Source organism: Agromyces humatus, assembly GCF_021228295.1.
Taxonomy (GTDB): Bacteria; Actinomycetota; Actinomycetes; order Actinomycetales; family Microbacteriaceae; genus Agromyces; species Agromyces humatus.
The window spans coordinates 282,473-339,765 of record NZ_JAJQPD010000001.1 but is presented as its reverse complement, the minus strand read 5'-3'; the positions used below and the strand labels follow the sequence as shown (position 1 = coordinate 339,765).

The 57,293-nt window shown below is 70.1% G+C and carries 49 protein-coding genes (1 of these 49 cut by a window edge); 30 read left to right on the top strand and 19 right to left on the bottom strand.

The genetic code is table 11. The annotated features are described in order from the left end of the window. Position 1: 1 nt before the first annotated feature. On the bottom strand, positions 2–448 hold the full coding sequence (locus tag LSF15_RS18700; RefSeq protein WP_308188397.1) for an acyltransferase: 447 nt from the start codon (positions 446–448) through the stop codon (positions 2–4). 94 nt (positions 449–542) lie between these two features. Here LSF15_RS18700 and LSF15_RS01570 point away from each other — a divergent pair, with 94 nt between their 5' ends. Continuing rightward, the gene (locus LSF15_RS01570; RefSeq protein ID WP_232496765.1) at positions 543–1,640 is read left to right on the top strand and encodes a glycosyltransferase; all 1,098 of its coding nucleotides are present in this window, start codon (positions 543–545) and stop codon (positions 1,638–1,640) included. On the opposite strand, the gene LSF15_RS01565 is transcribed toward LSF15_RS01570, so the two are convergent. Further along, entirely contained in the window at positions 1,600–3,300 is a 1,701-nt protein-coding gene (locus LSF15_RS01565) for a glycosyltransferase family 2 protein (protein ID WP_232496764.1), read from the bottom strand. The genes LSF15_RS01570 and LSF15_RS01565 overlap by 41 nt on opposite strands. A 75-nt stretch (positions 3,301–3,375) precedes the next feature. Between LSF15_RS01565 and LSF15_RS01560 the strand changes: the two genes are divergently transcribed. Beyond that, positions 3,376–4,644: a glycosyltransferase family 2 protein gene (locus LSF15_RS01560; RefSeq protein ID WP_232496763.1), complete on the top strand. Its 1,269-nt coding sequence runs from the start codon at positions 3,376–3,378 to the stop codon at positions 4,642–4,644. A gap of 61 nt (positions 4,645–4,705) precedes the next feature. Here the strand turns inward: LSF15_RS01560 and LSF15_RS01555 are convergent, their stop codons facing one another. Next, positions 4,706–6,766 (bottom strand): acyltransferase family protein, encoded by a 2,061-nt coding sequence (locus LSF15_RS01555; RefSeq protein WP_232496762.1) that lies wholly within the window; start codon positions 6,764–6,766, stop codon positions 4,706–4,708. Between the two features lie 583 nt (positions 6,767–7,349). Between LSF15_RS01555 and LSF15_RS01550 the strand changes: the two genes are divergently transcribed. Beyond that, a complete protein-coding gene (locus LSF15_RS01550; protein ID WP_232496761.1) occupies positions 7,350–7,607 on the top strand; it encodes a hypothetical protein in 258 nt (85 codons plus the stop codon). Here the strand turns inward: LSF15_RS01550 and LSF15_RS01545 are convergent. Then, complete coding sequence (locus LSF15_RS01545; RefSeq protein ID WP_232496760.1) at positions 7,571–8,527, bottom strand: GlxA family transcriptional regulator; 957 nt, start codon at positions 8,525–8,527, stop codon at positions 7,571–7,573. The two genes, LSF15_RS01550 and LSF15_RS01545, sit on opposite strands and share 37 nt — an antisense overlap. A gap of 85 nt (positions 8,528–8,612) precedes the next feature. Here LSF15_RS01545 and LSF15_RS01540 point away from each other — a divergent pair, with 85 nt between their 5' ends. From LSF15_RS01540 to LSF15_RS01520, 5 genes are all read left to right on the top strand, one after another. After that, on the top strand, positions 8,613–8,762 hold the full coding sequence (locus tag LSF15_RS01540; RefSeq protein ID WP_231048504.1) for a hypothetical protein: 150 nt from the start codon (positions 8,613–8,615) through the stop codon (positions 8,760–8,762). A 117-nt stretch (positions 8,763–8,879) separates the two neighbouring features. After that, complete coding sequence (galE, locus tag LSF15_RS01535; protein WP_232496759.1) at positions 8,880–9,854, top strand: UDP-glucose 4-epimerase GalE; 975 nt, start codon at positions 8,880–8,882, stop codon at positions 9,852–9,854. 146 nt (positions 9,855–10,000) lie between these two features. Next, entirely contained in the window at positions 10,001–10,321 is a 321-nt protein-coding gene (locus LSF15_RS01530; protein ID WP_232496965.1) for a WhiB family transcriptional regulator, read from the top strand. A gap of 409 nt (positions 10,322–10,730) precedes the next feature. Then, complete coding sequence (locus tag LSF15_RS01525; protein WP_232496758.1) at positions 10,731–13,802, top strand: glycosyltransferase; 3,072 nt, start codon at positions 10,731–10,733, stop codon at positions 13,800–13,802. Next, on the top strand, positions 13,792–15,270 hold the full coding sequence (locus LSF15_RS01520; RefSeq protein WP_232496757.1) for a DUF5719 family protein: 1,479 nt from the start codon (positions 13,792–13,794) through the stop codon (positions 15,268–15,270). Before LSF15_RS01525 ends, LSF15_RS01520 begins: the two co-directional genes overlap by 11 nt. A 28-nt stretch (positions 15,271–15,298) precedes the next feature. Here the strand turns inward: LSF15_RS01520 and LSF15_RS01515 are convergent, their stop codons facing one another. Continuing rightward, positions 15,299–15,739: a hypothetical protein gene (locus tag LSF15_RS01515; protein WP_232496756.1), complete on the bottom strand. Its 441-nt coding sequence runs from the start codon at positions 15,737–15,739 to the stop codon at positions 15,299–15,301. 63 nt (positions 15,740–15,802) lie between these two features. On the opposite strand from LSF15_RS01515, the gene LSF15_RS01510 reads away from it, so the two are divergent. From LSF15_RS01510 to ahcY, 3 genes are all read left to right on the top strand, one after another. Further along, positions 15,803–16,018 carry a DUF3499 family protein gene (locus tag LSF15_RS01510; RefSeq protein ID WP_232496755.1) on the top strand — a complete coding sequence of 72 codons (216 nt, stop codon included), beginning with the start codon at positions 15,803–15,805 and terminating at the stop codon, positions 16,016–16,018. Beyond that, the gene (locus LSF15_RS01505) at positions 16,015–17,448 is read left to right on the top strand and encodes a phosphomannomutase/phosphoglucomutase (protein WP_232496754.1); all 1,434 of its coding nucleotides are present in this window, start codon (positions 16,015–16,017) and stop codon (positions 17,446–17,448) included. Before LSF15_RS01510 ends, LSF15_RS01505 begins: the two co-directional genes overlap by 4 nt. Positions 17,449–17,640: 192 nt before the next feature. Further along, entirely contained in the window at positions 17,641–19,122 is a 1,482-nt protein-coding gene (gene ahcY, locus LSF15_RS01500; protein ID WP_232496753.1) for an adenosylhomocysteinase, read from the top strand. A gap of 33 nt (positions 19,123–19,155) precedes the next feature. On the opposite strand, the gene LSF15_RS01495 is transcribed toward ahcY, so the two are convergent. Further along, complete coding sequence (locus tag LSF15_RS01495; protein WP_232496752.1) at positions 19,156–19,998, bottom strand: RDD family protein; 843 nt, start codon at positions 19,996–19,998, stop codon at positions 19,156–19,158. Positions 19,999–20,015: 17 nt separating this feature from the next. Here LSF15_RS01495 and LSF15_RS01490 point away from each other — a divergent pair, with 17 nt between their 5' ends. Next, complete coding sequence (locus LSF15_RS01490; protein WP_232496751.1) at positions 20,016–21,011, top strand: stage II sporulation protein M; 996 nt, start codon at positions 20,016–20,018, stop codon at positions 21,009–21,011. Between the two features lie 154 nt (positions 21,012–21,165). Here the strand turns inward: LSF15_RS01490 and LSF15_RS01485 are convergent, their stop codons facing one another. The 5 genes from LSF15_RS01485 to LSF15_RS01465 are packed head-to-tail and all read right to left on the bottom strand — an operon-like array spanning position 21,166 to position 26,720. Continuing rightward, positions 21,166–22,503, bottom strand: coding sequence for a DUF58 domain-containing protein (locus LSF15_RS01485; protein ID WP_232496750.1), 1,338 nt, complete (start codon positions 22,501–22,503; stop codon positions 21,166–21,168). Positions 22,504–22,520: 17 nt separating this feature from the next. Beyond that, positions 22,521–23,573 (bottom strand): AAA family ATPase, encoded by a 1,053-nt coding sequence (locus tag LSF15_RS01480; protein WP_232496749.1) that lies wholly within the window; start codon positions 23,571–23,573, stop codon positions 22,521–22,523. Further along, complete coding sequence (locus tag LSF15_RS01475) at positions 23,570–24,856, bottom strand: DUF4350 domain-containing protein (RefSeq protein WP_232496748.1); 1,287 nt, start codon at positions 24,854–24,856, stop codon at positions 23,570–23,572. The genes LSF15_RS01480 and LSF15_RS01475 overlap by 4 nt, the downstream gene beginning before the upstream one ends. Continuing rightward, positions 24,853–25,524, bottom strand: coding sequence for a DUF4129 domain-containing protein (locus tag LSF15_RS01470; protein ID WP_232496747.1), 672 nt, complete (start codon positions 25,522–25,524; stop codon positions 24,853–24,855). Before LSF15_RS01470 ends, LSF15_RS01475 begins: the two co-directional genes overlap by 4 nt. Then, positions 25,521–26,720, bottom strand: coding sequence for a hypothetical protein (locus tag LSF15_RS01465; protein WP_232496746.1), 1,200 nt, complete (start codon positions 26,718–26,720; stop codon positions 25,521–25,523). The genes LSF15_RS01470 and LSF15_RS01465 overlap by 4 nt, the downstream gene beginning before the upstream one ends. A gap of 180 nt (positions 26,721–26,900) precedes the next feature. Here LSF15_RS01465 and mtrA point away from each other — a divergent pair, with 180 nt between their 5' ends. The 6 genes from mtrA (at position 26,901) to secA (ending at position 35,620) form a co-directional block, all read left to right on the top strand. Then, entirely contained in the window at positions 26,901–27,581 is a 681-nt protein-coding gene (mtrA, locus tag LSF15_RS01460) for an MtrAB system response regulator MtrA (protein ID WP_232496745.1), read from the top strand. Between the two features lie 8 nt (positions 27,582–27,589). Next, the gene (mtrB, locus tag LSF15_RS01455) at positions 27,590–29,347 is read left to right on the top strand and encodes an MtrAB system histidine kinase MtrB (protein ID WP_232496744.1); all 1,758 of its coding nucleotides are present in this window, start codon (positions 27,590–27,592) and stop codon (positions 29,345–29,347) included. After that, positions 29,340–31,028 (top strand): LpqB family beta-propeller domain-containing protein, encoded by a 1,689-nt coding sequence (locus LSF15_RS01450; RefSeq protein ID WP_232496743.1) that lies wholly within the window; start codon positions 29,340–29,342, stop codon positions 31,026–31,028. The genes mtrB and LSF15_RS01450 overlap by 8 nt, the downstream gene beginning before the upstream one ends. A 93-nt stretch (positions 31,029–31,121) precedes the next feature. Then, positions 31,122–31,934 (top strand): ComF family protein, encoded by an 813-nt coding sequence (locus LSF15_RS01445; RefSeq protein ID WP_232496742.1) that lies wholly within the window; start codon positions 31,122–31,124, stop codon positions 31,932–31,934. A 23-nt stretch (positions 31,935–31,957) separates the two neighbouring features. Then, positions 31,958–32,662 carry a ribosome hibernation-promoting factor, HPF/YfiA family gene (gene hpf, locus LSF15_RS01440; RefSeq protein ID WP_232496741.1) on the top strand — a complete coding sequence of 235 codons (705 nt, stop codon included), beginning with the start codon at positions 31,958–31,960 and terminating at the stop codon, positions 32,660–32,662. Between the two features lie 165 nt (positions 32,663–32,827). After that, entirely contained in the window at positions 32,828–35,620 is a 2,793-nt protein-coding gene (gene secA / locus LSF15_RS01435; RefSeq protein WP_232496740.1) for a preprotein translocase subunit SecA, read from the top strand. A gap of 92 nt (positions 35,621–35,712) precedes the next feature. Here secA and LSF15_RS01430 read toward each other — a convergent pair whose 3' ends face one another. Continuing rightward, complete coding sequence (locus LSF15_RS01430) at positions 35,713–36,165, bottom strand: Rv3235 family protein (protein WP_232496739.1); 453 nt, start codon at positions 36,163–36,165, stop codon at positions 35,713–35,715. Between the two features lie 182 nt (positions 36,166–36,347). On the opposite strand from LSF15_RS01430, the gene LSF15_RS01425 reads away from it, so the two are divergent. Further along, the gene (locus LSF15_RS01425; protein ID WP_232496738.1) at positions 36,348–36,944 is read left to right on the top strand and encodes a hypothetical protein; all 597 of its coding nucleotides are present in this window, start codon (positions 36,348–36,350) and stop codon (positions 36,942–36,944) included. Positions 36,945–36,979: 35 nt separating this feature from the next. Here LSF15_RS01425 and LSF15_RS01420 read toward each other — a convergent pair whose 3' ends face one another. Further along, complete coding sequence (locus LSF15_RS01420; RefSeq protein ID WP_232496737.1) at positions 36,980–37,273, bottom strand: helix-turn-helix domain-containing protein; 294 nt, start codon at positions 37,271–37,273, stop codon at positions 36,980–36,982. A gap of 123 nt (positions 37,274–37,396) precedes the next feature. Here LSF15_RS01420 and LSF15_RS01415 point away from each other — a divergent pair, with 123 nt between their 5' ends. From LSF15_RS01415 to LSF15_RS01405, 3 genes are read left to right on the top strand one after another with little or no spacing between them, the layout of a single operon-like run. Beyond that, complete coding sequence (locus LSF15_RS01415; protein ID WP_232496736.1) at positions 37,397–38,023, top strand: SAF domain-containing protein; 627 nt, start codon at positions 37,397–37,399, stop codon at positions 38,021–38,023. A gap of 1 nt (position 38,024) precedes the next feature. Next, positions 38,025–39,272: a CpaE/TadZ family protein gene (locus tag LSF15_RS01410; protein WP_232496735.1), complete on the top strand. Its 1,248-nt coding sequence runs from the start codon at positions 38,025–38,027 to the stop codon at positions 39,270–39,272. A 26-nt stretch (positions 39,273–39,298) separates the two neighbouring features. Then, complete coding sequence (locus LSF15_RS01405; RefSeq protein ID WP_232496734.1) at positions 39,299–40,792, top strand: sensor histidine kinase; 1,494 nt, start codon at positions 39,299–39,301, stop codon at positions 40,790–40,792. 142 nt (positions 40,793–40,934) lie between these two features. On the opposite strand, the gene LSF15_RS01400 is transcribed toward LSF15_RS01405, so the two are convergent. Beyond that, complete coding sequence (locus LSF15_RS01400) at positions 40,935–41,183, bottom strand: WhiB family transcriptional regulator (protein WP_231048476.1); 249 nt, start codon at positions 41,181–41,183, stop codon at positions 40,935–40,937. A gap of 196 nt (positions 41,184–41,379) precedes the next feature. Between LSF15_RS01400 and LSF15_RS01395 the strand changes: the two genes are divergently transcribed. Next, positions 41,380–41,886: a hypothetical protein gene (locus LSF15_RS01395; RefSeq protein ID WP_232496733.1), complete on the top strand. Its 507-nt coding sequence runs from the start codon at positions 41,380–41,382 to the stop codon at positions 41,884–41,886. Between the two features lie 40 nt (positions 41,887–41,926). On the opposite strand, the gene bcp is transcribed toward LSF15_RS01395, so the two are convergent. From bcp to aroA, 3 genes are all read right to left on the bottom strand, one after another. Next, complete coding sequence (bcp, locus tag LSF15_RS01390) at positions 41,927–42,406, bottom strand: thioredoxin-dependent thiol peroxidase (RefSeq protein WP_232496732.1); 480 nt, start codon at positions 42,404–42,406, stop codon at positions 41,927–41,929. Positions 42,407–42,509: 103 nt separating this feature from the next. Then, a complete protein-coding gene (gene rsgA, locus LSF15_RS01385) occupies positions 42,510–43,553 on the bottom strand; it encodes a ribosome small subunit-dependent GTPase A (RefSeq protein WP_232496731.1) in 1,044 nt (347 codons plus the stop codon). After that, a complete protein-coding gene (gene aroA / locus LSF15_RS01380; RefSeq protein WP_232496730.1) occupies positions 43,550–44,920 on the bottom strand; it encodes a 3-phosphoshikimate 1-carboxyvinyltransferase in 1,371 nt (456 codons plus the stop codon). The genes rsgA and aroA overlap by 4 nt, the downstream gene beginning before the upstream one ends. 109 nt (positions 44,921–45,029) lie before the next feature. Here aroA and LSF15_RS01375 point away from each other — a divergent pair, with 109 nt between their 5' ends. The 3 genes from LSF15_RS01375 (at position 45,030) to LSF15_RS01365 (ending at position 48,315) form a co-directional block, all read left to right on the top strand. Then, positions 45,030–45,677 carry a sigma-70 family RNA polymerase sigma factor gene (locus LSF15_RS01375; RefSeq protein WP_232496729.1) on the top strand — a complete coding sequence of 216 codons (648 nt, stop codon included), beginning with the start codon at positions 45,030–45,032 and terminating at the stop codon, positions 45,675–45,677. Continuing rightward, on the top strand, positions 45,674–45,928 hold the full coding sequence (locus LSF15_RS01370; RefSeq protein ID WP_232496728.1) for a zf-HC2 domain-containing protein: 255 nt from the start codon (positions 45,674–45,676) through the stop codon (positions 45,926–45,928). The genes LSF15_RS01375 and LSF15_RS01370 overlap by 4 nt, the downstream gene beginning before the upstream one ends. Positions 45,929–46,011: 83 nt before the next feature. Beyond that, positions 46,012–48,315: an MMPL family transporter gene (locus tag LSF15_RS01365; RefSeq protein WP_372459873.1), complete on the top strand. Its 2,304-nt coding sequence runs from the start codon at positions 46,012–46,014 to the stop codon at positions 48,313–48,315. A gap of 67 nt (positions 48,316–48,382) precedes the next feature. Here LSF15_RS01365 and LSF15_RS01360 read toward each other — a convergent pair whose 3' ends face one another. Further along, a complete protein-coding gene (locus tag LSF15_RS01360) occupies positions 48,383–52,180 on the bottom strand; it encodes a multifunctional oxoglutarate decarboxylase/oxoglutarate dehydrogenase thiamine pyrophosphate-binding subunit/dihydrolipoyllysine-residue succinyltransferase subunit (RefSeq protein WP_232496727.1) in 3,798 nt (1,265 codons plus the stop codon). A 143-nt stretch (positions 52,181–52,323) separates the two neighbouring features. On the opposite strand from LSF15_RS01360, the gene guaB1 reads away from it, so the two are divergent. From guaB1 to LSF15_RS01340, 4 genes are all read left to right on the top strand, one after another. Then, complete coding sequence (gene guaB1 / locus LSF15_RS01355; RefSeq protein ID WP_232496726.1) at positions 52,324–53,763, top strand: GMP reductase; 1,440 nt, start codon at positions 52,324–52,326, stop codon at positions 53,761–53,763. Between the two features lie 190 nt (positions 53,764–53,953). Further along, entirely contained in the window at positions 53,954–55,282 is a 1,329-nt protein-coding gene (locus LSF15_RS01350; protein ID WP_232496725.1) for a hemolysin family protein, read from the top strand. Continuing rightward, positions 55,279–56,316 carry a hemolysin family protein gene (locus LSF15_RS01345; RefSeq protein ID WP_232496724.1) on the top strand — a complete coding sequence of 346 codons (1,038 nt, stop codon included), beginning with the start codon at positions 55,279–55,281 and terminating at the stop codon, positions 56,314–56,316. The genes LSF15_RS01350 and LSF15_RS01345 overlap by 4 nt, the downstream gene beginning before the upstream one ends. 89 nt (positions 56,317–56,405) lie before the next feature. Beyond that, positions 56,406–56,780 (top strand): VOC family protein, encoded by a 375-nt coding sequence (locus LSF15_RS01340; RefSeq protein ID WP_232496723.1) that lies wholly within the window; start codon positions 56,406–56,408, stop codon positions 56,778–56,780. 15 nt (positions 56,781–56,795) lie between these two features. On the opposite strand, the gene LSF15_RS01335 is transcribed toward LSF15_RS01340, so the two are convergent. After that, positions 56,796–57,293: the final stretch of an NADH:flavin oxidoreductase/NADH oxidase gene (locus LSF15_RS01335; RefSeq protein ID WP_269756068.1), read on the bottom strand. Its footprint extends 669 nt past the window's final position; 498 of the gene's 1,167 nt are visible here — the last part of the coding sequence; the start codon falls outside the window, past its right edge — the gene reads right to left on this strand; its stop codon occupies positions 56,796–56,798.

Here is a 57,293-nt window from a genome sequence, read left to right as displayed (position 1 = left end):
GCTATGAATCGAGTGTGCGAATCACCCGCGCGGGCACCCCACCCACGATCACGTCATCGGGCACGTCGGTCGTGACCACGGCGCCGGCGGCGATTACCGCGCCGGCGCCGATCGTTACGCCACCGACGATGATCGCGCCCGCGCCGATCCAAGTGCCGGCGCCGATCGAGATCGGCGCATTGGTTCCCGCCCCCGCGCGCTTCTCGTGCGTTCCGATCTCATGCGTGTCGGTGACGAGCCGCACGAACGGCCCGATGTTCACGCGATCGCCGATCGTCGTCTGCGGGCGAATGTACACATCGCGATTGATGAACACATCGCTGCCGATCGTGACCGGACCGAGCAGTTCGCCGCCGCGGTAGATCGTCGTGCGGTCGCCGATGCGGACCTCGCCATTCATCTCCACCCGAGGGTCGATGCGGCAGTCGGTTCCGATGTGCGTACTCACTCCGACATTGTGCCAAGCGATCGTCGGCAGTAGCGCCAGGCAGGCCGCTCACCAGGCCACCGCCGCCGATGCGCTGCGGGTACGATGGCGTCTCGTGCGCAAGCCCCAACGAGTTCTCGTCTTCCCGGCGTGGACGGATAATCCCTACCTGAACCTCATGAGCCTCGCGCCGCGAGCGTCGGGCCGCGAGTTCATCGGCGTCAAGCACCGCAACGAGCTCTTCGCCCTTGCGAAGCACCTCGATCGGGGCGACATCCTGCACCTGCACTGGACCTCGCCCCTGCTGCAGGAGGAGGCCGACGACGCCGATGCCCGCGCGACGCTCGGGGAGCTGGTCCGCCTGCTTTCGCGACTTCGCGACCGCGGAGTCAAGCTCGTCTGGACGATCCACAACCACCTGCCGCACGAACTGGCCTACCGAGAGCCCGAGGTCGAGCTCTATCGCACGCTCGCTCAGACCGTAGATGCGATCCACACCATGTCGCCGCACACACCCGACGCGCTCGCGGGAATCTGCGAGCTGCCGGGCGAACGGATCCGTCAGATCCCGCATCCGAGCTATGTCGGCGTGTATGGCGCGCCGGTCGCGACCGATGAGGCGCGCCGGCAGCTCGGCGCAGATCCGGCAAGGCCGGCCGTGCTCTTCCTCGGCCAGATGCGGCCCTACAAGGGTCTCGATCTGTTGATCACCGCGATGAACGGCCTCAGCGAGCGTGACGGGGGGTCGCCGACGCTGCTGCTCGCGGGTTCGGCCGACGCCGAGGCGAAAGCGATCATCGATGCGACGCTCAATCCCGCCGTCGACGTCGTGGCGCGGTTCGACTATGTCCACGACAGCGAGATCGCCACCTGGTTCGGTGCAGCGAACCTCGCGGTGTTCCCGTATCGGGCGATCCTCAACTCGGGGAGCGTGCATCTCGCGTCCGCCTTCGAGGTGCCCGTCGTGCTGCCCGGCGAGCCCCACCTCGTCGAGCAGTTCAGCGATCAGGCGTGGGTGGACTTCTTCGACACGAGCGACCCGGTCGGGTCGCTCACGGCTGCGATCGAGCGATCACTGCAGACCCCTGTCGATGCATCGGACTTCGACGTGTTCAATGCACGGTTCTCGCCGTGGAAGGTCTCCGAGTCGTACCGTGCGCTCCTCGACGAGCTCACGGCTTCGTCGACGCCGGCCGCCGAAGCCGCCGCCTGACGAGCCGAAGCCCCTTTCCACCGGCTCGGGTCAGCCAGTGCCCCCGGCGACGAAGCTCGAGGGTGTCTCGCCGACGCACGAGTTCGAAGCGGTCGAACCTGCTGTATGCGGGCACATCGGTGAAGAATCGCACGACGTGCATCCCATCGGACGACGCATCCTGCAGCGCGACGATGACGCGTGAACCGGGCGGAAGCGAGCGCGGAGCGAATCGCGCCGAGACCACTCGGCCGGTCGACGACTGCGCATCGGGTCGCACGATGGCGCCGGTCCGCGGTTCGAGCAAGACGACGGTCGCGCTTCCGGCGTGGGGCGTGTCGACGGCGATCTCGAGGCGCCGACCCGACGCGAGGGCGACGATACGCCCACGGATCGCCCGCGACGCGCTGAAGTCCGTCACGAGCGTCGACGCAGCCGGCGCGACATGGAATTCGGGTGCGTCGTCGAGCACGCCTGGCTCATGACCCGCCGCGTACGCGGCGACTTCTGCGACGATCGGATCCGACTCCTCGGAGCCGTTCAGGATGCCCGTCGCGAGCGTCTCGGCGAGCAGGCGCACGAGCCAGGGTTCGTCGCGCAGCACCGACTCGCCCGCCTCCGAACGCATCCGCAGGAAGCGGTACCAGTCGGCGAGTTCGACGCCGATATCGGGACGGTACCCGGTGACCGCACGGGCGAGCGCCGCGGCGTCGTCGGTCTCACCCGCAAGCGTCAACTCGAAGACGATGCGTTTCTGGGCGGCCAGGGAACGATCGATGCCCCGTCGCGTCGCCTGCAGGAGTCGATCGAGCGCGGCACGCACCGCGTCATCGTCGTCACCCTCACGGGCCTCGGATCTCAGGTACTGCGCGAGATGCACCCAACCGTCGCGGTCGTAGATCAGGCTCGCGTACGCGGCGCTGAGCGCCGGCGAGTCCGCGGACGCGACGAGTTCCGCGCACTGAACCTCCTGGTCCAGGTAGCTGAGGAACGACGCCGCCGAGTCGGCCTTCGCCGACATCGAGGTCGCGCCCTGCCTCTCGCGGTACAGGTACACGACGTGATCGACCATGTCGATCGAGTTCGCGCGCAAGTAGGCCGTGGTCATCGGAACGATGTCGTTCGAACGCGGAACATCGGGGAACTGGACGCCGATCGCCGTCCAGAACGATCGCCGGAACGCCTTGTTCCAGCACGCGCGCCCATAGAGCAGCGACGGCTCCTCGGCGGCGGTGAACGCCTGCCGCGCGACGGCGTAGGCAGGCCAGTTCGCCGTCGGGCGCCAGGTCTGGTTCGGGGAAAACTTGAGGTAGTCGCCGAATGCGATGTCGGATCCCGACGCCTCGAGGCTGTCGACGAGTGCACGATACGCGCCGTCAGGGACGATGTCGTCGCCGTCGCAGAAGATCAGGTAGCGCCCGCGGGCTTGTGCGACGCCGGTGTTGCGCGCGGATCCGCCGCCTCGACGCGTCGCCTCGATGATGTGTACGCGATCATCTGCGCGGGCGATGTGTCGCACGACCTCGACGGTGTCATCGGTGGAGTGGTCGTCGACCACGATCACTTCCATGTCGGCGATGTCTTGCGCGAGCACCGAGCCGAGCGTCTCGCGGATCCACGGGTGCACGTTGTGCGTCGGGATGACGACCGAGAGGAGGACGGACTCGGAAGCAGCACTCACCCGCTCGATTGTACGGACATCGTCGAGCCGACCAGTGCGGTACCGTGAAGCGGATCGAGCGGGGAGACAGCGGCGATGGGCATTGGCGGGCGAGTGCTCGACGGCGTGCGCGCCGTCGCATCGGCGGGGATCGCGCCGGTTCGCCGGCGCCGCGGGCGACGATCCGCTGCGGCGATACCGGATGCCTCGCGCCGCGCCGGCTGGGTCGACGTCGTCATGCCCGTGCACGATGTCGAGCGGCTCGTCGACGCGAGCATCTGTTCGGTGCTCGCCCAAGACCACTGGCGACTCCGCCTGATCGTGCTCGACGACTCGTCGAGCGACGGCACCGCCCAGCGCGTCGCACGCTGGGCTGCGCGAGACTCGCGGGTGCGCCTCGTGCGTGTCGAGCACCGCGACCCGAACGCGACGCGAAATGCGGGCGTCGCGCTCGCCGAAGGCGAGTTCCTCACGTTCCTCGACGGCGACGATGTGCTGCGCCCCGGGGCGCTTCGCGACCTGGTCGGCAGCCTCGAAGCGTCGGGCGCCGACTTCGCGGTCGCCTCGTACGACCGACTCGAACGGGGGCGCCGCACGCCGCCCGCGTTCTGGATCGACGAGGCGCACGCCGCCGACCGCCCGTCGACGTCGCTCGAGCGATTCCCGGCGATCCTCGTGAACGCCGTGCAGTGGACCAAGCTCTACCGGCGGTCCTTCTGGGATGCCGCGAACCTGTCGTTCCCTGAGGGCGGGCACTTCCAAGACCAGCTCGTGAGCGCCAGAGCCTACGCTCGAGCGGCGTCGTTCGACATCCTGGCGCGCAAGACCGTCGACTGGCGCATCCGTGCCGATGGCAGCTCGATGACGCAGCAGGGCGTGCGTGCCGACCAGGTGCACGACCGGTTCGCCACCGCGCTCGGCGCGCTCGCGGTGCTCGCGGACGAGTCGACCGATGAGGTGCGCCGCGCGCGCATCGCGCAGGTCCTCTCGAACGACGCCGCGATCGCCGCCGCTGAGTTGCCCGGCATGGGCGACGAGGCCTTCGCCGCGCTGCGCGACGGCCTCGCCGGGCTCGCCGCGCTCGCCGACGAGGCGATCTGGGCCGAGGTGCCTGCCGAGTCGAAGGTGCTCTACGAGTTCGTGCTGCGCGGCGACCGGTCGCGCGCGCTCGAATACCTGCGTCGCGGCGGGCTCGACGTGCTGCGGCATCCGCTCATTCAGGTGGAAGGAATGCAGTACATCGAGCTGCCGTTCTGGGCCGACGACACAGTGTCCGTGCCACTCCAGCGTTTTCTCGCCGCGCCCCGCGAGCTTCGCGCGTATGCCGAGCGAGCGGCGGAACGAAACTCGATTCTTCGCCGCTAACGTTGCGTGTTGCAGTCACGGTGAGGCCGTGACGGTCTGTTCGATCGACGATCGAATCGAGTTACTCCAACAGCGCGGTGATCTCCCGATCGAAGTACGGGATGAGTGTGCGGGCGAACGCGCGCGTCAGATGAAGACCGTCGCGCGTCACGATGGTGTTCCCGATGACCGGAGCGCACCTCGCCTGCGTGCAGTAGAAGCTGGTCAAGTCGATGAGCCTCGCCTGGTCGTGGGCGGCGACAGCCTCTCGGTGCCCATCCTCAAGGAGCACGTGATCGCGCGGTGCGGAGCACTCTTCCGATGCGGCGAGGCCGTGCCGCGATATGCACGCGATCACTTCGTGTCCGAAGATTGGGTGGTCTCGAAGCGCGATGATTCGTGTATCGGGTCGGGCCTTCGACCATGCGGCCACCAATCCCTCGACCTCTGCGCGGTCGGCGTCAGCACCCTCGACGTCGGCGATCGCGGCACGAGCCGAATGGGTGACGATGACCGCGTCGAGGTCGGTCGTCGACGAGATCCGCCGCTCGACGGATTCATTCCATCTTTTGCAGCGCTGCACTGATTCCTTGTCCGGTTGAGCGAGGTTGGCCTTGGTCCAGTAACACCGCCCCAAACCTGCTACGTCGATGCGCCAGTTGTGCGTCTCGGCGATCTGCTCGTACACATCCAACAGTGTGTTGTTGTGCGAATCACCAACCGCGATCAGATGCTTGCTATAGCCGGTCGGGGGCCCGACCGTGCAGAAGTTGGCCTCGGAACCGCTCACCCCCCAACATTCGCTGCGGTTCGCATCATCTTTCTCGAGCGCGGCAACGCCGGGCACCAACCGCCCGTCGAGATCGGGGTTGTTGCACGGAGCCAAGGCGGGATCGAGCGACGCGGCGCCGAGACAATCCACGGCGTCAGAACCGAGTTGCTCGGCGACGGCCGCCTGGCGATCCACCTCGGTGGTGTGGGCCGCGACGCTGCAGGCGGTGGTGATCGCAACCGTTGCGATCGCAGCGACCGTGCCCATGATAGTCCGGCGCGGCGTTGCATGTTCGCGAATCCTTGCGACCGGGCGTTCGAAACTCCGACTATGGAGCCAGGCGACTCCGACCGAAACTGCGAACACGGCGGCGCCACCGGAGAGGCCGACCGCGGTGTACCCGCGGAACACAAGATAGGTCCACAGGATCGGCCAATGCCAGAGATAGAGCGGATATGAGATCCGTGCGAGGAACTGCATCGGCCGGAGAGCAAGCAGACGGTCTGCGCCGAAGCGCGTGGGAGCACCTGCGCTGAGCAGGATCAGGCAAGCTCCGGTGACGGGGACGAGCGCAAGGGGCCCGGGGTACGCACGAGCGCCGTCGACGACGAAACCGGACGCGATGATGACGACCAGCCCGCACCAGCCGAGGGTGATCCTCAGCAGTAACGGGAACAGGGGAAGGCGGCGAATGAGGATCGCGACGAGGGCACCCGCACCGAGCTCCCAGAATCGGGCGAACGAGTCGAGGTAGGCGGCATCCGGATTCGTCGCATTGGCCTGGACGGCATACGCGAAGGATGCGACCGAGAGCGCCAGCGTCACGCAGGTGATCATCGGCACGACGTTCCAGTCACGTCGTCGCAGGACGAGAGCGATGAGGGTGATCACGATCGGCCAGAGCAGGAAGAACTGGCCTTGGACCGAGAGCGACCAGAAGTGTTGCAGCGGACTTGTCGATGGGCCGGCTGCGCCATAGGCGAGTTGGGAGCTGATCAGCTCCCAGTTCTCGTAATAGAGCGCGGAAGCGATGAGTTCGCGCCCGGTTTGCGTCCATGTCGTCTGCGGCGACAAGAGCACGGTTGCGAATCCGACGAAGATGAGCACGACGAGCGCCGATGGTGCCAGCCGGAGCAGCATCCTCGCGTATCGCTGATCAAGGCGTGCCGGATCGGACGTCGTCGCCCATCGAACGAGTGAGCCTGTCAGAAGGAATCCCGACACGAACAAGAAGACGTCGACCCCGCCTGACACTCGACCGGCTCCGAATAGATGGAAGAGCACGACGAGAGTGAGTGCGAGACCACGAAGTCCCTCGATTTCGCCGATACGTCGCGGCGCGGCGGACACTGCGTTTGAAGCGGGGGGCATCGGGGGTTCTCCTGGGTCGCTAGATCCTATGCGAAGATCCCCACACATCAGAACTCGCCCGAACGTCTTCCGGCGACGGGCATCCACGCATCTGGACGCGGGCCGCCGGACTTCAGATCCAGCGCCGCCGCGGCGCGCCCGGTGAGCTGCGGGCGTTCGCCGATCAGGCCGTGCGCGCACCCCGAACAGCCACCGGTAGGCGGTAGGGGTCGTCTGCAGACCCTTCTTCGCGGGCCTCGTACGACCGACTCGAACGGGGGCGCCGCACGCCGCCCGCGTTCTGGATCGACGAGGCGCACGCCGACGACCGCCCGTCGACCTCGCTCGAGCGATTCCCGGCGATCCTCGTGAACGCCGTGCAGTTTCTGGGATGCCGCGAACCTGTCGTTCCCCGAGGGCGGGCACTTCCAAGACCAGCTCGTGAGCGCCAGAGCCTACGCTCGAGCGGCGTCGTTCGACATCCTCGCGCGCAAGACCGTCGACTGGCGCGCATCCGTGCCGATGGCAGCTCGAGGCCTTCGCCGCGCTGCGCGACGGCCTCGCCGGGCTCGCCGCGCTCGCCGACGAGGCGATCTGGGCCGAGGTGCCCGCCGAGTCGAAGGTGCTCTACGAGTTCGTGCTGCGCGGCGACCGGTCGCGCGCGCTCGAATACCTGCGTCGCGGCGGGCTCGACGTGCTGCGGCATCCGCTCACCGAGATCGACGGCGTTCGATACGTGCAGTTGCCGTTCTGGGACGACGGCGAAGCGGATGTCCCGAGGTCGCGGTTCCGCGCCGCACCACGCGAGTTGCGGGCGTTCGTCGATCAGGCCGTGGCGCGCACCCCGAACAGCCGCCGGTAGGCGGTGGGCGTGGTCTGCAGCACCTTCACGAAGTGGTGCCGCATGACGGCGGCCGCGCCGAACCCGGTCTCGCGCGCGATCTCTTCGAGCGTGTAGTCGGTCTCTTCGAGCAGCTGCTGCGCGCGCAGCAGCCGCTGGCGGTTGAGCCACGCGTTGGGCGTCGTGCCCGTCTCGGCGCGGAAGCGGCGCGCGAACGTGCGCGGCGACATGAGGGCCTTGCGGGCGAGCAGGTCGACCGTGAGGTCTTCGTCGAGGTGCTCGAGCATCCACTCGGTGACCTTGGCGAACGAGTCGGTGCGGCACTCGGCCACTGGGGTCTGGATGAACTGCGACTGCCCGCCGTCGCGCTGGGGCGGCACGACCATGCGGCGGGCGATGATGTTGGCGGCGCTCGCGCCGAGCTCGGTGCGCACGATGTGCAGGGCGGCGTCGATGCCCGCGGCGGTGCCCGCACCCGTGACCACCTTGTCGTCTTGCACGAAGAGCACGTCGGGGTCGACGTCGGTGTTCGGGAACATCTCGGCGAGCTGGTCGGTGTACATCCAGTGCGTGGTCGACTGTCGGCCGTCGAGCACGCCAGCGTGACCGAGGGTGAACGCGCCCGAGCACACCGAGAGCACCCACGCTCCGCGGTCGACCGCGTCACGGATCGCGTCGAGCACTCGCTCGTCGGCGGGTGAGTCGATGAGCGACGCCGGCACGGCGACGAGGTCGGCGGAGTAGGCCGCGTCGAGCCCCTCGGTGACGACGACGTCGAAGCCGAGCTTCGTCGTGACGGGGCCCGGGTCGGCGGTGACCACGTGGAAGTCGAACGTGGGGCCGCCCTGTTCACTGCGGTCGATGCCGAAGACCTCGCAGATGACACCGAACTCGAACGGCGCCATCTGGGGGAGGGCGATACAGGCGATGGTGTGGAGCACGGGTGCCTCCGAATGGCAGAAATAGTACGTTCGATGTCCACTCTGCCACTGTTGGCAGGATCTGGCAAGACATAGATTTACTGACATGACCACGATCATCTTCCTCGTACTTGCGGGCCTCGCGATCTGGGGCGTACTCGCCACCGTCCTTCGCCTCGATGACGACGGCTACGGTCGCCCCGAGATTCGCGATCGCACGCGACACATCGAGAACCTCCCCACGCGTCACGCCTGACGCGGCGCCGGGCGACGGATCGGGACATCCGCGCGCCCTGCACCACCTGCCCACTCATGCGCCCTCCCGATACGATCGGGAGGGCGCCGGACGTTCCGCCGCCGGAGAGGGCGGAACATGAGCTGGCTGGTCACCGGGGGAGCAGGCTACATCGGTGCGCACGTCGTGCGCGCATTCCAGGCGAAGGGCATCGACACCGTCGTCGTCGACGATCTCTCGTCGGGGCGGCGGTCGTTCCTCACCGACGACGAGCGGTTCGTGCAGGGCTCCATCCTCGACGGCCGGCTGCTCGAGGACGCCTTCGAGAAGTTCCACGTGCAGGGCGTCGTGCACCTCGCGGGCTTCAAGTACGCGGGCGTCTCGGTGAAGCGTCCGCTGCACACCTACCAGCAGAACGTCGCGGGCACCTCGATGCTGCTTGCCGCCATGGAGGCGAAGGGCGTCGACCGCATCGTCTTCTCGTCGAGCGCCGCCGTGTACGGCACGCCCGACGTCGACCTCGTCACCGAGACGACCCCGAAGCATCCCGAATCGCCATACGGCGAGTCCAAGCTCATCGGCGAGTGGCTGCTCGCCGACCAGGCCCGTGCCACCGGCCTGCGTCACACGAGCCTGCGCTACTTCAACGTCGTCGGTTCGGGCACGCCCGAGGTATTCGACCCGAGCCCCCACAACCTCTTCCCGCTCGTGTTCGAGGCGCTCCTCGACGGCCGCACGCCGCGCATCAACGGCGACGACTACCCGACGCCCGACGGCACGTGCGTGCGCGACTACATCCACGTGGCCGACCTCGCCGAGGCGCATGTCGTGGCGGCGCAGCGCCTCGACGCGGGCGAACCCATCGAGCCCGTCTACAACCTGGGTTCGGGCGACGGCGTCTCGGTCGGCGAGATCATGCGCGCCGTGGCCGAGGTCACGGGCATCGCGTTCGACCCAGAGATCGCGCCGCGTCGCGAGGGCGACCCCGCACGCATCGTCGCCTCGGGCGAGCTCGCCGCACGCGACCTCGACTGGCGCATGCGGCACTCGCTCACCGAGATGGTCGCGAGCGCCTGGGAGGCCCGCCGGTCGGCCCCGGTTGATAACGTCTGACGAACACCCGGCGTGTCGCTGCGCGCGTAAAGCCTCGACGGGCGGTTGAGGGTTTACGATCTGCGACTTGACTCTCACGAATTACAACGGTGTAATTGGTCGTGACACACCCCTCGGGGTGTTGGTACAACTGGGTGGGAGACGATATGGGAAATCCTGAATATCGTTCTGGAGTACCTGACGATTGGTTCATCGATCCGGTCAGGCTGGGAGTTCCCGGCGTGCGGCCGGTCGTCGATGATGACAATCCGTTGGCGTGGCAGAGCGACGCACTGTGCGCGCAGACCGATCCCGAGGCGTTCTTCCCCGAAAAGGGCGGTTCGACCCGAGACGCGAAGAAGATCTGCACCGGTTGCGAGGTGCGTTCCGAGTGCTTGGAGTATGCACTCTCGAACGACGAACGCTTCGGCATCTGGGGCGGTCTCTCCGAGCGCGAGCGTCGCAAGCTTCGCAAGCGCGCGGTCTGACCCTCACCGTGGGTTGAGGAGCGACGAAGGCGGTGGGTCGAGGAGGCGCGCCAGCGCCGTCTCGAGACCAGCGTCTCGAAACCCCGTGTCCGCGGGCCGGGGTTTCGAAACGTCGCTTCGCTCCTCCTCAACCCGCTCGCATTCGCCTCGCGGTTTCGAGACGTCGCTTCGCTCCTCCTCGACCCGCGGCGGTTTCGAGACGTCGCTTCGCTCCTCCTCAACCCGCGATGGTTTCGAGACGTCGCTTCGCTCCTCCTCAACCCACGATGGTTTCGAGACGTCGCTTCGCTCCTCCTCAACCCACGGTGGTTTCGAGACGTCGCTTCGCTCCTGCTCAACCCGCGGCGGTTTCGAGGCGCGCCCGGTCGAGTGACGGATGCCGCGGGGCGGGCCGCATAGGCTGACCCCGATGTTCCCCAGAGTCACCGCCATACTCGTCGTGCACCGGGGCGGCGACCACCTTCGACGCACGCTCGCCGCGCTCGCCTCGCAGACGCGCCAACCCGACGCACTCGTCGCCGTGCTCACCGAGGCCGATGCCGACGCCCGCGAGCAGATCGCGGCCGCGTCACCCACCCGCATCGTCGAACTCACGCAGCACCTCCCGTTCGGAGAAGCGATTCACGCTGCCGACCGCGTCCTCGACGATCCGGGGTCCGACGCCGATGCGCTGTGGCTGCTCACCGAAGACAGCGCGCCGGCGCCCGATGCGCTCGCCGCGCTCGTCGCCACCCTCGAGACCGCGAAGCTGGTCGCGATCGCCGGGCCGAAGCTGCGCGCATGGGACGAGCCCGAGCGCATCGCGAGCTTCGGTCGCACGATGACGCGACTGGGGCGAAGCGTCGCACTCGTCGACGACGAGCTCGATCAGGGCCAGCACGACGGCCTGAGCGATGTGCTCGGCCTCGACCCGGCCGCGCTCCTCGTGCGCCACGGCGTCTGGCGCGAGCTCGGCGGATTCGACCCGGCCCTGCCGACCGTCGACGACGCCCTCGACCTGTCGGTTCGCGCCCGCCTCGCGGGGAACCGCGTGGCGGTCGTGCCCGAGGCACGGGTCGAGTTCGCCGGCAACGGCGTGGCCGGCCCGCTCGCGGGGTCGCGCGCACGGGTGATTCGTCGACGCGACCGAGCGACCCGCGCCGCGCAGCTGCATCGCCGGCTCGTGTATGCGCCCGTCGTGGCCATGCCGCTGCACTGGCTCACGTTCCTGCCGCTCGCACTGGCGCGGTCGGTGCGACTGCTCCTCGTCAAGGCACCAGGTGCGATCCCCGGCGAATGGGCAGCCGCGTTCACCACGATGTTCTCGGGCGCTCGCGTGCCGCGTGCCCGCCGTCAGCTGAAGCGCTCGCGCACGGTGGGCTGGTCGGCGATCGCGCCGCTGCGCATGCAGCCCGACGAACTGCGCCGACGGCGTCAGCACGCCGCCGAGACGCGCCGCGCGAGGGCCCGCGGCCGCACCGAGGAGCTGCAGTTCCTCGGCACCGGAGGCGGTTGGGTGCTCCTCGTCTCAGCAGCGGCATCCGTGGCGCTCTTCTCATGGCTCATCGGCGCCACCGGCGTCGGTGGCGGGGGGCTGCTTCCGCTCTCCGACGGGCTCGCGGCCCTCTGGCGCAACGCGGCGTACGGGTGGCGCGACATCGGCACGGGATTCGTCGGGGCCGCCGACCCGTTCGCCGGCGCGCTCGCCGTACTCGGCTCGATCACCTTCTGGGCGCCGTCGTTCGCACTCGTGCTCGTCTGGCTGCTGGCGCTGCCGGCGGCGGCGATGGGAGCGTGGTTCGCGGCGTCGCGCCTCACCGAGCGCGGCTCGGTGCGGGCGGTCGCCGCACTCGTGTGGGCGTTCGCGCCGCCGTTCCTCATCGCGCTCGGCGACGGACGCCCCGGAGCCGTGCTCGCGCACGTACTGCTCGGCTGGCTCGCATTCGCCGCGTTCGGGGCGGCGACCTCATGGGCGGCCGCGGCGACGGCCTCGCTGCTGTTCGCCGCGGTCATCGCTGCGGCGCCGAGCCTCACGCCGGCGCTCATCGTCGCCTGGGCGGTCGCGCTGGCCTTCAGCGGACGAGCGTGGGTACGCCTGGCGCCGCTGCCGATCCCCGCCCTCGCCCTCGCCCTGCCGCTCGTCATCGAGCAGGTCGGCCGGGGCAATCCGCTGGCGTTGCTCGCCGATCCGGGTCTCCCGGTCGGCAGCGCCGTGCCCACGACATGGCAGCTCGCTCTCGGCTTCCCCGATGCCTCGTGGGGCGGGTGGGACACCTTCTTCGAGGGCATACCGAACGTCGACTTCCGACTCGCGCTGAGCGCGCTCATCCTGCCCCTCGTACTCGTCGCGTTCGCGGCCGTGGTCGCGCCGCGCCTCAGGTCGGCCGCACTCGCGCTCGGCCTCGGACTGCTCGGGTTCGCGACCGCCGTCGGCGCGTCGCACCTCGCCGTCGCGACGGTGGGCCCCACCGACATCCCGATCTGGACGGGCGCCGGCCTGAGCCTCACCTGGCTCGGCCTCGTCCTCGCCGCGGTCGTCGCACTCGACGCCATGCGGCGAGGCCCCGCGCTGCTCGGATTCGTCGCGTTCGCCGGCGTGCTCGCCGCCGTGCTGCCGACCGCGCTCGGCATCGCCACCGACCGGGTCGCGGTCGCCCCGGCCGCCGAGCGCACCCTGCCCGCGTTCGTCGGCGCCGAGGCCCAGAACGATTCGCGGGTGACGACGATGCGCCTCACGCCCGACGCCGACGGCAGCCTGCGGGCCACGCTCGAGCGGGGCCGCGGCGTCACGCTCGACGAGCAATCGACCCTCGCCGACACCGCAGCGACGCTGTCGGCCGACGAGGAGCAGCTCGCCGAGATCGCCGGCAACCTCGCCTCGCGCAGCGGCTTCGATCCCGATGCCGCGATCCGCGAGTTCGGCGTCTCGTTCGTGCTGCTCGACGCGCCGTCGGCCGACGCCGAGCGTGCGGCGGTCGCGACGGCCGAGCGGGCGCGCAGCGCGCTCGACGGCAATGCCGCACTCCTGGCGGTCGGCGAGACCGATTTCGGCGTGCTCTGGCGCTTCGTCGACGCGCAGGCGGATGCCCCGGCGGCGCAGATCCCCGAAGACGCGGGCGGGTGGCAGGCGGCGCTCATCACGGCCCTCCAGATCGTCGTGCTCGGCGCGGCGCTGCTGCTGTCCATCCCGACCGGTGCCGGTCGCGAGCGCGATCGCCGATCGACGGTGCGTCGCACGACGCTCGCCCCCGGGCCCGGGCCCGGGCCCGAACCAGTGACCGAGCGTGATGCCGAGGCGGAGCCCCAGGCCGAGCCGGAGCCGGAGCCGAAACCGGAGCCGGAGGCCGAGGCCGAGCCGGAGCACGAGCCGGAGCCCGAGCCGGAGCCCGAGCCGGAGCCCGGACCGGAGGCCGAGGCCGATCCCGAGGCCGATCCCGATCCCGAATCTGCGGCCGAGCACGGCCCCGCACCTGAGCGCGAGAGAGACGACGATGGCCGATAAGCTCACCCTCGCCCGCACCGCGGTGCGAATCGGAGCCCGCGGGCTCGCCGTGCTCGCCGTCGCCGGCGTCGGGGTCGGCGCCCTCGCCGCGGCGGCGCTCGTGCCCTGGCCCGAGCATCGCGCCGAGGCGCCATCGCTCGTCGTGGAACCGGCCGAGACCGGTCAACTGCGCGTCTGCCCGGGCCCGCTGCTCTCCATCGGCGAGGACCCGACCGCCGCGACGACCGCGACCTCCGTCGGATCCGCCGACGTGACCTCGGGCGCAATGCCGCCCGACGCCGACGTCACCGAGACGCCGCTCGCAGCCCCCGACAACTCGCGAGCCGACGCCGATGGCGCGCCGCTCGCGCTCACGACCGAACCCGGCGCGGTCGACGCCGGAATGCTGGCGGGTGCGCAGTCGCAGACCGTCACGCGCGAGGGGCTCTCCGGGTTCGCCGCGGCATCGTGCACCGAGGCCGTCGCCGAATCCTGGCTCGTGGGCGGAGCGACCGACGTCGGGCGCACAGGCCTCGTGCTGCTGGCCAACCCCACCGCGGTCGCCGCGACGGTCGATGTGCGCGTGATCGGCGAGACCGGCCGCGTCGATGCGCCGTCGGCGCTCGGCATCATCGTGCCGCCGGGCAGCCAGCGGGTGCTCTCGCTCGCCGGCCTCGCCCCGAACCTCGTCTCACCGGTGGTGCACGTCACCAGCACGGGCGGCGCGATCGCCGCAAGTCTCGAGCACTCGGTCATCGAGGGTCTGACTCCCGCGGGCGTCGAGCTCGTCGGCCCGACGGCCATGCCCGCCACGACGCAGGTGATCCCCGGATTCGTCGTGCCGAGCGACGGCGGGGTCGCCCCGGCCGACGACCACGCCGAGGGCGACGACTTCCCCGCGGTGCGACTGCTCGCGACCGGCGAGGAACCGGTCCAGGTCTCAGTGGGCATCGTGTCGGAGTCGGGCGGGGGCGACGGGTCGACCGTGGACGTCGCCCTCGAACCCGGTCTCGTGACCGACGTCCCGCTCGGCGAACTCGACGCCGGGGAGTACACGATCCGGCTCGACGGCGACGGACCGTTCGTCGCGGCCGCCCGGGCCACGACCGGCGTCCCCGAACAGCAGACCGATCCCGACGGGGCCGACCCCGGGGCATCCGTCGACCTGGCGTGGACCACCGCGACCGTGCCGCTCATCGACACGGCGGTGGTCGCGGTGCCGCGCGGGCCATCTCCGGTGCTGCACCTCGCGAATCCCGATGGCGACGAGGTCGAGGTGCGCTATACCGCCGACGGCGATGAGCGCTCGATCACGATCCCGGGCGGTGGTGCGGCATCCGCCGACCTCGACGCGCAGTCGGTCGTCGAGCTCTCGGGTGTCGCCGGCGTGCACGCGACGGTGACGTTCTCGGGTGACCAGGCCCTCGCATCCTTCGCGGTGCAGCCGCCCGGGCCGCTCGACACGCCGATCCGGGTGTATCCGCGCTGACGCCGCGCCGATCGAGCCCTGACGCCCGTCAGAGGTGCCGGTACCGGCCGGGCGCGAGCTCCCACGGGTCGCGGCCGAGGAAGTCGGCGATGGCGCGGAACACGCAGCTCTCGATGAGCAGCTTCTCGTCGCGCTCCTCACCCTCTTGAAGACGCAGGAAGCGCACGATCGGGAGCCGGAAGAAGACGATGCGGCGCTCGTCGTGGTAGACCTTCCACCGATCGATGTGGTCGTCGTGGATCGCCTCGGCGGGGCCTTGCGCGACCTCGAACACGACCCCTTCGAGCTCGGGCCAGAGGCTGCGAAGATAGGCGGCGGTGGTGCCCACCGTGAGCTCGAACTCGTCGAGGCGGTTGTGCAGCATCGGCAGGTGCGGACCGGTCACCGCCGAGCGCATGCCGCGGCCGTGCCGGTCACGGGCGAGCCGCCTCGGGGAGCGCGGTACGGCGACACGGCGGGAACGAGGCATACCCTCCATCGTACTGAGTCGCTTCCGACGACCGGCCGCCCTCGTCGCTACTCTTGATCTGCCATGAGACGTTGTTCGCGAACCGCATGCGCCGCCGAGGCGGTCGCGACACTGACGTTCGACTACGCCGATTCGATGGCGGTACTCGGCCCCCTCGCCCTGGTGCGCGAGCCGCACGGCTACGACCTGTGCTCACGCCACGCCGAACGCACGTCGGCGCCGGTGGGGTGGCAGATCGTGCGGCATGTGTCGCTCGGTGAGGTAGGTTTCAAGGCATGAATCCGGCTGCACCATCCGATGTTCGCGCGCGCCTCGAGGCCGTCGTGAAGGCCTACGACGTCCGCGGAATCGTGGGCGAGGGACTCACCGAGCCGATCGTCGAGGCACTCGCCGCAGGGTTCGTCGACGAGGTCGGCGCGGCCGGCGGCACGGTCGTCGTGGGGCACGACATGCGCGACTCCTCGCCCGGGTTCGCGGCCGCGTTCGCCCGCGGGGCCGCCGCGCGCGGTGCCGACGTCGTCTCGATCGGGCTCTGCTCGACCGATGAGAGCTACTTCGCATCGGGTTCGATGAACGCCCCGGCGGCGATGTTCACCGCGAGCCACAACCCGGCCGCGTACAACGGCATCAAGTTCTCCCGCGCCGGCGCACAGGGCATCTCGCTCGGCACCGGGCTCGCCGCGATCCGCGACCGTGCCGCCGACTACCTCGAACAGGGCATCCCGGCCAACCCCGAGCCCGGCGTCGTGACCTCGGCCGACGTGCTCGCCGACTACGCGGCGCACCTTCGCTCGCTCGTCGACCTGGGTGCCATCCGGCCGCTGAAGATCGTCGTCGACGCAGGCAACGGCATGGGCGGGCTCACCGTGCCCGCGGTGCTCGGCGACGCGGCGGGCCTGCCCGCCCTGCCGCTCGAGGTGGTGCCGCTCTACTTCGAGCTCGACGGCACCTTCCCCAACCACGAGGCCAACCCGCTCGAGCCGGCCAACCTCGTCGACCTGCAGCGTGCGGTGGTCGAGCGCGGCGCCGACCTCGGCCTCGCCTTCGACGGCGACGCCGATCGCTGCTTCGTGGTCGACGAGCAGGGCGGCGCGGTCAACCCGTCGACGGTCGCAGCCATCGTCGCCCTGCGCGAGATCGCTCGCGTCGCCGCCGCCGGCGAGACCGACGTCAACGTGATCCACAACCTCATCACGTCGCGGTTCGTGCCCGAGGCCATCGAGCGGGCCGGCGCGACGCCAGTGCGCACACGCGTCGGGCACTCGCTCATCAAAGACCAGATGAAGGTCACCGGAGCCGTCTTCGGCGGCGAGCACTCAGCGCACTACTACTTCCGCGACTTCTGGGGCGCCGACAACGGCATGCTCGCGGCGATGCACGTGCTCGCCGAATTCGGCGCACAGCAGGCGCCGCTGTCAGAGCTCGCGGCCCGATTCACGCCCTACTCGCTCTCGGGTGAGATCAACTCGGTCGTCGACGACGTGCCCGCCGCGTACACGCGCATCGTCGAGACGTTCACGGGCCGTGGCGAGTTCGACGAGCTCGACGGGCTCACGGTCGACGGCATCACCGCCGAGAGCGAGCCGTTCTGGTGGTTCAACGTACGACCCTCGAACACCGAGCCGCTGCTGCGCCTCAATGTCGAGGGCGCCGATGAGCCCACGATGGTCGCAATCCGCGACGAGGTGCTCGCGCTCATCAGGGGCTGAACCGACGAGGTGCTCGCGCTCATCAGGGGCTGAACCCCGGGCTGCTGCTGCCCCACCTCGCCTCTGCTGTCCGCGCCTGTTCCGCGATCAGGGGATTCTCGCGACACGCCGTCCTCTCCGCCCGGGCCCACGGCGTGTCGCCAGAATCCCCGAATCCGGCAACACCGCTCGCGCCCTGCGAGAATGGACGGCATGAGCACGCTGCCCCTCACCACCGCCCTCCCGTTCAAGGTCGCCGACCTCTCGCTCGCCGAAGCGGGCAGGCATCAGCTCCGGCTCGCCGAGAACGAGATGCCCGGTCTCATGGCGCTTCGCGCCGAGTTCGCTGAGGCGCAGCCGCTGGCCGGTGCCCGCATCGCCGGCAGCCTGCACATGACCGTGCAGACGGCCGTGCTCATCGAGACGCTCGTGGCCCTCGGAGCGCAGGTGCGCTGGGCGAGCTGCAACATCTTCTCGACGCAGGACGAGGCGGCTGCCGCGGTCGTGGTCGGGCCGAACGGCACGGTCGACGCCCCCGCCGGCGTGCCTGTGTTCGCGTGGAAGGGCGAGACGCTCGACGAGTACTGGTGGTGCACCGACCGCATTTTCGACTGGGCGGCTGAGGCGGCCGAGGCCGGCGCCGACTGGATCGGGCCGAACATGATCCTCGACGACGGCGGCGATGCCACGCTGCTCGTGCACCGCGGCCGCGAGTTCGAGGCCGCAGGAGTCGTGCCCGAGGCCTCTGCCGACGCGAGTGCCGAGTACCGCGTCGTGCTCGACACGCTGCGCCGCTCCCTCGACGTGGGCCCCTACCGGTGGACCCGCATCGCCGACGAGCTGAAGGGCGTCACCGAAGAGACCACCACGGGCGTGCACCGCCTCTACGAGCTGCACGCCGAGGGTGAGCTGCTGTTCCCGGCGATCAACGTCAACGACTCGGTCACGAAGTCGAAGTTCGACAACAAGTACGGCATCCGGCACTCGCTGCCTGACGGCCTCAATCGTGCCACCGACGTGCTCATGGGCGGCAAGGTCGCGTTCGTGGTCGGTTACGGCGACGTCGGCAAGGGCGCCGCGGAGGCGTTGAGAGGCCAGGGCGCCCGCGTCATCGTCAGCGAGGTCGACCCGATCTGCGCGCTGCAGGCCGCCATGGACGGGTACCAGGTCGCCCGCGTCGACGACGTCGTCGGCGACGTCGACATCTTCGTCACCTGCACCGGCAACAAAGACGTGATCCGCCGCGAGCACATGCTCGCCATGAAGCACCTCGCGATCGTCGCGAACGTCGGCCACTTCGACAACGAGATCGACATGGCCGCGCTCGAGTCGCTCGAGGGTGCCGAGAAGGTCGAGATCAAGCCGCAGGTGCACGAGTGGCGCCTGCCCACGGGTCGCTCGATCCTCGTGTTGAGCGAGGGCCGGCTCATGAACCTCGGCAACGCGACGGGACATCCGTCGTTCGTCATGTCGAACTCGTTCACCAACCAGGTGCTCGCCCAGATCGAGCTGTGGACGCGTCCCGACGCGTACCCCGTCGGCGTCTACGTGCTGCCCAAGCACCTCGACGAGAAGGTCGCGCGCCTGCACCTCGACTCGCTCGGTGTGACGCTCACCGAGCTGAGCCCCGAGCAGGCCGCCTACATCGGCGTGCCGGTCGAGGGCCCCTACAAGGTCGACCACTACCGCTACTGACTGAGCGGATGTCGCAGAGCGCGGACGGGCTCGTCAGCGCTCGGGGAACCCCGCCGGCGTCGAGTTGAGCACCGGCCCGAGCGCGGCCATGCGCGCCGACTCGAGGCCGAGCGCGGTGAGGTCGCGTTCGCGCCGCAGCGCGGCGACTCCGGCGAGGAAACGCTCGGCAGGGGCATCCGGAACCGGCGAGACGTAGGGCGCGACTTCGGCGGCGAGGGATGTCGCGAGCCGCAGCCGGCTCTCGGACACGAGGTGATCGGCGTTGGTGAAGAACGCGGCGACCCGTCGGGCGAGCGGGTCGGGAAGACGCCCGACGTCGGCGATCGTCGCCCAGCCGGTCAGCTCGACGTGGACTCCGAACGCCGTCGAGGGCACGCGCGGGACCCGTTCGACCTGCGCGTGAGTGCCGGCGAGCAGGTCGCCGAGCCGCTTCGACGAGGGGTTCAGGAAGCCGACGAGCACGGCCAGTCCTCCGAACGTCAGGTAGATCTCGATGACGCCGGTGAGGGCGCGGATGAGCGCGTGCCGGAATCCGGCCGCGCCGCCGTCGTCGCGCACGACCCGCAGTCCGAGCGCGAGCTTGCCGAGCGAGCGACCGCGGGTCGCCGTCTCGACCGCGGTGGGCACGATGACGATGACGGTGACGATGCCCGCGATGAGGATGGCGCGGAACGCCGCCTGGTCGACGCCGAGCCCCGAGACCGCCCACAGCAGGCCGAGGAAGAGCACCACGCTCACAAGCACGTCGATGGCCGCGCCGCCGCCGCGGATGAGCGCGCTCGCGGGGCGCACGTCGAGTGAGACGGCCTCGCCGGTGAGCACCCCGTCGTCGTCGAACCGGGCGACTCTGACGAAGGCGGCGGTCGATTCGGCCATGGGTAGTATTCAAGCAGATGGACCTCGACGCTCTCGCCGCCGCCCGCCAAGACGACTGGCAGCGTCTCGACGCGCTCGCGCGACGGCGCCGGCTCGCGGGGCCCGAGACCGACGAGCTCATCGAGCGCTACCAGGCCGGGGCATCCGACCTGTCGCTCGTGAAATCGACCGCCGGATCGACGGCGCTCGGCGACCGGCTCTCGATCTCGCTCGCCCGCGCCCGCCTGAAGTTCACCGGCGCGCCCGAGAACCCCCTGCGCCAGCTCTCGCGGTTCGCCGGTGTGAGCCTGCCCGCGGCCCTCTACCGGCTGCGCTGGCTCACCCTCGCGGTCGCCCTCGCGACGTTCGTGATCGCGGGCCTCTACGCCTGGTGGATCAGCGGCGATCCGCGTGCCCTCGCCGCGCTCGGCAGTCCCGGCGAGCTCGAGCAGCTGGCCGAAGAGGGGTTCGTCGCCTACTACTCCGAGAACCCCGCGGCGTCGTTCGCCGGCATGGTCTGGACGAACAACGCATGGATCGCTGCGCAATGCATCGCCTTCGGCGTGCTCGGCGTGTGGGTGCCGTGGGTGATCCTGCAGAACGCACAGAACCTCGGGGTGACCGCCGCCGTCATGTTCGCCTACGACGAGGCAGACACGTTCTTCCTCTACATCGCCCCGCACGGCCTGCTCGAGCTCACGTGCGTGTTCGTGGCCGCGGCCGCGGGGCTGCGCATCTTCTGGGCCTGGGTGGCACCGGGGCCGCGCCCCCGCGGCATCGCGCTCGCCGAAGATGCCCGGTCGTTGTTCACGGTCGCCATCGGGCTGGTGTTCTTCCTCTTCGTCGCCGGCCTCATCGAGGGCTTCGTGACGCCGGCACCCTGGCCGTGGGCCGTCAAGATCGGCATCGGGGCGCTCGCCCTCGGCGGATTCCTCGTGTACATGCTCGTGCTCGGTGGTCGGGCCCGCCGGGCGGGCGCGACCGGCGACCTCGTCGAGTTCGAGGCCGGGGCGACGCGCATCGTCGCGGGCTGAGCACGCTGAAGGTGGCGCATCGGGCAGCCTGACCTTTGGGTTGACAGGACATCGGCCGGTTCACAGGACACCACGGGCGCTGCCTCGTCCTGCGAACTGGTCGATGTCCTGCGAACGGGCAACCGGCGGGTGCCTCGCGGATTGGCCGCCGGCCTCAGAGCTTGCCGGATGCCTTCAACTCGAGATAGCGGTCGGCGAGGGCGGGCGGCAGCTCGTGCGGCGCCGCGGTCACGGTGAGGGCACCGAGCCGGCGGATCGCCGCACCGACGCGCTCGGCGTCGTTGAGACCGCGCTCGGCCGCGGCGGCGCGATAGACCTCGTCGAGGTCGCCGCGACTGCGGCTCGCGTCGATGAGCGCCGGGTCGGCGACGGATGCCACGACCACGGTGTGCCGTGAGGTGAGCTGCGGCAGCACCGAGAGCAGCCCCCGCGCGCTGCCGGGGGAGTCGGCGGCGGTGATCAGGACGACGAGCGCGTGGCGACTGGTCACCCGGCGCACCTGACCCGGAACGATCGCCCAGTCGGCCTCGACGAGCTCGGCGTCGATGCCCGCCATCGTGTCGACCATGCGCGCGAGCAGCTCTGGGCCGGTGGCGCCGTGCACGCGGCCGCGCAGTCGCCGGTCGGTGGCGAGGAAGTCGACCTTGTCGCCGGCGTGGGTGGCGAGCGCCGCGAGCAGCAGCGAGGCCTCGTAGGCGGTGTCGAGCCGGGGTTCGTCGGCGATGCGGGCCGCGGCGGTGCGCGAGGTGTCGGCGACGATCACGATGCGGCGATCACGTTCGGGGCGCCACGTGCGCACCATCAGCCGCATGCCGCCTGGCACCTCGGGGTCGGCATGTCGCGCGGTCGCACGCCAGTCGACCGAGCGCACGTCGTCGCCGCGCACGTACTCGCGGATGGAGTCGAACTCGGTGCCCTGGCCGCGGATGAGCAGCGGGGTTCGGCCGTCGAGCTCGCGCAGCCTCGTGAGCCGCGACGGCAGGTGCGCGCGAGAGTGGAACGGCGGAAGGACACGCACCCGGCCGGGCGAGGCGAGGGTCGCCTGCCGTGACCAGAGCCGCAGCGGCCCCGCAGACCGGATCGTCACCTGCGTCGTGCGACGGTCACCGCGACGCTGCGGCAGCAGGTCGAGCACGATGCGCCGTCGTTCGCCGGGCGGAATCGACCGAGCGGTGCGGTTGGGCCCGATGACGCCGGCCGACGGCTCCCACGCATCACGCATCGTCGCGCGAAGCGTGCGGGGACCGAGGTTGTGCACCGTCAGCACCGAGGTGACCGGCTCGCCGAGCCGCACCCGATCGGGGAGCTCGCGCGTCAGCGCCACGCGCCGCGGCGACGCGGCGAGGGCCAGGTCGACCGACGCCGCCACGATGACGATGAGCAACCATCCCACGAGCGCGAGCCAGGCCTCGGGCGCGCCGGCGAGCCCCGCGACGACGACGGGGACGACCCCGAGCGCGAGGACGAGCGCGAACCGACCGGTCGGTGCCATCTCAGATCAGCGCCATCTCAGAGGGGGACCTGCACCTGTTGCACGATCGAACGCAGCACCGCGTCGACCGACACACCCTCGAGCTCGGCCTCGGGCCGCAGTTGCACCCGGTGCCGCCACACGGGCAGCAGCATCGCCTGCACGTGGTCGGGTGTGAGCGACTCGTAGCCGGTGAGCCACGCCCACGCCTTCGAGGCGGCGAGCAGCCCGGTGGTGCCGCGCGGGCTCACGCCGAGCCGCATCGACGGGCTGCGCCGGGTGGCGCGAGCCAAGTCGACGAGGTAGCCGAGCACGTCGTCCTCGACGCGCACGGCCGCCGCCGCCGCGCGCGCGGCAGCGAGCTCGGCCGCTCCGAGCACGGGTTCGACGCCCGCCGCGGCGAGGTCGTGCGGGTCGAAGCCGTCGGCGTGCCGGCGCAGCAACGCCAGCTCGGAGTCGCGCTCGGGGATGTCGAGCACGAGCTTCAGCAGGAACCGGTCGAGCTGCGCCTCGGGCAGCGCGTAGGTGCCCTCGTACTCGATGGGGTTCTGCGTCGCGGCGACCATGAACGGGTCGGGCAACGGCCGGGTGACGCCGTCGGCCGAGACCTGGCGCTCCTCCATGGCCTCGAGTAGCGCCGACTGCGTCTTCGGCGGGGTGCGGTTGATCTCATCGGCGAGCAGGATGTTGGTGAACACCGGCCCTTCGCGGAACGCGAACTCGCCTGAGCGCGGGTCGTAGGCGAGCGAGCCGGTGACATCGCCCGGCATGAGGTCGGGCGTGAACTGCAGTCGCCGCGTCTCGAGGCGCAGCGTGCGGCTGAGCGTGCGCACGAGCAGGGTCTTGGCGACACCCGGCACCCCCTCGAGCAGCACGTGGCCGCGGGTCAGCAGGGCGATGATGAGCCCGGTGACCGCGCCGTCTTGGCCGACGACCGCCTTGCCGACCTCGGTGCGCACACGGTTGAGGGCGGCACGCAGTTCGTCGTCGGGGTGCGGGGGAGCCGCACCGGCCGCCGTGCCCGCCGGTGCGCCCGGCGCGGCGTCGGCCTGCTGCGGGGTCGTCGGATCGGTTGCGATCGGGTCGGTCATGGTCGCCTTCCTGCGGTGTCGTCCCCGGCTTCGGGGTGGGATGTCGCAGGCGCGAGCGTGGCCCGCACCTGGTCTTCGAGCGTGGTGAGTTCGGCGGCGAGCCGCACGAGATCTCGATCGCCGGTGGGTGCGTCGTCGGCGAGGATTCGGCGCACCGCGGCCGGCTCACGTCGGGTCGCCGCGGCCGCGGCGGAGGCGACGTCGTCGACGTGAGCGGTGCGTGGCAACCGGAGCGCCGAGGCGATGCGCTGGATGGCGCCGATGCGCAACTGGTCGAGCGCGTGGGTGCGCGCGGTGTTGCGCGCGTACAGGCGGGCGCGCCCTTCGCTCGTCTCGCCGGCGGGGATGTGCACGGGGAGGTTCTCGGCGACGAGCGGGCCGAATCGACGACCCTGCCACACGCCCGCGGCGATGACCACCATGATGGCGAGCACGAGCACCGGGCTGACCCAGCCGGGCGTCAGGTCGGCGAGGGTCGGCGCCGCGTCGGCGTCGGCGTCGCCCGGACCGGGGAGGTACCAGACGAGGTCGTGGGATGCGCCGGCGAGGCCGATGGCGAGGGCGGCGTTGCCGTGCTCGGCGATGCGGCCGTTCTCGAAGGGGGTCGTGGCGGCGACGACGGCGATCTCGGAGCCGCCTTCGGCGTCGCCGAACACGACGGCATGCCCGAACTCGCCGTCGCGGAAGCACCCGACCCACCCGGCGTCGAGCGCTTCGTCGTCGACGGCCAGGAGGCGCTGCCCGTCTGAGAGGGACGCCGCGCGCTGGGCGGTCGGCACGGCGCAGTCGACGTCGTCGAGCGCGCCCGTCGCCGCACCGGCGTGACGCACCCCGGGCGCGATCGCCTCGAGTGCGCCGAAGCCCGGCTCGACGACCACCAGCCGGTTCGCGACGACGGCGAGCCGTGCGAGCCGATCGTCGCCGAGCAGACCGTACTCGTCGTAGATCACGACGGTTGCGCCACCACGGGCGCCCTCGAGTGCCGCATCGTACGAGCGAGCGTCGGTGACGGTGACACCATGATCGCCGAGGACCTCGATGAGCGCCCTCGCGCCGGTCGGGGCCGGGTTGTCGGCGCCGAGCCGTGGGCCGCCGCCGCTCACCGCGCCCTGCACGACGAAGAGCACGACCGCGCCGAGGACGAGCAGCGCGGCGAAGCCGAACCAGATGCGGCGCCGGCGCACGCTCGCCCGCAGGGTGGGCGTGAGGGCCACCGCGGCGTCGATCGGGCCAGGCTCGGCAGTGCTCGCGGTTGCTCGGGCCACAGCGGGTGCACCGCTCATCGCACGGCCTCGGGAGACGCGTCGGCCGGTGCCGGGACCTCGGCCGAGCGTGCAGCCGCGAGCCGTGTCTCGAGCGCGGTGACTCGCTCGTACTCGGCCGGGTCACCAGGCTGCCCGAGGTAGCGCACCGCCTCGAATGCGGCGGCCGCGGCACGGAGTTCGGCATCGTGCTCGGGGAACGCGCGCGTCGTGGCATCGGCGAAGGCGCGTGCCGTCGTGCCGGGGTGCACGTGCACGAGGTCGCGATCGACCAGTCCGCGAACGATCGCACGGAAGCGCTCCTCGATCGCGAGCGGCCAATCGCCTGCGGTCGCGGCCGCGGCGGCTGCGCGGCGCAACGCGGCGAGATCGCGTCGGTCGCCGTCGTCGAACAGCGGCACCGTCGCGGGGTTGACACGACGCAGACGCGGGAGCCCGAACACGAGGAAGGCGACCACGACGAGGGCGGCGACGACGATCACGACGATGAGCGTGAGGACGGGACCGGGCACCCCGGTCGCGCCGGCGAGGAGTTCGGCGAACCAGTCGCGCACGGCCTGCATCGCGAGGTCGAACGCGGTGGGCTGCGCCGCCTGGTACTCGGGCTTCGAGAGCTCGTCGGTGAGCCACTGGCGCGCCTCATCGGCGTCGGGAACGAGCGGGGTCGCCGCCGGCGAGGTCGAGATCACGTCGCAGGCGCCCCAGCGGTTGCGGGCGGCGCGAACGGATCGCCGACCGGGTGGCCCGCGTCGCGCATCTCGACGGTGCGCGCGAGCTCGAGGTCGAGGCCCTCGTGACGCATGCGCAGGTCGACGTAGATGACCGCGACGAGCGCCGCCTGCACCACCGCCGTGATCGCGCCGATCACGATGGAGAGGATGAGCGTCACGACCGTCGTGATGATCGTGACAGTCAGCCCTGCGCCCGTGCCGTTCGGGTCGATGAGCACCGAGACGATGCTGCCGAGGAGCGAGATCGGCTGCACGACGACCTGCGCCGCGAAGTTCAGGATGAGCGCCACGAGCAGCAGGGTGCCCAGCGTGCGCCAGAAGTAGCCGTTCGTGAGCCGCCACGATCGACGTACGGCGGTGCCGATGCCCGCGCCCTCGAGCACGATGATGCTCGGCACGATCGAGAGCTTGGTGCCGATCCAGAAGGCGAGCACGGCGACCCCGAGCCCCCCGAGCAGCGTCGCGACGATCGCGACGACCAGGGCGGCCGGCGACGTGACCGCTCCGACGACGATGACGGCGACGAACGCCGCGACGATGAGGAGCACCGCGAGCGTGACGATCGCGGTCCACCCGAGCAGCGGCCCGATGCGCTTCGCGGCCCTGCGCCACAGCGCACCGAAGCTGAGCCGCTCGCCGAGCGTGCCGGTCGCGACCTCGACGACCATGACGCCCTGCAGGAACGCCGCCGCGACGACCGAGATCGCGATCGGCACCAGCATCACGAGCAGGAAGCCGCCGACGCTGCCCGCCAGAAGGGCGTCGAGGTCTTCGGATGCCGCGTTCTCGATGCGCGAGAACGTGAAGATGAGGAACGGCACGACGACGGCGATGGTCGCGACCGCCGAGACGAGCTGCACGACGAGGCCGCTGCCGAACGTGGCCGCCGGGTTGCGCCGCAGCACGGTGAACGGCGCCCACAGCAGGGTGCCGAAACCCAGCGGCCGCAGCGGAAGCAGTCCGGGCTTGGGCGGCGGCGCCCACGCGCCCGGTGCGCCGTGCAGGGGCGGCGGCAGCGGTGCGCCGTAGGGCGAATCGGATGACCCGCCGCCGGGCTGCGACCCGTACCCGGGTGCGGGCGCGCCTGAGGGGGCGCCGGGGACGGGGCCGGGCGAAGGAGCGCCGCCGGGCGCCTGCCAGTCGTGATCCGACACCTGTACGCGCTCCTTCCGGCGGGGTTTCCCCATGCTTTCACATTCGACCGACCTCCGCGGCGGCCCTCGCATCGCACGATGGCCGTCCACGGGACATCCGGCCGCCCGTCGGCCTGAACGGCTAGTGTTGACGCACTGGATTCTGCCCGGCTCACCGCGGCGACTGACAGAGAAGAACAGATGCCTCCACGCGTACTCGTCGTCGATGACGACACGGCCCTCGCCGAGATGATCGGCATCGTGCTGCGCACCGAGGGCTTCGAGCCCGTGTTCTGCGCCGACGGCTCAGGCGCGCTCGCCGCGTTCCGCGAGTCGAAGCCCGACCTGGTGCTGCTCGACCTCATGCTGCCCGGTGTCGACGGCATCGAGGTGTGCGGAAGGATCCGCGCGGAGTCCGGCACGCCGATCATCATGCTGACCGCCAAGTCCGACACTACCGACGTCGTGCGCGGCCTCGAATCGGGCGCCGACGACTACATGGTCAAGCCGTTCAACCCGAAAGAGCTCGTGGCGCGCATCCGTACCCGCCTGCGCCCCTCACCCGAGCCGGTCGCGGCGACGCTCGGCATCGGCGACCTCGTCATCGACGCCGCCGGTCACGAGGTGCGTCGCGGCGAGACCCGCATCAACCTGACGCCCCTCGAGTTCGACCTGCTGCTCACGCTCGCCTCGAAGCCCCAGCAGGTGTTCACCCGCGAGATGCTGCTCGAACAGGTCTGGGGCTACCACTACAAGGCCGACACCCGGCTCGTCAACGTGCATGTGCAGCGCCTGCGCGCGAAAGTCGAGCACGACCCCGACAACCCCCGCATCGTGATGACGGTGCGCGGCGTCGGCTATCGCGCCGGCGCGACGACCTAGGGCGGCCGATGACGGCGGCGGCCGAGGCTCGGGGGCGGTTCCAGCCCGGGTGGTGGCGAGAGGAGCCGCGGCGCCTCGTCGCGCTCTGGCGGCGCTCACTGCAGTTCCGCACCGTAATCATCACGCTCGCCCTCTCGTCGCTCGCGATCCTCGTCATCGGCGCCTACATCTCGTTCAGCGTGGCGTCGAACATCTTCCAGCAGCAGCTCGACCGCGTGCTCGACGCCTCGAACAACGCGACCGTCGCGGCGCAGCGCATCCTCGACTCGTCCGACGCGGCCGATCGAGCATCGCTGCAGAGCCTCATGAGCTCGACCGTGCGCACGGTGCAGTCCGTCTCGGGCAGCGCGGCGATCGCGTACTTCCGGGCACCCGACCAGGAGCCGAGCGGCATCGCCCCGCCCGACCGCGGTGCGCCCGACCTCAGCAGCGTGATCACGCCCGAGCTGCGCGAGCGGGTGCAGGCCAACCCTGGCGGGCAATTCTGGCAGTCGGTCGCGCTCGAGAGCCGTGACGGCGGCACCGATCCCGGCGTGGTCGTCGGCAGCGACCTCGAGGCGCCCCCCGGCGCCGGCCGGTACGAGCTCTACATCGGCTATAACTTCGCCGCCGCGCAGGACTCGCTCGCCTTCATGCAGCTCGTCGGCATCGTCGGTGCGATCGCGCTGCTCGCGTTGCTCACGGTGATCATCTTCCTCGTCGTGCGGTGGGTGATCGAACCGATCCGCACCGTGGCGGCGACGAGCCGGCGCCTCGCCGCGGGCGATCTCGGCGTGCGCATGCCCTCGCGCGGCGAAGACGAGCTCGCCACGCTCGCGGCCTCGTTCAACGGCATGGCCGACAGCCTCCAGGCGCGCATCCGCGAGCTCGCCGAGCTCTCGGTCGTGCAGCAGCGGTTCGTGTCCGACGTCTCGCATGAGCTGCGCACCCCGCTCACGACCATCCGGCTGGCGGGCGACGTGCTGTACGGCCAGCGCGATGACTTCCCCGGCCCGACCTCGCGCACCGTCGAACTGCTGCACACGCAGACCGATCGCTTCGAGGTGCTCCTCGCCGACCTGCTCGAGATCAGTCGGTACGACGCCGGATCCGTCGAGCTCGCGACCGAGCCGACGAACCTCGTGCACCTCGCGGGCGACGCGATCGAGTCCATGAACGAGCTCGCACGGGGTCGCGGCAGCGAGCTCCGGCTCGTCGCGCCGGGCGGGCACCTCGACGCCGAGGTCGACCCTCGCCGCATCCGGCGTATCGTGCGCAACCTGCTCGGCAACGCGATCGAACACGGCGAGGGCCGCCCGATCGTCGTCGCCGTCGACAGCAACGCCACGGCCATCGCCCTCTCGGTGCGCGATTACGGACTCGGCATGACCCAAGACGAGAGCGCCCGTGTGTTCGACCGGTTCTGGCGAGCCGATCCGAGTCGCACGCGCACCATCGGCGGCACCGGCCTCGGGCTCGCGATCTCGCTCGAAGACGCCGTCGCGCACGGCGGCACCCTCGACCTGTGGTCACGGCCCGGCGCCGGCACGGTGTTCCGCCTCACGCTGCCGCGCACAGCCGACGCCGCAGCGGTCGTCTCGCCGCTGCCGCTCGAGCCCGACGACGCCGGGGCCGAAGGGCCGCCGCCGACGGGCATGATCAGGGCGGTCGAGGACGATGCGACGCAGACGGGCGACGGGTCCGGCGCGATCGCGTCGGATGTGTCCGATGCTCCGCCCGCGGCATCCCCGTCGGCTCGAACCCCCGAGGAGGCCCGCGATGCGTAGGCGACGCGCCGCTGCGACATCCCTCGCCCTGATCCTGGTCGCTATGCTCACGGCCTGCGTGTCCCTGCCGAGTTCGGGTCCGGTCACCGCCGGTGACCCCGAACCGGTCGAGGAATCGCTCGAGCTCGACACGTTCGCGCGCGGGCCGCAGACCGATGCGACGCAGGAGCAGATCGTGCAGGGCTTCATCGAGGCCGCGGCGAGCCCGCGTGGCCGCTACCAGGTGGCGCGCGAGTATCTCACGCCGGCGTTCGCCGAGGTGTGGCAGCCCGACGAACGCGCGACCATCGACGTGCTCGCCGATCGCGCCTTCGAGCAGACGAGCGAGACGACGATGGTCGTCGACGTGACGCCGACCGCCTCGCTCACCTCGAACGGGCAGTACGACCTGCCCGAATCGAGCGCCGAGGTGCAACTGCCGTATCGGCTCGAGCAGGTCGACGGGCAGTGGCGCATCGCGGAGGCGCCGCAGGGCCTGCTCGTCGACGAGCTCACGTTCGAAGAGGTGTTCCTTCCGCAGGCGCTGTACTTCTACGACACCGAGTACCGCTACCTCGTGCCCGACCTGCGCTGGTTCGCCGGTCGCGACTCGGTGCAGACGAGCATCGTGCGGGGGCTGCTGGCCGGGCCCGCCGAGTGGCTGGAGCCCGGCGTCGTCTCGGCGTTCCCCGAGGGAGTGCAGCTCGACCCGAACTCCGTGCCCGTGTCGAGCCGCGCCGCGAGCGTCGGTCTCTCCGGCGCCTCGTTCGACGACCTCGTCTCGGTGCAACGCATGCAGGCGCAGCTCGACGCCAGCCTCGTCGGCAGCGTGCGAAACGTCGACGACGTCGTGCTGTCGCTCGATGGCGCCGAGCAGAACGTGCCCGCCCTGTCGCCCCAGCCAGAGGTGAATCCGCGGGTCGACCCGCGACCGGTCGTGTTCGACGGCACGAGCTTCGGGCACCTCTCGAGTTCTGGTGAGTCGATCGAGCAGATCTCGGGGATCTCCCCGCAGGTCGAGGGGCTCGCCCCCGACGGCGCCTCGGTCGGGCCGGGCGCAGAGGCCGTCGCGGTGCGATCTGCCGGCGGTGTCGCGATCGTGCGCGCCGACGAGGACGCGGCGCCGCTCGATCCCAGACCGGGCCTCGTGGTGCCCGACATCGACCCGCAGGGCGTGGTCTGGTCGGTTCCTTCCGATGCGCCCGGCGAGCTCGTCGCATTCCTTCCCGACGGCACCGAGCTGCAGATCCTGGTGCCGTGGTCGGGGAGTTCGATCGCGGCCATCGAGGTGTCACGCGACGGCACCCGCATGATCGCGCTGCTCGGCGACGGGGCACGCACGCAGTTCGTGGCCGCCTCGATCGAGCGCGACGGTGACGGGTTCCCGACTCAGCTCGGACCCGTGGCACTTCGCTTGTCGAGCGTGGCCGGCACGCCGCTCGACGTGGCGTGGCTCGACGCCCGCCGGGTCGCGTCGATCACCGCACTGCCGGGCGGCGAGACCCGCGTCGTCATCCAGGTCGTCGGCGGATTCGCCGAGGTGATTCAGGGCCCGGCCGACGGCATCTCGGTCGTCGGCGGCAACGGCGAGCGAGACCTGCGGGTGCTCACATCAGCGGGCGCACTCGACGCGCGCAGCGGCGTCGGATGGCAGGTCCGCGCGACCGGCATCCGCTTCACCGCGACGCAGCAGCCCGACTGAGCACGCGTCCTCGACAGGCGCACACGCTCCCGGCCCATCCACATCTCCGATGCCAGCGGGTCGCAGGCGATCGAGGTCGTCGAGACTGAGCGGATGTCCCGCCCGGCGCATCACCACGACCCCGCGGCCCGCGACCGCGGCCTTCGCGCCCGCCTCGCCTCGGCCGCGCTCGACGCGCTCGCGGTGCTCGCACCCGTCGCATGCTCGGGCTGCGGGCTCGCCGACCGGGCCGTCTGCGACGACTGCCGCCGCGAACTCGACCCTCACCCGACGCTGGTCTCCCGCCCAGCCCTCGAGCGATTCGACGGGCCGCCGGTGTGGGCAGCGCTGCAGTACGCCGGGCCCGTCGCGGCCGTGATCGGGGCATTCAAGGACGGCGGTCGCACCGACGCAGCCCCGTTGCTCGGGCGGGCGCTGCGCGCCGCGGTCGTGTGCGCTCTTGCCGACGCGCCCTCCGGCCCGCCGATCGAGGTGTGCACCATCCCGTCGACGGCCCGGGCCTTTCGCGACCGCGGATACCGCCCCGTCGAGCTCATGCTTCGGTGCAGCGGCATCCGATCGGCGTCGGTGCTGCGCCTGGCGCGCGATCGCGCCGACCAGGCCGGGCTCGGTGTCGAGGCCCGCCGTGCCAATGCCGAGGGTGCCCTCGTGGCCCCGCGATCGCTCGACGGCCGACGATTCCTGCTCGTCGACGACGTGCTCACGACCGGTTCGACGCTCGCCGAGGCGATGCGCGCGCTGGCCGCAGCGGGCGCGGTGACGGTCGGCCTCGCAGTGCTCGCCGAGACGCCGCTGAGGCGGTCGTCGGGCACAAGAGACTCATGGCAAACATTCCGTGACAATGCCGTGTCGGGCGACTACGGTGGCAGGACAGGCGTGGTCGATCCACCCTCTAGAACCGGGTGACACGCCGGTGAACGGAGGTCGTCATGGAACTGAACATCGTCGGACGCAACTTGGGGATCACGGATCGGTTCCGCGCCTACGCGACCGAGAAGTCGGAGAAGGTCACGCACCTTGCCGAACGGGCCATCTCGCTCGACGTGAAGCTCAGCCGTCAGAATGAGAAGAACGGCAACCCCGGCATCGACCGCGTCGAACTCACCCTCGTCGGCAAGGGGCCGCTGGTCCGCGCCGAGGCTGACGGTTCCGACAAGTACGCGGCGTTCGACGTGGCGCTCGGCCGATTGCTCGAGCGCATCAGGCGGGCCAAGGACCGCCGCAAGGTGCACCGCGGCGGGTCGCGGCGCCCGACCTCGCTTCGTGAGGCGACCGAGGCGGGGTTCTCCGAGGTCGGCGTGCAGGCTGCGGCACCCGAGGTGCTCGAACAGGTGCGCACCGGCAGCATTCCGGTCGTCTCCGAGAGCGACGCGACCGAAGAAGACGAGGTGTACAGCCCGGTCGTGATCCGTCGCAAGGTCTTCGCGTCGACGCCCATGGCCGTCGACGACGCGCTCTACTACATGGAGCTGGTCGGCCACGACTTCTACCTGTTCGTCGATTCCGAAACCGGCCGGCCGAGCGTCGTGTACCGCCGCAAGGGCTGGGACTACGGGCTCATCGGACTCGACGAGAACGCCGAGGGCGCGATCGACACCCCGGTGACGAAGGGCAGGGCGGCCGTCGCATCCTGACCCGGCCGGCCGCCTGACGCAGCGAATCCGCCCACCGCGACCGCGGTGGGCGGATTCCGCTCAGCCTGCATCCCACTAGCATGGCTAAGATGACCGCTGCACAGGCGGTAACGGGCGTGCCCACCACCCGGGGCGTGCGTGCCCGACGAGTACAGGAGAACATTCGTGGCTTCGATTCTGGAAAAGGTCCTCCGTGTCGGTGAGGGCCGAACCCTCAGACGGCTCGAGAACTACGCGGCGGCGATCAACGCCCTCGAAGACGGGTTCCAGGCTCTCAGCGATGACGAGCTGAAGCACGAGACCGTCGAGTTGCGCGAGCGCTACTCGAACGGCGAGTCGCTCGACGACCTGCTGCCCGAGGCGTTCGCCGCGGTGCGCGAGGCATCTCGCCGCACCCTCGGCCTGCGCCACTTCGACGTGCAGCTCATGGGCGGCGCCGCCCTGCACCTCGGCAACATCGCCGAGATGAAGACCGGCGAGGGCAAGACGCTCGTCGCCACGACCGCGGCCTACCTGAACGCGCTCACGAGCCGCGGGGTGCACGTCATCACCGTCAACGACTTCCTCGCGAGCTACCAGTCCGAGCTCATGGGGCGCGTCTTCCGCGCGCTCGGAATGACGACCGGATGCATCGTGGCCGGACAGACGCCCGCGGTGCGCCGCGAGCAGTACGCGGCCGACATCACGTACGGCACCAACAACGAGTTCGGCTTCGACTACCTGCGCGACAACATGGCGTGGCAGGCGACCGACATGGTGCAGCGCGGCCACTTCTTCGCGATCGTCGACGAGGTCGACTCGATCCTCATCGACGAGGCCCGAACGCCGCTCATCATCTCGGGCCCGGCATCGGGCGAGGCGAACCGCTGGTTCGCCGAGTTCGCGCGGCTTGCGAACCGACTCGTGCCCGGTGAGGACTTCGAGGTCGACGAGAAGAAGCGCACGGTCGGCGTGCTCGAGCCCGGCATCGAGAAGGTCGAAGACTACCTGGGCATCGACAACCTCTACGAGTCGGCGAACACCCCGCTCATCTCGTTCCTCAACAACTCCATCAAGGCGAACGCCCTGTTCAAGCGCGACAAAGACTACGTCGTCATGAACGGCGAGGTGCTGATCGTCGACGAGCACACCGGCCGCATCCTCGTCGGCCGTCGCTACAACGAGGGCATCCACCAGGCGATCGAGGCGAAGGAGGGCGTGCAGGTCAAGGCCGAGAACCAGACCCTCGCCACCGTCACGCTGCAGAACTACTTCCGCCTCTACTCCAAGCTCTCGGGCATGACCGGTACCGCTGAGACCGAGGCCGCCGAGTTCATGTCGACGTACAAGCTCGGTGTCGTCGCGATCCCCACCAACAAGCCCATGGTGCGCATCGACCAGGCCGACCTCGTCTACAAGAACGAAGAGGCGAAGTTCGCGCAGGTCGTCGAAGACATCGTCGAGCGCCACGCCAAGGGGCAGCCCGTGCTCGTCGGCACGACGAGCGTCGAGAAGAGCGAATACCTCTCGCGGCTGCTCGCGAAGAAGGGCGTGCGTCACGAGGTCCTCAACGCGAAGAACCACGCCCGTGAGGCCGCGATCGTCGCACAGGCCGGTCGCCATGGCGCCGTCACCGTCGCGACCAACATGGCCGGTCGCGGCACCGACGTCATGCTCGGCGGCAACGCCGAGTTCATGGCGGTGCAGCAGATGCACGAGAAGGGCCTGTCGCCGGTCGACACGCCCGAAGAGTACGAGGCGGCCTGGGACGCCGTGTTCGAGTCGGTGAAGGCCGAGGTCGCGGTCGAGGCCTCGAAGGTGCTCGAGGCAGGCGGGCTCTACGTGCTCGGCACCGAGCGCCACGAGTCGCGCCGCATCGACAACCAGCTGCGCGGGCGCTCGGGTCGACAGGGAGACCCCGGCGAGAGCCGGTTCTACCTCTCGCTCACCGACGACCTCATGCGCCTCTTCAACGCGGGTGCCGCCGAGAGCCTCATGTCGCGTGGCGTGCCCGACGACGTCGCCATCGAGTCGAAGGTCGTCACGCGGGCCATCCGGTCGGCGCAGTCGCAGGTCGAGGCCCGCAACGCCGAGATCCGCAAGAACGTGCTGAAGTACGATGACGTGCTGAACCGCCAGCGCGAGGCCATCTACGGCGACCGCCGGCACATCCTCGAAGGCGACGACCTGCACGAGCGCACGCAGAAGTTCCTCGAAGAGGTCATCGACGAGGTGCTCGACTCGCACACCGCCGAGGGCAACCCCGACGAGTGGGACTTCGACGCGCTGTGGACCGAGCTCAAGACGCTCTACCCGATCGGCATCACGATCGACGAGGTCGTCGCCGAGGCGGGCGAGAAGGGCCGCGTCAACCGCGAGTTCGTGCGGCGCGAGATCCTCTCCGACGCGAAGCTCGCCTACCAGAGCCGCGAAACGCAGCTGGGCAGCCCTGCGATGCGTGAACTCGAGCGGCGCGTCGTGCTCTCGGTGATCGACCGCCGCTGGCGCGACCACCTCTACGAGATGGACTACCTGAAGGACGGCATCGGTCTGCGCGCCATGGCGCAGCGCGACCCGCTGGTCGAGTACCAGCGTGAGGGCTACGCGATGTTCCAGCAGATGATGGGCTCGATCCGTGAAGAGACGGTCGGCTTCCTGTTCAACCTCGAGGTCGAGGTCGCGCCGCAGGGTGGCGTCGGCCCGACCATCGAGGCCAAGGGGCTCGCCCGCCCGACCACTCCCGACGAGAAGCTGAGCTTCTCGGCCCCGAGCGACTCGGGCGGCGTCGAGGTGCGCAACCAGCGCGGTCAGGTGCAGCAGGCGGCCACGCAGCGCGCCCGCCGCGCGGTGGCCGAGAGCCAGACGCAGGCGCAGCCCGCGGTCGAGCCGGCCCGCGGCGCGTTCGGACAGCGCGCCGACGGCGGCGCCGCACCGCAGAACCGCGCCGAGCGGCGTGCGCAGGAGCGCAAGGGTCGTTAACAGTCGATGACGGATGCCCCTGCACGGCGCGAGCGCGGTGCAGGGGCATCCGCCGTCTCAGGCGGCAGGCGGCAGTCGGCAGGCGGCAGGCGTCAGAGCACGCTGATCGCGCTCGCGCGCCAGCGCTGGTCGAAGCCCTCGAGACGGATGGCGACGGCACGCGAACGCGCGCGCTGGTGCACCATGACGACGCCCTCGATGACGCCGTCGGCCGGCTCGCTGAGGTGCACACGCCCGAGCGAGAACGCCGGGCGCTGCGGTGCCTGGTCTTTCACGCGGCGCGCCCGTGCAGCGAGCACGACGCGCTTGGAGAGATTGCGGTACACGTCGTCGTTCACCCAGCGGGCGAGCTGCTCGAGGTCGCGCGCGCCGGCGAGCGCCTCGATGACGCAGCGCGTGAGGTTTCGCAGCACGGGCTCTGGATCGGGGAGCTCGGCCCTTCTGGCCGGCTGGCGTGCGAAATAGTCGTCGAGGTCGTCGTGGAAGCGCGCGGGGGCACCTGATTCCACGAGCGGGCGGGCGGTGGCGGCAGCGCGGTCGGACATTCATGCTCCAGGTAGGGCCGGGGCTCGCCGACCTCTCGATCGCGCGACCTGATTGACCCCCGTTCTGGGGGGCATCGGTGATTCCTGACTGAACCTACTGAGGGGCCGCGAAGCGTGTCAAGCGCTTTTGTCACCTGTGGAGAACTTCGCCGATACGACATGTCGCGCGGTAGCGTCGCTGCATGCGCTGGGACCTGCTGTTCGACGACCTCGAGTCGCAGCTCGACCGCGAACAGCGCGATGAAGAGCGCGCGCTCGCCCTCGAAGGCGAGCGACTGCGGCTCGGGCGGCTCACGCTCCGCGACCGACTCACCGCCATCTCGCGAATCACCGACGACAGCGATGTCATCGTTCGCGTCGAACTCCACGGGGGCGTGGTCATGGCGCTGCGTCCGCTCGCGTTCGGCCGAGACTGGATGAGTGCGGAGTCGCGCGCCGCCGGCCGCCGGTCACGGCAGTGCGTCGTGCCGCTCGCGGCGATCGCGGCGGTACTGCCGAGCCGCTCGCAGCTCGACCCGAGCCTCGAGCCCGTGTCCGAGTCATCCGCTCGCCTGGCCGAACGCATCGGATTGCCGTTCGTGCTGCGCGACCTGTGTCGCCGACGCACGCCCGTGCGGTTGACCACCGTCGACGGCGTCGTGCACGGCACGCTCGACCGCGTCGCGCGCGATCATGTCGACCTCGCGCTGCACGAGCCCGGTTCGCCGCGCCGTGAACGTGAGCTGCAGGGATATCGCATCGTGCCGCTCGCGCGCGTGCTGCTCATCGAGTTCGACTGACGAAGTCGCTGCTCGGCGCGGTCGCGCCGCCGCGCTCAGTCGACGGGACGGATGCGGTCGCGGCGGGCGCCCGAGAGCTCGAACACGTTCGCGAACTCGCCCTCGTTGAACGCGGTGTGCTTGCGGGCGTCTTCGTACTGCAGTTCGATCCACACCTCGAGTTGCGCGCGCTCGATGCGCCACGGACCCGATGTTCCGACGCGGATCGCGGGGAGCTCGCCCGAGCGGATCAAGTCGTCGACGGTCGCCACATCGACGGCGAGGATCTCTGCCGCGTCGGCGATCGTGAGGAAGCGGCCGATCTCGCCGCTCGAACCTGGTGAGGTCATGTGACGATTATCGACCTCGTTGGCTTCCGGTGGGGCACTTGTGGATAACTTCGGGGCATTCACCCGGGTTCGGGTGACGATTGACCTGCGGCGCACGGGCGCCGGCGAAAGGAGACACGACGAATGGCACGTCGCACCGACCGCGAGCGAGGCGCGCTCCGCCTCGATCCTCGCCTCATCATCGGAATCGTGCTGATCGCCGGCTCCACGACGGGCGTGTGGGCGCTCGTCTCGGGGTTCGACGACTCGATCGAGGTCTACGTCGCGCGCGACACGATCACCGCCGGCAGCACCGTGGCGGTCGACGACCTCGTCGTCGAGTCGGTGCGGCTCGGTTCGAGTGCCGAGCGGTATCTGCTCGCCGAGGAGGGCGTGGGCGACGGTCTCGTCGCGACGCGCACGGTGCAGGCCGGTGAGTTCGTGCCGAGGTCCGCGGTCGACGAAGTCGATCGCACGGGGCTGTCGGTCGTCGTCGTGCCGAGCCGCGGCCCGCTGCCGAGCGGCCTGTCCGCGGGCGATCGCATCGATGTGTGGTCTGCGGCGGCCGTCGAGCGCGGCAGCTTCGAACCGCCCAAGGTGCTGATCTCCGACGCCGAGATCGCCGGGCTCGTCGAGAGCGAGGGCATGGTGCAGACCGACGGGGTCTCGGTCGAACTCCTCGTCCCGCGCGAGAAGGTCGCCGCCCTGCTCGAGGCACTCGCCGCCGGCGATGCGATCGACCTGGTCGCCGCACGATCGGCGGTCGGCTGACATGGCGAGGCTGGCGCTCGCGCTCGACCCCGCCACCGAAGACCGGCTGGTCGCCGACTTCATCGAGCACGGGCACGCGATCGTGGCCCGCCTCGTGGGCTGGCGCGACCTGCTCGAGAGCCTCGACGTGCTCGCGCCCGACGTCGTCATCGTCGGGGCCGGGCGCGGAACCCTGAGCGCCGAACTGCTCGACGCGTGCGACGAGCGAGGCATTCGACTCATCGGGCTCGCCGGCGACGACGCCGAGCGTGCCCACGCGGCGCAACTCGGCCTCCACGAGGTCACCGACCGCAACGCACCGACGGCCGAGATCGAGGCGCTCGTGAGCGGGGGAGTTCCCGTGCCCTCCCGCGTCGGCGAACCCGAGCGCAGGGCGGCGGGCGCGACATCCGTCATCGTGGTCTGGGGCCCGGCCGGCGCACCCGGCCGCACGACGCTGGCCATCAACCTCGCCGCCGAGATCGCCGCAGCCGGCCACCGGGTCGCCCTGGTCGATGCCGACCCCTACGGAGGCGCGATCGCCCCATCGCTCGGGCTGCTCGACGAGACGCCCGGGTTCGCCGCCGCCTGTCGGCTGGCGGGCTCCGACGCCCTCGACCGAGCCGAGCTGGAGCGCATCGCGCAGCGTTATTCCGCGCCGCGCGCGTCGTTCGACGTGTTCACCGGGCTCGTCGGGCCGAGCCGGTGGCCCGAGCTCTCGCGCGAGCGCGTCACCGCGGCGATCGGCGTGATGCGGGCATGGGCCGAGTACGTCGTCATCGACGCGGGTTTCAGCCTCGAGCACGACGAGGAGCTCACGAGCGACCAGTTCGCCCCGCGCCGCAACGCAGCGACGTTCGCCGCACTCACCGCCGCCGACCGGGTGGTGGCCGTCGGCCTCGCCGACCCCGTCGGCCTGTCGCGCCTACTGCGCGGGCACGGCGACCTGGTCGAGTTCGTCGAACCCGAACGCATCGACGTCGTCGTCAACCGGGTGCGCACGAGCGCCCTCGGCATCGACGCCCACGCGCAGGTTCGCCAGACCCTGCGGCGCTTCGCGGGGCTCGGCGACGCCACCCTGCTTCCACACGACGGCCGGGCGACCGACGCCGCCATCCTCACCGCACGAACGCTGCGCGACGCTGCGAGCCGTTCGCCGCTGCGCACCGCGATCCACGAATACGTGCTCGCCAGCCTCCTGCCCGCGCCCGAGCCCGCGCGACGACGTGGGTTCGCGTTCTCCGCCGTTCGACGCGCGGCGACCGGCTGAGGCCCGCGCGCACTACGCTGGAACCCGTGTCGACCCTCAGTGATCTCGTCCTCGCCCAGGGCCGCAGCAGTCAGGCCGATGTCGACTGGCTGCACATGCTCGTCGGCGACCTCCAGCTGCTCGCCGACCTCGCGTTCGCAGACATCGTGCTGTGGGTTCCCTCCGGTGACGCCGGCTTCGTCGCCGTGGCGCACTCGCGCCCGTCGAGTGCAGCCACGCTCTTCTACCGCGACTTCGTGGGTCAAGAGATCAAGGAGCAGTGGCGCGACCTCGTGACCGAGGCCTTCGGCACCGGTCGCATCGTCGACTCCTCGGCGCCCGACTGGTACGAAGAGATGCCCACGCGCGTGCGTGCGGTGCCCGTCATGCGTCGACTCACCGCGACCGGCACCGCGGTGGCGCCCGAGCCGGTCGCGGTGATCACGAGGCACACGAACCTCAGCTCGACGCGCACCCCGAGCCGGCAGGAGCTCACGTTCAACGAGTGCGCCGAAGAGCTCTTCCAGATGATCGCGTCGGGCGACTTCCCCGACCTGGGCGCCCCGACCGGCCCGCGCCGCGGTGCGCCGCGCGCCTCCGACGGGCTCATCCGCCTCGACGTCGACGGCATCACGACCTTCGCGAGCCCCAACGCCCTGTCGGCGTTCAACCGCATCGGCTTCGACGACGAGCTCGAGGGTGAGTCGCTCGCCGAGGTCACGACGCGACTCCTCGGCGGCAAGCTCGTCGTCGACGAGTCCCTTCCCCTCGTCGTGACGGGCCGGGCGCCGTGGCGTACCGATGTCGAGTCGCGCGGCGTCACCGTCTCGCTCCGCGCCATCCCCATCCGTCGGCGTGGCGAGCGCATCGGCGCGATCGTGCTCAGCCGCGATGTCACCGAACTCCGTCACCAGGAGCAGGAGCTCATCACCAAGGACGCGACGATCCGCGAGATCCACCACCGCGTCAAGAACAACCTGCAGACCGTCGCATCGCTCCTTCGCATCCAGGCGCGGCGCACCCGATCCGACGAGGCGCGCGAGGCACTCACGCAGGCCATGCGACGGGTGGGGGCGATCGCAGTCGTGCACGACACGCTGTCAGAGGGGCTCACGCAGAACGTGGACTTCGACGAGGTGTTCGACCGGGCACTGCTGCTCGTCGCCGAGGTCGCGTCGGCGCACAACACGACCGTGCACCCGAAGCGTTCGGGGTCGTTCGGCGTGCTGCCGAGCGAGTACGCGACGCCGCTCGCGCTCGCGCTCACCGAACTCGTGACGAACGCCGTCGAGCACGGCCTCGCCGGTCAGGAGGGCGACGTCGAGATCCTCGCCAATCGCTCCGACACGATGCTCACCGTGCAGGTGCGCGACACCGGCGCCGGACTCCCCGAGGGCAAGGTCGGTGAGGGGCTCGGCACGCAGATCGTGCGCACGCTCATCCAGGGCGAGCTCAGCGGAACGATCGACTGGCACACCGTGGTCGGCCGGGGCACCGAAGTGACCATCGAGGTGCCGCTGCGGTGGATCGCGCCGGCGTAGGCGAGCGGATGTCGCGGACGGTGGTTGCGGGCACGCGTCACGTTGCCGGGTGTGCCGGGTACGCTTCGCGGCGCTGGCGCGCCGCGAGCGCTACGGCTACTGCCTTTCGCGGGGGTGCCGCGTCTCGCTGCGCTCGCCGCGCCTAGCCTGCGCGGCGTGCGCGTGCGGCGCGGCGCTTCAGGGCGCGGCGCTCGTCTTCGCTGAGGCCACCCCAGACGCCCGAATCCTGGCCGGACTCGAGGGCGTACTGCAGGCAGATCTCGGTGACCGTGCAACGGGCGCAGACGGCCTTCGCCTTCTCGATCTGGTCGACGGCGGGACCAGTGTTGCCGACCGGGAAGAAGAGTTCCGGGTCTGCGGTGAGGCAGGCGGCCTTGTCGCGCCAATCCATGTAGATGCTCCTTGCGGGTTTCGATCGCAGACACGCCTGTTGGCGCTTGCCGGAAGTGGCTGCTGCAGGGGGAAAGTCGAATCTCGGGAAGTAGGATCATGACTGATCGGCTCACGTCCCTGTGAGCATCAATTCGACCTCATAAATGGTCGCATAGCGGAGAGATCGAATCAATAGCTGTGAATGGGATAACCCTGTGAATCGACGTGACGACCCCGCCCGTGACGACGCCGCCCGCGACGAGGATGCCGCCTCCGGATCGCCTCACCCCGGGACATCCGCACGGGAATCCGCAGCCGGCGGCGGCGTGCGTGTCGCGCTCACCGTCGTGAGCGTGCTGCTGTTCCTCGAGGCCGCCGTCGTGAGCGCGCTGGTCGTGTGGCTCGTGATCGATCTGGTCTCACTCGAGCCGTCGTCGTACGTGACGGCGATCGCGCTCATCGTGATCGTCGTGATCGGCGCGATCTGGGTGTGGGCGGTCGCGATCGCGTCGCTCCGGCGCGCGCCATGGGCTCGCGCGGCGGCGATCGTGTGGCAGATCCTGCAACTCTCGGTCGCGGTCGGCGCCTTCCAGGGCCTGTTCGCCCGCGCTGACGTCGGGTGGGCGCTGCTCGTGCCCGCGATCACCGTGATCGGGTTGCTGCTGTGGACTCCCGTGCGCATCGCGTATTCGCGTCCGGAAGGCAGTCCCGACGCCGCGTGACACGCGTCACGTGACGAGCGGTGCCCGCCGATTCTCGCGATCAGGCGGCGTCGAGCCCGAGTTCGCGCCGCACGCGCGCGACGTGGCCGGTGGCCTTCACGTTGTACATGGCCTTCTCGATGCGGCCGTCGTCGGCGATGACGAACGTCGAGCGGATGGACCCGACGACGACCTTGCCGTAGAGCATCTTCTCGCCCCACACGCCGTAGGCCTGCTGTACGGCGAGGTCGGCGTCGGAGAGCACGCTGAAGTTGAGGCGGTCGCGCTCGGTGAAGGTCTTGAGCTTGGCGACGTCGTCCTTCGAGACGCCGATGACGCGGATGCCGGCGCTCTTGAACGAGTTGAGGCTGTCGCGGAAGTCGCACGCCTCGGTGGTGCAACCCGGGGTCATCGCCTCGGGGTAGAAGTACAGCACGACCCGCGTGCCGCGCAGCGAGGAGAGGCTGACGGGCGCTCCGTTCTGGTCGTCGAGGGTGAAGTCGGGAGCGAGGTCGCCGGGGGCGAGTCGTGCGTCGGTCATGTCACCCATCGTAGGCAGGCTTCGATGTGCGGATGCTCCGTGCCGCGGCCGCGCGAGCGGCACCAGCCGAGCGCAGTTGAAGGACGGCCGGCTGCAGGGCGGGTCAGCCCGCGAACGTGGTGAGCAGTCGCTGCAGCGAGTCGAGTCGCGCCTGGCCGGTCTCGCCGAGTTCCCCGGCCTCGACGGCCTCGACGATCGCACAATCGGGGGCATCGGGAAGGTGCGTGCATCCGCGCGGGCAGTCCTCGGCGACGCGGGCGAGATCGGTGAATGCGCCGAGGATGTTCGCGCGGTCGACGTGACCGAGGCCGAACGAGCGCACTCCCGGCGTGTCGACCGCCCAGCCCGTGCGCCCGTCGCGCTCGATGCGCAGCGAGACGGTCGATGACGAGGTGTGGCGCCCACGCCCGGTGACCACGTTGACGCGGCCGATCGCGCGGTCGGCGCCGGGCACGAGCGCGTTCACGAGCGTCGACTTGCCGACGCCCGAGTGACCGACGAACACGGTTCGGTGGCCGACGAGCGCGTCGGCGATCTCGTCGAGCGGCATCGACTCGGCGCTCGAACGGAACACGGGGAACTCCAGCCCGGCGAAGTTGTCGAGGAACTCGGTCGGATCGGCGAGGTCGGTCTTCGTCACGCAGAGCAGCGGCCTGATTCCCGCGTCGTACGCGGCGACGAGGTAGCGGTCGAGCAGCCTGATGCGGGGCTCGGGGTTCGCTGCGGCCACGACGATGAGCATCTGGTCGGCGTTCGCCACGATGACCCGCTCGACCTCGTCGGTGTCGTCGGCGCTCCGGCGCAGCAGCGTCGTGCGCTCGCCCACCCGCACGATGCGTGAGAGCGACCCGGGTTCGCCCGAGACGTCGCCGACGAGGTCGACATGGTCACCGGTGACGACCGACTTGCGCCGCAGCTCGCTCGCCCGTGCCGCGGTGATCTCGCGCTCGTCGCGGCCGCCCTCGTCGACGAGCACGGCATAGCGTCCGCGGTCGACGCCGAGCACCGTGCCCTCGACCGCGTCGGCGTGCTCGGGGCGCGTCTTCGTGCGGGGCCTGCTGCCGCGCCGGCTGGGGCGCACACGGACGTCGGATTCGTCGAACTCGGGCTCGTCGTCCTCGTCGTCGTCGGCGCTCCACCAGGTCATGCCAGCAGCTGCTCCCAGAGCGCGGTGAACTGCGGCAGGGTCTTGCCGGTCGACGCGATGTCGTCGACGACGACACCGGGCACCGCGAGCCCGACGATCGCGCCGGTCGTGGCCATGCGGTGATCGGCGTAGGCGCGCCATGCCCCGCCGTGCAGCGGCGCGGGCTCGATGCGCAGCCCGTCCTCGAGCTCGGTGACCCGCCCACCGAGCCCGTTGAGCTCGGTGGCGAGCGCCGCGAGCCGGTCGGTCTCGTGGTGGCGGATGTGCCCGATGCCCGTGATGGTCGACGGCCCTTCGGCGAAGGCCGCAAGGGCGACCAGGTTCGGCACCAGTTCGCCGGCCTCGGAGAGATCGAGGTCGACGCCGCGGATGCCCCTGGCCTCGGCCGTCGCGCTCTCGGGCGAATGCACCGTGAGCCGGTCGCCGTCGCGCACCACACGTGCGCCGAACTGCGGGAGGAGGTCGATGAGCTGCGCGCCGACCTGGGTGGTCTCGGCCGGCCAGCCTGCGATGGTCACCGACCCCCCGGCCACCAGTGCGGCGACGAGGAACGGCGCGGCGTTCGAGAGATCGGGTTCGATGTCGACGTCGATGCCCCGGATGGGCCCGGGGGCGACGACCCAGCGCCCGGTCTCGGGGTTGTCGACGGCGACGCCTCGCGCGGCGAGTGTCGCGATGGTCATCTCGATGTGGGGGAGGCTCGGCAGCCGTTCACCCGAATGGCGCAGGTCGAGGCCCCGTTCGAAGCGCGCGGCCGACAGCAGGAGGGCCGAGACGAACTGGCTCGACGCCGATGCGTCGATCTCGAGCTCGCCGCCCGCGACCGAACCGGTGCCGTGCACGGTGAACGGGAGCGTGCCACGACGGTCGTCGTCGAGGTCGACGCCGAGGGCCTGCAGTCCGTGGATCACGCCGGCCATGGGGCGGCGCCTGGCGTACTCGTCGCCGTCGAACGTGGTGGGACCGAGCGCGAGGGCCGCGACGGGCGGCAGGAAGCGCATGACCGTGCCGGCGAGGCCGCAGTCGATCGTCGTCGAGCCGAGCAGCTCATCGGCCGGCGTCACGCGCAGGTCGTCGCCGAACTCGCCGGAGCCGGGAACCCGGTCGAAACCGGTGCCGAGCGCACGCAGGCCCTCGACCATCAACTCGCTGTCGCGAGACCACAGCGGCGCGTGCAGGGTCGAGGGCGAGTCGGCGAGCGCGGCCAGCACGAGCTCGCGATTCGTGAGCGACTTCGACCCGGGCAGTGACAGAACCGCGGAGAGCTTCGACGTCGCGAGTGGAGCGCGCCACCCGTCATCCGTCTCGGTCTGCCTCGCATCACCGTACGGATCGAATTCGGGCTCGGAATACTTCGAAATCAGCATCGGTTATCAACAGTAGCGTCAGGGACGCGGAAGGAGAGTGGTGCGCGTGTCGGTTGCGATGCTCGAACGCCCGGTGAGGGCGAAGGTCGACGATCTAGGATGGCGAGTGATGACTGCCGACGAGACCGACACCACGCCGACCGAAGCCGAAGCGACGAACGAGACTCGGCCCATCGGCGAACTCTTCGAAGAGCAGGCGCTGCCGTTCATCGACCAACTCTACGCCGCGGCACTGCGCATGACGAAGAACCCGGCCGACGCGCAAGACCTGGTGCAAGAGACGTTCGTCAAGGCGTTCGCGGCCTTCGGCCAGTTCACCCAGGGCACCAACCTGAAGGCGTGGCTGTACCGCATCCTGACGAACACCTTCATCAACAGCTACCGCAAGAAGCAGCGCGAGCCCTATCAGGGCACGATCGACGACCTCGAGGACTGGCAGCTCGGCGGTGCCGAGTCCACGACGGCTCGGTCGAGCCGCTCGGCAGAGGCCGAGGCGATCGACCACCTGCCCGACAGCGCGGTGAAAGACGCACTGCAGGCGCTGCCTGAAGACTTCCGGCTCGCCGTGTATTTCGCCGACGTGGAGGGCTTCTCCTACCAAGAGATCGCCGACATGATGAACACCCCCATCGGAACCGTGATGAGCCGCCTGCACCGTGGCCGGCGACTGCTTCGCGAGTCCCTCGCCGACTACGCCCGTGAGCAGGGAATCGCCACGGCCGAGAAGGCGCCGAAACCCGCGAGGAGCGCGAAATGACCGACTGCGGCTGCGAGAAGGCCCGGGCCGAACTCGAGGAGTACCTGCACCACGAACTCCGCGCGGCGGACGCCGCCGACATCAGGGAGCACATCGAGAACTGCGCCGACTGCCAGGCGGAGTTGCGCGTCGGCGTCGCGATCACCGAGGTCGTGCAGCGCGCCTGCAAAGAGAGCGCGCCCGAGGAACTGCGCGTACAGGTGCTCACGAAGCTGCGCGTGTACCAGTCGACGCACGCCACCACGGCCTGATCTCCGCGGATCCCTGATCCCGGGATCCGGGATCAATCGTTCGTTCGATGCCGCGTGAACCCTCGCACGCGTAGCGTCGCAGTGTGATCGATACTTCTGACCGCGACCCATCGCGAACCACGTCCACCCAGCGGGTGCCGGTGTGGTTGCGCGTCCTCATCCCATCCGTCCTGATCCTGGTGTGGTTCGCCGCCTTCGGCGCAGGCGGAGCCTCGTTCGGCTCGCTGAGCGACGTCGTCGAGAACGAACAGTCCCAGTTCCTCCCCGCCGACGCAGAGTCGACCAAGGCACAGGAGGCGCAGGCCGAGTTCCGTTCCTCCGACGTCATCCCGGCGATCGTCGTCTACGCGCGCGACGGCGGGCTGACCGATGCCGACACCGCGGCGATCGATGACGATGTCGCGGCATTCCAGGAGATCGACGGCGTGGTGGGCGACGGGGTGTCGCCCGCGGTGACGTCCGAGGACGGTGACGCGGCCGAGGTGTTCGTGCAGGTCGATTCGTCGGCCGAGATCGACGAGGTCGTCGGAGCGATACGTGACCAGGTCGCCGCGACGGCCGACGCCGAAGGGCTCGAAGCGGCCGTGACGGGACCCGCGGGGTTCACGACCGATCTCACGGGTGCATTCGCCGGCATCGACGGGCTGCTGCTGCTGGTGGCCTTCGCCGCGGTGTTCGTGATCCTCGTCATCGTCTACCGGTCCCCGCTGCTGCCCGTGATCGTACTCGGAACCAGCCTCACCGCGCTCTGCGCTTCGGTGCTGACCGTCGTCGGACTCGCGCAGGCTGACATCCTCGTGCTCAACGGCCAGACCCAGGGCATCCTGTTCATCCTGGTGATCGGAGCGGCCACCGACTACTCCCTGCTGTACATCGCACGCTACCGCGAGGCGCTGCACACGCATGAACGCAAGTGGGACGCCACCTGGTCGGCGCTGCGCGGAGCGTGGGAGCCGATCGTCGCGTCGGGCGGCACCGTCATCGCGGGCCTGCTGTTGCTGCTGCTCAGCGAACTCGTGTCCAACAAGATCCTCGGGCCCGTCTCGGCGATCGGCATCGTCTTCGCCGTGCTCTCCGCGCTCACCCTGCTGCCGGCGCTCATGCTCTGGGCCGGGCGAGCGGCCTTCTGGCCGGTGCGTCCGAAGTTCAGCGCCCACGTCGAAACCGACGACGTCATGGCAGGTCGCGGCGCCTGGCCGAAGGTCGCCCGCCTCATCGCGCGTCGGCCGCGCGTGACCTGGCTCCTGTCGACCCTGCTGCTCGCGGTCATGGCGGTCGGCATGACCCAGCTCAAGGCCGACGGCGTGCCCTCCAGCGAATTCGTGCTGGGCGAATCACAGGCTCGCGACGGGCAGGCGCTGCTCAGCGAGCACTTCCCGGGCGGTTCGGGAACACCCGCGGTCGTCATCGCGTCCGAGGCGCAACTGCAGGATGTCGTCGACGTGCTGCTGTCGACCGACGGGGTCGAGTCGGTCACCGTCGCTTCGGAGGACTCACCGAGCGGCTCGCTCCCGGTCACCGAGGACGGCATCCAGCCGTTGGGGCCCCCTGGGACCCCGGCGGGCGAACCGACCGTGATCGACGGCTCGATCCGGCTCGACGCGACGCTCGCCTATGCGAGCGACTCCGAAGACGCGGAGGCCGTCGTCTCCGAGCTGCGGGGAGAGCTGGGCTCGATCTCGACCGCCGAGGATCCGGTGCTCGTCGGCGGCACGACGGCAGTCGCCCTCGACACGAAGGACGCATCGATCCGGGATCGCAACCTCATCATCCCGCTCGTGCTCGTCGTGATCCTGCTGATCCTCATGGTCCTGCTGCGCGCCATCGTCGCTCCGCTGCTGCTCATCGCCACGGTCGTGCTGTCGTTCGCCGCCGCACTCGGCGTCTCGGCGCTGGTGTTCAACGGCATCTTGGGCTTCTCGGGCGCAGATCCCGTCGTACCGTTGTTCGGGTTCGTGTTCCTCGTGGCGCTCGGGGTCGACTACAACATCTTCCTGATGACCCGGGTGCGTGAGGAGAGCGCGCGCCATGGCACTCGCGAGGGCGTACTGCGCGGACTCGTGGTCACCGGCGGCGTCATCACCTCAGCCGGGCTCGTGCTCGCCGCCACATTCGCCGCGCTCGGCGTGCTGCCGATCCTGTTCCTCGCGCAGATCTCGTTCATCGTCGCGTTCGGCGTGCTCCTGGACACGTTCGTGGTGCGGTCGCTGCTGGTGCCGGCGCTGGCCTACGACCTCGGACGCGTGATCTGGTGGCCGTCGAAGCTGTGGCGTCGCCGCGACGACGAACCGTCGAGCACCGCACGGTCCACGACGGCCGCCACGAGCGATGCGAGCGGGGGCGACGTGCTCGTCGGCGAACCGCACGTGCCGGCCCACCGCGGGTAGCCCCGGAACGACGAAGCGAGCGGATGCCCCGCGGCATCCGCTCGCTTTCGTCCGTCGAGATCGACGATCAGAGTGTGGTGGCGCGACGGACGAGCTCGGCCTGCTCGACCGCGTGCCGCTTGGCAGAACCCGTCGCGGGCGACGCCGCCGCCTCGCGGGCGACGACCTCGACCGGACGGGGCCCGAGCTTGTTCGTCTCGATGATGAAGTACGGCCACGCGCCCTGATTCTCGGGCTCGTCCTGCGCCCACATGAGCTCGGCGTCGGGATAGCCGTCGGCGATCGTCTTGAGCTCGTCGGAGGGCAGCGGGTAGAGCTGCTCGAGGCGGACGACGGCGATCTCGGTGTTCTGCTGCTTCTCGAGTTCGTTGATCAGGTCGTAGTAGATCTTGCCCGACACGAACACGACGCGCTTGACCGTCGAACGGTCGGTGATGCGCGGGTCGTCGAGCACCGGCTCGAACTTGCCGAGCGTGAAGTCGGCCACCTCGCTCGTGGCCCCGCGCAGGCGCAGCATCGCCTTCGGAGTGAACACCACGAGCGGCCGGCGCGGCCGCGCGTACGCCTGGCGTCGCAGCAGGTGGAAGTACGACGCAGGGGTCGACGGGCGGGCGACCGTCATGTTGTTCTCGGCGCACATCTGCAGGTAGCGCTCGATGCGGGCGCTCGAGTGGTCGGGGCCCTGGCCCTCGTAGCCGTGAGGCAGCAGGAGCACCACGCTCGAGCGCTGCCCCCACTTCTGCTCGGCCGACGAGATGAACTCGTCGATGATGGTCTGTGCGCCGTTGGCGAAGTCGCCGAACTGGGCCTCCCACAGCACGAGCGCGTCTGCGCGCTCGACCGAGTAGCCGTACTCGAAGCCCATCGCCGCGTACTCCGACAGCAGCGAGTCGTAGATCCAGAACCGAGCCTGGTTCTCGGCGAGGTACTGCAGCGGCAGCCATTCCTGCCCGTTCACGCGGTCGTGCAGCACGGCGTGGCGCTGCACGAACGTGCCGCGCCGGGCGTCTTGGCCGGCGAAGCGCACCGGAGTGCCCTCGAGCAGCAGCGATCCGAGCGCGAGCAGCTCGCCGAAGCCCCAGTCGATCTTGCCGTTTCGGCTCATGTCGAAGCGCTTCGTGAGCAGCTGCTGGATCTTGGGATGCACGGTGAACCCGGCGGGCTTGTTGTCGAACGCGTCGCCGATGGTGTGCACGACCTCGAGCGCGACGCCGGTCGTCTCGGGCTCTCCGACGGCGGCCTCGGGCTCATGCGAGCCCTCGGTCGCGCCGACGACGGTGATCGCGCCCGTCTGCACGGCATGGGTCTCGGCGAAGGCGCGTTCCAAGCGGTCTTGGAAGTCGCGGTGCGCCTCTTCGTACTCTTCTTCGGTGATGTCGCCGCGACCGACGAGCGCCTCGGTGTAGAGCTTTCGCACCGAGCGCTTGGCCTCGATGAGGTTGTACATGAGCGGCTGCGTCATCGAGGGGTCGTCGCCCTCGTTGTGACCGCGGCGGCGGAAGCAGACGAGGTCGATGACGACGTCGCGCTTGAACTCCTGGCGGTAACGGAACGCGAGCTCGGCCACCCGCACGACCGCCTCGGGGTCGTCGCCGTTCACGTGGAAGATCGGGGCCTGGATCGTCTTGGCGACATCGGTCGAGTAGATCGACGACCGCGCGTCGCCCGGCACGGTCGTGAAGCCGACCTGGTTGTTCACGACGATGTGCACGGTACCGCCGGTGCGATAGCCGCGAAGCTGCGACATCTGCATCGTCTCGAGCACCACGCCCTGGCCGGCCATGGCGGCATCGCCGTGCACGAGGATCGGCAGGATCGAGAACGTGCCGATGGGCTTTCGGTCCTGCTTGGCGCGCACGATGCCCTCGAGCACCCCGTCGACGGCCTCGAGGTGCGACGGGTTCGCGGCAAGCGAGACCGGGATCTGGTTGCCGTCGTCGGCGGTGAAAGTGCCCTCGGTGCCGAGGTGGTACTTCACGTCGCCCGAGCCCGAGAAGGTCTTGGGCTCCTGCGTGCCCTCGAACTCGCGGAACACCTGTCCGTAGGTCTTGCCGGCGATGTTGGTGAGCACGTTGAGGCGACCCCGGTGGGCCATGCCGATGGCGACCTCGTCGAGTCCCTGCTTCGCGGCGCCCTGCAGGATCTCGTCGAGCAGCGGGATGACCGACTCGCCGCCCTCGAGGCTGAAGCGCTTCTGGCCGACGTACTTGGTCTGCAGGAAGGTCTCGAACGCCTCGGCCTCGTTGAGCTTGCCGAGGATGCGCATCTGCTCGTCGTGGGTGGGCTTCTCGTAGCTGCGCTCGACCTCGTTCTGGATCCACTTGCGCTGCACCGGGTCTTGGATGTGCATGTACTCGATGCCGATGGTGCGGCAGTACGAGTCGCGGAGGATGCCGAGGATGTCGCGCAGCAGCATGGTGCGCTTGTCGCCGAAGCCGCCCGTGACGAACTCGCGGTCGAGGTCCCAGAAGGTGAGGCCGTGGCTCGCGATGTCGAGGTCGGGGTGCGACCGCTGCGTGTACTCGAGCGGGTCGGTGTCGGCCATCATGTGGCCGCGCACGCGGAACGAGTTGATGAGCTCCTGCACGCGCGCCGTCTTGTCGATGGCGCTCGCGATGTCGACCGAGATGTCGGGCGCCCAGCGGATCGGCTCGTAGGGCAGGCGCAGCTCGGCGAAGATGTCCTCGTAGAACCGGCGCTGGCCGATGAGCAGCTCGTGCACCTTCTTGAGGAACTCCCCTGAACCCGCGCCCTGGATGACGCGGTGGTCGTAGGTGGAGGTGAGCGTGATCGTCTTGCCGATCGCGAGGTTCGCGAGGGTCTTCTCGGACGCGCCCTGGAACTCGGCGGGGTACTCGAGGGCGCCGGCGCCGATGATGCAACCCTGGCCCTTCATGAGACGCGGCACGGAGTGCACGGTGCCGATGCCGCCGGGGTTCGTGAGCGAGATCGTCGCGCCGGAGAAGTCGTCGGCGGTGAGCTTGTTCTTGCGAGCGCGCTGCACGAGGTCTTCGTAGGCGGTGAGGTACTCGTTGAAGTTCATCGTCTCGGCGCGCTTGATCGCGGGGACGAGGAGCGCACGGCTGCCGTCGGGCTTCGGCAGGTCGATGGCGATGCCGAGGCCGATGTGCGCGGGCTTCACGACGCTCGGCTTGCCGTCGGGCTCGGCGTAGAAGACGTTCTGGCTCGGGAACTCCTTGATCGCCTGGATGAGTGCCCAGCCGATGAGGTGCGTGAACGACACCTTGCCGCCGCGCGAGCGCCGCAGGTGGTTGTTGACCACGATGCGGTTGTCGATCATGAGCTTGGCCGGGATGGTGCGCACGCTCGTCGCGGTCGGCACCGTCAGCGACGCGTCCATGTTCGCCGCGAGGGTCTTCGGGAGGCCGCGCAGGGGCAGGACCTCGTCTTCTCTCGGGGTCTCGGCGATGACCGGCTGCGGGCTCGTGATCGGCACGTCGGCCGGCACGGGAGCGGTGCGCGGCGCCACCGAGGTGGTGCGTGCTGCGGGGGTCTGGCTGATCACCGGGACGGGCGCGGTGGCCGGTGCCGCGGGAGTCGCGTCGGCCGCGGGTGCCGGGGCATCGGCCGCGGGTGCCGGGGCATCGGCCGCGGGTGCCGGGGCATCGGCCGCGGGCGCCGGGGCCTCGGCGGAGGCGGGTGCGTCTTCAGCGGCGGCGGAGCCGGAGGCGGCCGCCTGCTCGGGCTGCCGGCCGTACTGCTCGAGCACGGGCCACCAGGACTTGTCGACCGAGTCGGGATCGGCGAGGAACTTCGCGTACATCTCGTCGACGAGCCACTCGTTGGCTCCGTATTCGCCCGACGCCGTTTCGTCGGCTCCCGCTCCGGTCAATTGGCTCGACACAGCCTCTCGCCCACTCTCTCCGTTGATGCTGGATAACCTGCTGCGGCGATCGACCGGTGCGCACGACAAGCCACCGGATCGCCTCGACAAGCCTAACCCCCGTGCGGGTGCTCCCGGCACCGGCGGACGGTAGCGTGAGGCCCATGGAGTTCTACCGGACGACCCCCAGCCACGACCTCACGTACTCCGACGTGTTCCTCGTTCCGAGCCGGTCGGGCGTGACCAGCCGGCTCGATGTCTCGCTCGCTCCCGACGACGGCTCGGGGGCCACCGTGCCGATCGTCTCGGCCAACATGAACTCGATCACCGGGCCCCGCCTGGCAGCCACCCTCGCCCGGCGCGGTGGCCTCGGCGTGCTGCCGCAGGACCTGCACCTGCAAGACCTGGCCGAGTCGATCCGCTCGGTGAAGTCGCAGTCGCCGCGGTTCGACACGCCCCATTCGTTCGCCCCCGACGCCACCGTCGCCGATGCGCTCGAGGTGCTGCCTCCGTTCGATGGCCACGGCATCGTGCTGCACGATGCGAAGCATCGATACGTCGGATGTCTCACCGCGTCGCGTCTCGCGACCGCCCTGCCCGATGCGCGGCTCGGCGACCTCGTGCACGGCGGCATGGCCTCGCTCGATGCCGACGACGTGGACTCCCCGCGGCGGGCCTTCGACCTGATGGTCGACGCCGACCTCGAGTTCGCGCCCGTGCTCGAGCACGGGCGGGTCGTCGGCACGTTGAGCCGGCGCAGCGCCCTGCGCGGCACGATCTACGAGCCGAACGTCGACGCGTCGGGGCGCCTGCGCGTCGCCGCGGCGATCGGCATCAACGGCGACGTCGCCGCGAAGGCGCAGGCGCTCGCCTCGGCCGGCGTCGACATGCTCGTGATCGACACCGCGCACGGGCACCAGGAGGGAATGATCCGGGCCGTGTCGATCGTGCGCGACCTCGGGCTGGGCATTCCGATCGTCGCGGGCAACATCGTCACGGCCGACGCGGTCGCCGACCTCGTCGACGCGGGCGCCGACGTGCTGAAGGTGGGGGTCGGCCCCGGGGCCATGTGCACGACCCGCATGATGACGGCGGTCGGGCGACCCCAGTTCTCGGCGGTGCTCGAGACGGCCGAAGCGGCGCGCGAGCTGGGCGCCGCGGTGTGGGCCGACGGGGGAGTGCGCTACCCGCGCGACGTGGCGCTCGCGCTCGCCGCCGGTGCGGCGTCGGTGATGATCGGATCGTGGTTCGCGGGCACCATCGAGGCTCCCGGAACGCTTCGGCACGATGCATCCGGCCGTCTCTACAAAGAGAGCTGGGGCATGGCGTCGACGAAGGCGGTGCGCGAGCGGTTCGACCGTCTCTCGCCCTACGAACTGGCCCGAAAAGAGCTGTTCGCCGAGGGCATCTCGTCGTCGTCGATCTACCTCGATCCCCATCGCCCCTCGATCGAGGACCTGCTCGACATGATCACCTCGGGCGTGCGCAGTTCGTTCACGTACGCGGGCGCGCGCTCGATCGAGGAGTTCCGCGATCGCGCGCTCGTCGGCATCCAGTCGGCCGCCGGCTACGAAGAGGGCAAGGCGCTCCCCGTCAGCTGGTAGAAGTCATCGGTCGAGTTGCGACGACGAGCGTATCGAGCCACGAGCGATGGTCTCGATACGGCGCTGCGCGCCTGCTCGGCCGTCGGATGAGCAGCAATGCCCGGATATACTGGGCAGACAATGGACGATCCTCCCTCTGCGAATACGCCCGGCCATAGACCCTCGCCCGTGACTGATCGGGGAGGCTGCGTTGTCTGAGTGGATACTCCTCGGCATCGGATTCCTCCTCACGATCGGCACGGGCTTGTTCGTTGCGAGCGAGTTCGCGCTCGTCAACCTCGATCGCGCCGACCTCGAAGCGCGCCGCGCCAGGGGCGAGACCCGGCTCGGCATGACCATCTCGGCGCTCAAGATCACCTCGACGCACCTGTCGAGTGCGCAGCTCGGCATCACGCTCACGACGCTGCTCACCGGGTACACGATGGAGCCGGCGATCTCCTCGCTGCTCGCCGGCCCGCTGACCGCGATCGGGCTGCCCGAGGCGCTCGTGCGGCCGGTCGGTGCGACGACCGCGATCGTCATCGCGACGCTGCTCTCGATGATCATCGGCGAGCTCGTGCCGAAGAACTTCGCGCTGGCGCTGCCGCTCGCGACGGCGAAGGTCGTGATCCCGTTCCAGTCGGCGTTCACCTGGGTGTTCCGGCCGGCGATCTCGCTCCTCAACGGCAGCGCCAACGCGTTGCTGCGCGCGATGGGCATCGAACCGAAGGAAGAGCTCTCGGGAGCGCGCTCGGCCGAGGAGCTCTCATCGCTCGTGCGCCGTTCGGCGAGCGCCGGCCTGCTCGAGCTCGACACGGCGACGCTGCTCGGCCGCACCCTCCGCTTCGCCGACCACGACGCGTCCGACGTCATGACGCCGCGCCCGCGGGTGGCGGCGGTGCAACGCCAGGAGCCCGCCGAGTCGGTGCTCGAGCTGGCACGCCAGACGGGCTTCTCGAGGTTTCCGGTGTACGACGAGAACCTCGACGACGTCGTCGGCATCGTGCACGTCAAGCAGGCGGTGGCGGTGCCGCGTGAACGGCGAGCGGATGTCCCGGCGTCGGCGCTGCAGTCCGAGGCGTTGCGCGTGCCCGAGACCATCAAGCTCGACGCGCTGCTCGGCGAGCTCCGCGGCCGCGGGTTCCAGATGGCCGTCGTCGTCGACGAGTACGGCGGCACGGCCGGGGTCGCGACCCTCGAGGACCTCGTCGAGGAACTCGTCGGCGAGGTCGCCGACGAGCACGACCGCACCCGGGCCGGCATCGTGCGGCGCGGCGAGATCGTGAGCTTCCCCGGAATTCTGCGGCCCGACGAACTGCTCGAGCGCACCGGCATCCACGTGCCCGAGAACGGCGACTACGAGACCGTCGCCGGATTCGTGATGGCCGAGCTCGGGCGGCTTCCCGTCGTCGGCGATGAGGTCGCGATCGACGAGGGCACGCTCAGCGTGCAGCGCCTCGACGGGCGACGCATCGACCGGTTGCGCTTCGAGCCGACTCCGGTGCTCCAGGCCGGCGAACTCGAGGAGGCCGAGCGATGAGCGACTGGGTCGGAATCGCGTGGCTGTTCGTCCTGCTGGCCGCGAACGCCTTCTTCGTGGGCGCGGAGTTCGCGGTCATCTCGGCGCGACGCTCGCAGATCGAGCCGCTCGCCGAGCAGGGCAGTCGAAGCGCCAAGACCGCGCTCTGGGCCATGGAGCACGCCACGCTGATGCTCGCGATGAGCCAGCTCGGCATCACCATCTGCTCGCTGCTCATCCTCAACGTGTCGGAGCCGGCGATCCATCACCTGCTCGAGGTGCCGTTGCAGCTCACCGGCTGGTCGCCCGAGGTCATCTCGACGATCGCGTTCGTGATCGCGCTCCTGCTCGTGTCGTACCTGCACGTCGTGTTCGGCGAGATGGTGCCGAAGAACCTCTCGTTCACGCTGCCCGATCGAGCCGTGTTGCTGCTCGCACCGCCGCTCGTCCTCATCGCACGCGTCTTCAAGCCGATCATCGTCGCGCTGAATGCGACGGCGAACGGCGTGCTGCGTCTCTTCGGCGTCGAGCCGAAGAGCGAGGCGAACTCGACGTTCACGCTCGAAGAGGTGCAGACCATCGTCGACCAGTCACGTCGCGAGGGCGTGCTCGACGATGCGAGCGGCACGCTCACGGCGGCGTTCGAGTTCACGACGAAGCGCGTGAAGGATGTCGCGGTGCCGGTCGGCTCGCTCGTGAGCCTTCCTCCGGGCGCCACCCCGGGCGACGTCGAACGGGCAGTCGCGCGACACGGCTTCTCGCGGTACCCGATCCTCGGCACCGACGGCCAGCCCGACGGCTATGTGCACCTGAAGGACGTGCTCGACCTCGACGACGACGAGTTCGACGACCCGATCCCTGCGAAGCGGGTGCGACGGCTCGTGTCGATCTTCGAGGGCACCGATCTCGAGGACGCCCTCGCGACGATGCGCCGGCTCGGGACGCACGTGGCACGGGCATTCGACGAGGACGGTGCGGCGACCGGCGTGATCTTCCTCGAGGACATCATCGAAGAACTCGTCGGCGAGGTGCAGGACGCGACCCGGCGGGGCTGAGTCGGCACCCGATCGCGCGCGAGATCGATCGTGTGACGGAGTCCGAGCGGGCGTAGAATGCTCTCCGTCCACAAAGGCGAGGGGTTCTCATGTTCGAAAAGATGCAGTGCTACGGCGTTCTTCCGGCCTCGGATCTCGAGCGGGCGGTGAAGTGGTGGAAGGACGTGTTCGGTCTCGAGCCGGACATGACCAACGAGGGCGGAGTCATGTTCCAGTTCGGCGGCACGCCCGTGCTCGTCTACGAGACGCAGTTCGCCGGCACCGCGAAGAACACGGCGTTCGGCATCGACACCGAGGACTTCGACGGTGACGCCGCGGCACTGCGCGAGCGCGGCGTCACCTTCCTCGACTACGACCTGCCGGGCCTGAAGACCGTCGACGGCGTCGCCGACCTCGGCGGCATCCGCACCGCGTGGTTCAACGACAGCGAGGGGAACATCATCGCCATCGGTCAGCGCCCCTGAGGGTGCTCGACCCGATCACCACTCTCCGTCGTTCACCTCGGGCCTCGCGCGCAGGTACTGCACGGGCCACATCGTCGAGCCCGCACCCAGTTCGTGGGCGGCGCGCAGGGCGAAGTGCGGATCGCGCATCATCGCCTTGCCGAACATCACGGCATCGGCTCGACCGGTCGCGACGAGCTCGTCGGCGTGCCGCGCGTTCGTGATGCGGCCCACGGCTGAGACCGGGACATCCGATCGCTCGCCGACGTACTCGGCGAAATGCGCCTGGTAGGCGGGGCCGATCGGGATGTCGGCGGACGCGACGAGGCCGCCCGTCGAGATGTCGAAGAAGTCGGCGCCGGCATCGGATGCCCAGCCCGCCACGGTGGCGGTCTGGGCCTCGTCCCATCCGCCGGGGGTCCAGTCGGTCGCCGAGAAGCGAACGAACACCGGCATCGCCTCACCGACCTCGGCGCGCACCGCCCGCACGATCTCGAGCAGCAGCCGGGCGCGGTTCTCGAGACTGCCGCCCCA

What these genes read in the sequence shown, in the direction of transcription:
- LSF15_RS01560 (WP_232496763.1), top strand. Translation starts at nt 3,376, where the DNA reads ATGGGCATTGGCGGGCGAGTGCTCGACGGCGTGCGCGCCGTCGCATCG.
- LSF15_RS01555 (WP_232496762.1), bottom strand. Translation starts at nt 6,766, where the DNA reads ATGCCCCCCGCTTCAAACGCAGTGTCCGCCGCGCCGCGACGTATCGGC.
- LSF15_RS01540 (WP_231048504.1), top strand. Translation starts at nt 8,613, where the DNA reads ATGACCACGATCATCTTCCTCGTACTTGCGGGCCTCGCGATCTGGGGC.
- galE (WP_232496759.1), top strand. Translation starts at nt 8,880, where the DNA reads ATGAGCTGGCTGGTCACCGGGGGAGCAGGCTACATCGGTGCGCACGTC.
- LSF15_RS01530 (WP_232496965.1), top strand. Translation starts at nt 10,001, where the DNA reads ATGGGAAATCCTGAATATCGTTCTGGAGTACCTGACGATTGGTTCATC.
- LSF15_RS01525 (WP_232496758.1), top strand. Translation starts at nt 10,731, where the DNA reads ATGTTCCCCAGAGTCACCGCCATACTCGTCGTGCACCGGGGCGGCGAC.
- LSF15_RS01520 (WP_232496757.1), top strand. Translation starts at nt 13,792, where the DNA reads ATGGCCGATAAGCTCACCCTCGCCCGCACCGCGGTGCGAATCGGAGCC.
- LSF15_RS01515 (WP_232496756.1), bottom strand. Translation starts at nt 15,739, where the DNA reads ATGCCTCGTTCCCGCCGTGTCGCCGTACCGCGCTCCCCGAGGCGGCTC.
- LSF15_RS01510 (WP_232496755.1), top strand. Translation starts at nt 15,803, where the DNA reads ATGAGACGTTGTTCGCGAACCGCATGCGCCGCCGAGGCGGTCGCGACA.
- LSF15_RS01505 (WP_232496754.1), top strand. Translation starts at nt 16,015, where the DNA reads ATGAATCCGGCTGCACCATCCGATGTTCGCGCGCGCCTCGAGGCCGTC.
- ahcY (WP_232496753.1), top strand. Translation starts at nt 17,641, where the DNA reads ATGAGCACGCTGCCCCTCACCACCGCCCTCCCGTTCAAGGTCGCCGAC.
- LSF15_RS01495 (WP_232496752.1), bottom strand. Translation starts at nt 19,998, where the DNA reads ATGGCCGAATCGACCGCCGCCTTCGTCAGAGTCGCCCGGTTCGACGAC.
- LSF15_RS01490 (WP_232496751.1), top strand. Translation starts at nt 20,016, where the DNA reads ATGGACCTCGACGCTCTCGCCGCCGCCCGCCAAGACGACTGGCAGCGT.
- LSF15_RS01485 (WP_232496750.1), bottom strand. Translation starts at nt 22,503, where the DNA reads ATGGCACCGACCGGTCGGTTCGCGCTCGTCCTCGCGCTCGGGGTCGTC.
- LSF15_RS01480 (WP_232496749.1), bottom strand. Translation starts at nt 23,573, where the DNA reads ATGACCGACCCGATCGCAACCGATCCGACGACCCCGCAGCAGGCCGAC.
- LSF15_RS01475 (WP_232496748.1), bottom strand. Translation starts at nt 24,856, where the DNA reads ATGAGCGGTGCACCCGCTGTGGCCCGAGCAACCGCGAGCACTGCCGAG.
- mtrA (WP_232496745.1), top strand. Translation starts at nt 26,901, where the DNA reads ATGCCTCCACGCGTACTCGTCGTCGATGACGACACGGCCCTCGCCGAG.
- mtrB (WP_232496744.1), top strand. Translation starts at nt 27,590, where the DNA reads ATGACGGCGGCGGCCGAGGCTCGGGGGCGGTTCCAGCCCGGGTGGTGG.
- LSF15_RS01450 (WP_232496743.1), top strand. Translation starts at nt 29,340, where the DNA reads ATGCGTAGGCGACGCGCCGCTGCGACATCCCTCGCCCTGATCCTGGTC.
- LSF15_RS01445 (WP_232496742.1), top strand. Translation starts at nt 31,122, where the DNA reads ATGTCCCGCCCGGCGCATCACCACGACCCCGCGGCCCGCGACCGCGGC.
- hpf (WP_232496741.1), top strand. Translation starts at nt 31,958, where the DNA reads ATGGAACTGAACATCGTCGGACGCAACTTGGGGATCACGGATCGGTTC.
- LSF15_RS01430 (WP_232496739.1), bottom strand. Translation starts at nt 36,165, where the DNA reads ATGTCCGACCGCGCTGCCGCCACCGCCCGCCCGCTCGTGGAATCAGGT.
- LSF15_RS01425 (WP_232496738.1), top strand. Translation starts at nt 36,348, where the DNA reads ATGCGCTGGGACCTGCTGTTCGACGACCTCGAGTCGCAGCTCGACCGC.
- LSF15_RS01420 (WP_232496737.1), bottom strand. Translation starts at nt 37,273, where the DNA reads ATGACCTCACCAGGTTCGAGCGGCGAGATCGGCCGCTTCCTCACGATC.
- LSF15_RS01415 (WP_232496736.1), top strand. Translation starts at nt 37,397, where the DNA reads ATGGCACGTCGCACCGACCGCGAGCGAGGCGCGCTCCGCCTCGATCCT.
- LSF15_RS01410 (WP_232496735.1), top strand. Translation starts at nt 38,025, where the DNA reads ATGGCGAGGCTGGCGCTCGCGCTCGACCCCGCCACCGAAGACCGGCTG.
- LSF15_RS01400 (WP_231048476.1), bottom strand. Translation starts at nt 41,183, where the DNA reads ATGGATTGGCGCGACAAGGCCGCCTGCCTCACCGCAGACCCGGAACTC.
- bcp (WP_232496732.1), bottom strand. Translation starts at nt 42,406, where the DNA reads ATGACCGACGCACGACTCGCCCCCGGCGACCTCGCTCCCGACTTCACC.
- rsgA (WP_232496731.1), bottom strand. Translation starts at nt 43,553, where the DNA reads ATGACCTGGTGGAGCGCCGACGACGACGAGGACGACGAGCCCGAGTTC.
- aroA (WP_232496730.1), bottom strand. Translation starts at nt 44,920, where the DNA reads ATGCTGATTTCGAAGTATTCCGAGCCCGAATTCGATCCGTACGGTGAT.
- LSF15_RS01375 (WP_232496729.1), top strand. Translation starts at nt 45,030, where the DNA reads ATGACTGCCGACGAGACCGACACCACGCCGACCGAAGCCGAAGCGACG.
- LSF15_RS01370 (WP_232496728.1), top strand. Translation starts at nt 45,674, where the DNA reads ATGACCGACTGCGGCTGCGAGAAGGCCCGGGCCGAACTCGAGGAGTAC.
- guaB1 (WP_232496726.1), top strand. Translation starts at nt 52,324, where the DNA reads ATGGAGTTCTACCGGACGACCCCCAGCCACGACCTCACGTACTCCGAC.
- LSF15_RS01345 (WP_232496724.1), top strand. Translation starts at nt 55,279, where the DNA reads ATGAGCGACTGGGTCGGAATCGCGTGGCTGTTCGTCCTGCTGGCCGCG.
- LSF15_RS01340 (WP_232496723.1), top strand. Translation starts at nt 56,406, where the DNA reads ATGTTCGAAAAGATGCAGTGCTACGGCGTTCTTCCGGCCTCGGATCTC.